This is a genomic window from Paenibacillus tepidiphilus (genome assembly GCF_008635795.1).
Classification (GTDB): domain Bacteria; phylum Bacillota; class Bacilli; order Paenibacillales; family Paenibacillaceae; genus Paenibacillus_AQ; species Paenibacillus_AQ tepidiphilus.
This window is the reverse complement of sequence record NZ_VWRQ01000028.1, coordinates 1-57,671: the sequence shown is the minus strand read 5'-3', so window position 1 is coordinate 57,671 and position 57,671 is coordinate 1. Positions and strand designations below refer to the sequence as shown.

Sequence of the window (57,671 nt, the reverse complement as noted above, 5' to 3'; positions counted from 1 at the left end):
GCACGTTATTCTGGGGCTTTGACGCCCGCTCGCTGCCGCTGAATGCCCGCGTATGGATGCCGGAAGGCTCCGGCCCTTATCCGCTGGTGCTCATGGTGCACGGCAACCATATGATGGAGGATTATTCGGACGCCGGCTACGCCTACCTCGGCGAGCTTCTCGCCAGCCGGGGCTTCATCGCCGTCTCGCTTGACGAGAATTTCCTGAATTACTCCGCCTGGTCGGGAATTCCGGACAATGACTTCGAGGTGCGGACCTGGATGATTCTGCAGCATTTGCAGCAGATCGCCTCCTATGCGGAGCAGCCGGGGACGCCGTTCTACGGCAAGGTCGATTATTCGCAGACTGCATTACTCGGACACAGCCGGGGTGGCCAGGCCGTAGCGATGGCTGCCGATGCCGGACGCTGGTTCAAGGATGATCCCGTACTGGCAGCCGTTAAGCGCTTCTCGATTACTTCGGTTATTGCGCTGGCTCCGACCGACAAGGTGATCGACGAGCAGCAGGCCCGCCTGCAGGATGTCAATTATCTGACCCTGCAGGGTGCACGCGACGGCGATGTCCATGACTTCTACGGAGACCGGCAATACATCCGCTCCTTCTATTCGAAGGGCTCAGACGCATTCAAGAGCTCCCTGTATATCGGGAATGCCAATCACAGCCAGTTCAATACCGACTGGGGCCTATATGACCAGACGCTGCCAGGCGGGCTGTTCCTCAGCCGGGCACAGATTATGGATGGCGGAGCCCAGCGGCAGATTGCCAAGGTGTATGTATCCGCCTTTCTGGAGACAACGCTGCATGGACGCGAAGAGTATATGGCGCTGTTCCGCGATTACCGCAGCGGTGCAGCGTGGCTGCCGGATACGGCATTGTACAGCCGGTACCAGAGCGGCGGCTTCATTCCGGTGGCGGCTTATGACGAAGACCGTACGCGGAGCACCGTCCCGGGTGGACGGGCCGAAGCTGAAGGCATGCGCTGGACCGAGCAGACCGCCAAAGACCGCGAGTCCAAGAGCAAGGCTACGTACGGCATTCTGCTGGAGCGCACCGCCCCGCAAGGGGAGGAAGCCTCTTACAGCATTGAGCTCAACGACCGCACTACAGATGCCATCACTGTGCAGGATGCCGAAGGGCTGGCTTTTTCCATGGCCAACCACAACGTTATATCAGCCGACGGCACGCAGGATGCTCCAGAGGCTGCAGCTGAAGACACAGCGGATTCCGCAGAGGACGAAGTCATGGAGATACTGCCGGCGCCGGAAATTGAAGTGGAATTAACGGATGCGGACAACCGATCCGCGCGTCTGCCGCTGGATGAAGTCATGGAGGTGCTGCCGCTGCCGGAGACCCGCTTCACCGTCAACCCTTGGCTGGAGGAGCGGATCGGCGGGGGCAAATACGGCGATCTGTCAGAAGCGGTCTTCCAGACCTATGAGCTGCCGTTCGAGCTCTTCCTGGAGGAAGAGCCTGAACTGGACCCGGGAGAATTACGCGAAGTCTCTTTCTATCTGGAGGGGACAGGGGACAAAATTATGCTGGACGACATCGGATTCTACACCGGAGACAGCTCAGCAGGCACATGGCAATAAGCTTAAATTACTGTGAACAGGCATGACAAGACGCTCTGCAGCCGCCCGGGTACTTGCACCCGCAGCGGCCGCAGAGCGTCTTTTGATTTTTAGAGCGGGAGAGGCACCAGGCAGACCGGCGTATTCACCGCCAGCTCGTTACCGGTCGGAATCAGCCGGCCGCTCTCGCCGTCGATGCGGAAGGAGACGACATTGCCGCTGTTCTGGTTCGCGGCGAGCAGCATCCCGCCGATAATGGCGAAATTCCGCGGTGTCCGTCCTCCGGAAATCACCCAGTCGGCCGGCTCGATCCGGCCGCTCTCAGTGTCGATATGGAAGAGCCCGATGCTGTCATGCCCGCGGTTAGAGACATAGAGGAAGCGTCCGCACGGCGATACATGGATATCGGCGGCTGTATCGTCGCTGCCTGCGGCGTAATTATCCGGCAAGGAGCTTACCGTCTGCAGAATTCGCAGGTCGCCCTGCTGTTCATCGTTCGCGAACACGGTTACTGTGCTGTTCAGCTCATTAATAAGATATAGCCATTGGCCTGACGGATGGGCAGCCAAATGACGCGGCCCCGAACCGGGGGGCAGACTCACTTCCCGGTGGGTGACCAGCTTGCCGTCCTCCACCCGGTAAATAATGACCTGGTCCAGGCCAAGGTCGCATACCAGTACCCGGCTGCCGCTGCTGTCCGGCAGCACCGAATGGGTGTGCGGCGCTTCTTGGCGGTCCTCGCGGAAGCCGGTGCCCTCATGGCGGATTTGCGAGGACATCTCACCGAGTGCGCCATCCGGAAGCAGCGGGAAGGCATTGACGTTTCCCCCCATATAATTGGCTACGAAGAGATAGTCGCCCAGCGGACTGACCGACACATAGCAGGGCGCCCCTCCATCCGTCAGCCTGGCCCCGAGCGGCTGCAGCGCCTTACTCCCCGCATCGACGGCAAAGGCGTGAATCTCGCCTTCGTCCTGTTCGCTGACTGCATAGAGCACGCTTCCCGGCCCGTTAAGAGCCAGATAGGAAGGAGCTTCTATTCCACGGGTGCCGTCCAGCACCCTCATCTCCCCGGTATCCTTGTTCAAAGCCCCCAGCAGGATGGCTTCGTCTTCCTTGCCGTTATACGTTCCAATATAGAATAACACTTCATTCGGTTGCTTCATGGCGGCGGCTCCTTTTCATATATTGGCGGCGGTTGCAGCCCTAAACCTTTCAGTGTAATCACTATAACATCATTATTTACCCGGTGCAGTGCAAGCATTAAACAGCACCATTCAGGGCAAACTTTAGGATGTGCAAAGCATGCGGCGGCAATATTTTACACATGGTTTAAACACTCAGCATAAGGTTAATAGTAACCATCGAAGGTACCACACACAAACAAAAAGGAGCTGAAGAAACATGAGTTTTCTGTGGATGTTGATTGTCGGCGGTGTCATTGGTTGGTTGGCAGGACTGATTATGGGCAGAGATATTCCCGGAGGAATTATCGGTAACATTATCGCCGGTATACTGGGCTCGTGGCTCGGCGGTCTGCTGCTTGGAAGCTGGGGACCTAGAATCAGCGACTATTATGTCTTCCCGTCCCTGATCGGTGCGGTTGTGCTGATCTTTATCGTCAGCCTGATTCTCCGTTCCGTTGGCGGACGCAGCCGTTCTTAATCCCTTATGGAGATTAATGAACCTGATGAAGCACGGATAGTATATGCGCACCAACCCGCCAGGGTGGCCTGGCGGGTTTATTATGTACTTTGACGACATATTCTAGATACGCATACATAAGCATTCGTCAAACACCGTTCAATATATTGCCATTCCTTTTCTGCTATAATGAAGAAATAAGTGATTGAAATCACAGAAAGGAACGTGAATTATGGGAAGCATCAACCCTTCACTTCTGCATATCGGTTCTACACTCGGCGCTGTATTTATGGCCTTAATGGTTATTTTCATCCGTATGAAGGCCAGTCACCGGCCGGTAACCATCCGCAAAATCTGGATTCCACCGCTGGGCATGTCCACAGGCTTCGCCATGTTCGTCGTACCGGAGGTACGCTTTCCCTGGTGGTGGGCGGTCCTGGCTTTTCTCGTGGGCTGGTTCATCTTCGCTTATCCCCTGATGCGCAGCACTGTATTTGAGGTGCGTGAGGGGGACATTTATGCCAAACGCTCCAAGAGCTTTGCTTTTATTCTGCTCGGCCTGCTGCTGGTGCGCACCGTGCTGCATGAATTTATCAACCGCTATATCTCCATACCGCAGTCCGGAGGGTTATTCTTCATTCTGGCCTTCGGCATGATCCTGCACTGGAGAGTATTTATGTACAAACGGTATACACTGATGGCCCCGCCGGAGAACCCGGTTCCGCAGCCCCGCGGCTGAGACGGTCCACCTCCAACTATAGACAGATACTCAAAGAGCATTCTGCGCCGGTTGACGCACGGACTGCTCTTTTCTGCATGAAATCCACCGCAGATTATCTCTGGCCATGTCAGTTTTTTAGGCGCTTACCCTGCTTGCGCAGCATATGATAATGCATTCAATGCCATATAATTGGCAGGCACCCGGGCAGCACTGCCCCGCCATGTCAGCTACGACCTGTAACAAGCTAGAACTGCGGCTGTTTTTCACTCAATGTCAGGTAAGTTGCAGCGGAATCAGGTAAAATAAAGCTATAACAGCATACTGAGGAGACTTAATGAGAGTGAGGACTGGGCAATTGAAAACAAAATCAAGAAAAGTAGCGATCGTCGGCTCTGGCATGGTGGGCTCCAGCTGCGCCTATTCCATGGTCAACCAGGCCATTTGCGATGAAATTATGATGGTGGACCGGACCTACGACCGCGCCATGGCACAAGCGCTTGATCTCTCGCATTGCATGGATTTTACCGGCACCCGGACAAAGGTCTATGCCGGAACCACCGCAGATTGCGGCGGCATGGACGTGGTTATTCTGACGGCAGGGGCCAATCCGAAGCCGGGACAGACAAGACTGGACGTGCTGGACGCCGCGGCGGAGATCACAAAGCAGATTACGACAGAAATTATGGCCGGGGGCTTCGACGGTATCTTCGTGATTGCCGCCAATCCGGTTGATATTGTTACTTATATGGTCTGGAAAATATCCGGCCTGCCTCGCCACCGAGTCATCGGCACCGGCACCTCCATTGATTCCTCGCGGCTGAAGACGCTGCTCTCAGAGGTATTCTCCATCGATCCCCGCAGCGTTAACGGCTATGCTCTCGGCGAGCACGGCGAATCGCAGTTTGTCGCCTGGTCCCATGTAACCATCGGCGGCAAGCCCTTGACCCAGATCCTGCAGCAGCACCGCGAGCGCTTTAAGGATCTGGATCTGGAGGATATCGCCCGCAAGACCAAGGATGCCGGCTGGGAGATTTTCACCCGCAAGGGCTCAACCCATTTCGGGATCGGCAGTGCCCTGGCTTACATCACCCGCTCCATTCTGAACGATGAGCACAAGATCATCGCAGTCTCGGCTATACTGGACGGAGAATACGGCCAGCGGGAGCTCTGCGCCGGCGTGCCCGCAATTATTAACGGCAGCGGCATTCAGGAGCTGCTCGAGCTTAATCTGAGCGAAGAGGAATCGGCTAAATTTGCGGCTTCCTGCAGCATTATCCGTAAGGGCATCGAAAGTCTCACTCTGGAAGATACAGCTGCCAAATAAAGCAGCCGCCCGGAATAACCGGCGGGCTCTGCCCCTTCACAGCCAAACACCCCTTGCGTAAACCGTGCCCACCGGCACGGCCCGCAAGGGGTGTTCTTATATCTGCAGTTCCTTGTCTTAACGGAACCGCTCGACTTCACTTTTCAGTTCGTTCATCATCAGCGTCAGCGATTTGGCTGAGTCAACAACCTTGGTCATGAGTCCGGTCTGGTCTCCGGAGGCCTCAGCGACCGCCTGCGCATTGACCGACGAGCTCTTGGCAATCGTCAGCATATCCGACACGGAGGCGGTAATCTCCTCGGTTCCCGCAGACATCTGCTCATTGACGGCCGATACATCCTGAATCTGCATGGATACTTCGCGCATGGAGGAGCGGATATGCTCGAAAGCGGAGCCGACATGCTTCATCCGGTCCATTCCGTCGCCGATTTCCACAATGCTCTTCTCCATGGATACTGCCGCCTCGGCGGTCGAAGCCTGTATCTGGCGGATCAGCTGGACGATGTGTACGATTGATTCACTCGTGCGCTCCGCCAGCTTCTTGACTTCACCCGCAACCACACCGAAGCCCCGTCCATGTTCGCCCGCTCTGGCCGCTTCAATGGAGGCATTCAGCGAGAGCAGGCCGGTCTGGTTGGAAATCTCGGAGATGACATCGACAATATGCCCGATCTGCTCCGCCTGCCGGGTCAGTGCCTCTACCTGTTCTGCGGTTTGTGCCGCGGAATGGCTGATTACGCTCATCTGCTCCAGGGTGGACTGAATCTGCACATACCCATTCTCCACCTCGGTGCTGACGTTTTCAGCCTGGTCGGATACCTGCGCCGAGGATTCGGCGATTTTTTGCAGGCCGATGGCCATTTCCTCCGTCGCCCGTGCAGACTGCTCCGAGCCTCTGAACTGCTCCTCCATGCCCATGGCTACTTCGCGGACCACTTCGGTGATTTCCGCCGAAGTATTGGAGGACTGGGTAGCATACTCCAGCAGATCATCGGCGGAAGCGGCGACCTCGGCCACTGTGGAATCAATTTTGCTGACGATCAGTGACATGGAGGCAATCATCTCATTGATGCTCTCGCTCATCTGGCCGATTTCGTCACGGCTATTGACGGCCACACGCTCGCCCAGGCGCCCTTCGGCCACCTTACCCATCACAGCGGACACCGCTTTGATCGGCTTCACCAGCAGTCTGGTCAAATACAGGGACAGCAGCACCACCAGCAGAATAACCACGATAATGAACGCAGTGGCAATCTGCTGGGCGGAAGTGACCTTGGCGTAGACCTCGCTTTGGGGAACGTCAATGACCAGCTTCCAGCTGGTGCCGGGAATGGTTTTATAATAGGAAAGAATGGTTGCTCCGCCTTCGCCTTTATAAGACTCGCTGCCGCTCTCCTTGGCCAGCATCGTGTCCAGCGACTTCTTCATCTGCGGGCCTGCGGCGAAATCGGAGATATTCTTCCCGATCCGCTCCATATCGGAGTAAGCGTAATAATCCCCTTTGCCTGAGATGACGTAGCCGTAGCCGGTCTCCCCGACCCGAATGCCTTTGGCCATTTCCAGCAGCACATCCGGCGTAACCGAAAAGGCAACCGCACCGGCAAATTGATGATCTTGATCTGTTACGGGCACCAGCACCGTAATTATGTATTTGTTAAGCGCTTCAAGAAAAGACATGTCGGCTACAACCGGAGACAGTGTCTCCTTGGCCTTCAGGAAGTAATCGGCCGTTGACGAATCCGCCGTCATTCCCAGCATATTGGTCAGCAGACCGTCTTTGTTAATCACACTGTATCCTTCCGAATCCTTATCGCTGTCCTCCAGCACCTTAATGACCGGAAAAATAGTGTCCGGATTGGCGGTATCGAATTCAGGATGCTGCGCAATCAGATCCTGGACATACATGGTTCTCGTCTTCAGCCATTCTTCTATCCGGGTTACGTTCATATTCAGCACATTCTCGGCCAGCTCTTCACTGTCCGATTTGGTGACACTGCCGAAATACTGCATGAAAAAGATCATTACACCCAGCAGCGGGACAATGGTAATCGCCAAAATAATCAGTGACCATTTCCGCTGCAGCGAGCCGCGGATGCCTGTTCTTCCGCTCTTTTGGGAATCTTTCGGTTTTCTGGTCTTTGCTTTCATTTTCAACTTTGGGTGCTTCACTTCGGTTTCTTCCAATTCATGTCCCTCCAGCAGTACTTTAGTTAATCCCATATGCTGTAAACCACCTGTTATATCGGCAAGAACAGACAATTTAGATTAGTTCCGGAACAAAAAATAAGCCTGAGGACCCAGAATATGGGACACCGCAGGCTTGTTTTTTCACATTTCTTTCATTTGTTATCCAGTGTATTAATCAAAATTATAAGGACTTCGGTACCTGCAGCGCCCGGATACTGTTAAGCACCGCCAGTACCGTTACGCCCACATCGGAAAAAACGGCTTCCCACATCGTCGCAATGCCAAAAGCGCCAAGCAGCAGAAAGAGCGCCTTAACCCCGAGCGCAAATATAATATTCTGCCATACAATCCGGCGCGTGCGCCCGGCAATGCCTATTGCTGTCGCCAGCTTGGAGGGCTCGTCGGTCATAATGACAATGTCCGCCGCTTCGATGGCTGCATCCGAGCCTAAGCCGCCCATAGCGATGCCGACATCCGCTCTGGCCAGCACCGGCGTATCGTTGATGCCGTCGCCGATAAATACAATTTTCTCCCGGCGGCCCTTCTCCTTCTCCAGAGCGGCAACGGCTTCGACTTTATGCTGCGGAAGCAGCTCTGCCCGAACCTCGTCGATGCCCAGCTGCCGTCCGACCTCCTCCGCCACCGCCGCCGCGTCTCCGGTCAGCATCACCGTCTTGCGGATGCCAAGCTTCTTAAGTGCCTGCACGGCCTGCAGTGAATCGGGCTTGAGCTCGTCGGCAATGATCAGGTGCCCTGCATAGTCTTCGCCAGCGGCGATATGCACCACGGTTCCGGCGCTTGCCGCCGCCGGAACCGCGATGCCTTCGCGCTGCATCAGCCGCGCATTGCCGGCCAGCACCGCCCTGCCCTCTACGGTAGCGGAGATTCCATAGCCGGACAGTTCGTTGTAATCGGCCACTGCCCCGGCGGGAATGTCCCGCCCGTAGGCGGCGCGGATGGATTCGGCAATAGGATGGCCGGAATGGCTCTCCGCGTAGGCAGCGAGGCGCAGCAGCTCTTCTTCGGCAGTGCCTGCGGACGGATAAATGCCCGTAACCTTGAACTGCCCCTTGGTCAGCGTCCCGGTCTTGTCGAAGACGATAATCTTCGCATCGTTGAGGGCTTCCAGATAGTTGCCGCCCTTGATCAGAATGCCGCTGCGCGAAGCGGCACCGATTCCGCCGAAGAAGCCCAGCGGAATGGATACTACCAGCGCACAAGGACAAGAGATAACCAGGAATACAAGCGCCCGGTAGATCCAGTCCGCAAATTCGGCCCCTTCAATCAGCAGCGGCGGCACCACCGCCAGCAGCAGCGCCGCAATGACCACGGCCGGCGTGTACTTGCGGGCGAACCGGGTAATGAAATTCTCCGTCTTGGCCTTCTGGCTGGAGGCGTTCTGCACCAGCTCCAGAATCCGCGAGACCGCCGATTCGCCGAATTCTCTGGCAACCTGTACGGTAATGACACCGTTGCGGTTGATGAACCCGCTCAGCACCTCGCTGCCCGGCCCGGCGGCGCGCGGCACCGATTCCCCGGTCAGGGCCGAGGTATCCATCATGGCGCTGCCCTCCAGAACCGTCCCGTCCAGCGGCACCTTCTCTCCCGGCTTCACGACGATCCTGTCGCCCACCGCCGCTTCCTCCGGCGATATGCGGCTCAATTCTTCTCCGTTCTTAAGCCAGGCATACTCCGGCCGGATATCCATCAGCGCCGTAATGGAGCGCCGCGAACGGTTGACCGCCATTCCCTGGAACAGCTCGCCGACCTGATAGAACAGCATAACCGCGACGCCCTCGGGATATTCCCCGATGGCAAAGGCGCCGAGGGTCGCCAGCGCCATCAGGAAGTTCTCATCAAAGACCTGCCCGCGGACGATATTGCGTCCAGCAGTAAGCAGGACATCGCCGCCCGCGGTCAGATAGGCGGCGATGTACAGCAGCAGCTCCGCCCAGCCGCCGAGCGGCAGGAGCAGGGCTGCTGCCCCCAGGACTGCGCCGATAACGAGGCGCAGCACGGTGCCGCGCATACTCTCTCCGCCATGACCATGGTCATGGGCGTGATCATGCGCGCGGCTGTGGCCGTGGCCGTGCGGGTGATCTTCACCCGCACGGTGTGCGTGTCCTTCTGCCGGATGGCCGGCAGAAGCATGGGCATCCGCAGCGGCCTCACCCGGGGCCGCTGCCTTGGTCTGGCCGCGCAGCCCGCCGGCCTTGATCTCCTTCAGCTTCACATGCGGCTCCAGTGAATGCACCGCCTTCTGCGCCTCGGCTGAAGCAGCCTCTGCATCAGATGCAGCCGTCTCCAGTGTCATCGTCTTCAGCGCAAAGTTAACGGAGCAGGCGGATACCCCTTCAATCCGCTTCACTTTATTCTCAATCTTCATGGCGCAGTTGGCACAGTCCAAGCCTTCCAGCAGCCATTGCCGTCTTACATTCCCCTCCACCGCATGCAAATCACTCATCTCCCCGGATCATAATATATGAGTATTTGTTCATATGTTAACTTACACATATTATATGCCTTTCAAACCTGAAGCGTCAATCCGCGCACCGCATACTTTTCTCCTGAAATGGGATGCTAAATCCATTCGGCCGAGCTCGGGTTCGCAGTTTCCGGCGGACATTGTTCCAAGATGCGGATTGGGCTTGTGCATCCTCTCGTTCCGGTATATGATTAACATATGAGCAATCATTCATATGTTATCGAAGAAGGAGCTGTCTCCCATGAGTATGTGGAAGCCGGAAAACAAGCAGAATATAAGCGGCCAGACCGGGCAGGAACAGAAACCCGGACAGGAACACGGACAAGGACTTGGCGGGCATCATGAACGAAATTATCAGCCCGAGCATGGGCATGAGCATCAACACGGACACCAAGCTTCGTCCGGCCGGAATGAGCAGAGCAGCAGCGACTCTGGTCCTTTGAAGGCTCCGCTTGATCACCATGCAGACGAGGCACACAGACATGAACACGTACACGCACATGGACACTCTCATTCACATGCCCATGCGCCTAATACCAAGAAAGGCTTGCTGACCGCGCTGATCATTACGGCCGGGATTATGGTGCTGGAGTTTGCCGGCGGACTGATCACGGATAGCCTGGCGTTATTGTCGGATTCCGGACATATGCTCAGCGACACGGCCTCGCTCGCACTGAGTCTCATCGCCGTAATGCTTGCAGCGAAGCCTGCCACCTCCAGAAATTCCTACGGCTTTTACCGTATTGAAATTCTGGCTGCCCTCTTTAACGGAGCCACGCTCTTTATTATCGCCGGATTTATTATGTGGGAAGCCTGGCAGCGGTTCGCCGCACCTCCGGAGGTCGCCGGCGGCACCATGATGGTGATCGCCGCCATCGGTCTGCTGGCCAATCTGGCCAGCGCCTGGGCACTCACCCGCCGGAGCGGCACGGACAATATCAATGTCCGCAGCGCTTATCTGCATGTTATGGGCGATGCCCTCGGCTCTGTCGGCGCCCTGCTGGCCGGACTGCTCATGCAGCTGTTCTCCTGGTATATCGCTGATCCGATCATCAGCGTACTTGTTGCCTTGCTTATTCTCCGCAGCGCCTGGAATGTCATTAAGCAGGCCTTCCATATTCTGATGGAGGGCACCCCGCATACGGTCGATGCCGCAGCCGTCAAAGAGGCACTCCTGTCCGTGGAGGGCGTATATGATATCCATGATCTTCATATCTGGAGTATTACCTCCGGAATGGACGCCTTGAGCGCCCACCTTACGGTCCGGGACGGGAGCGATTTCCGGCAGATCCTGCAGGAAGCCCTGGACGTGCTGGAACAAAGGTTCGGAGTGGACCATGCCACCCTGCAGATTGAGGATTCTGCGCTGCGGCACGGAAAGCTGCGGGTGTGACGCTGCACTTAAAAATTTGCCGAGTTTTACGGTTGCTCCATGTAACTCCTCTTCGGATACTAGTGGAAAAACCTTGATGGGCATCAGCCTATCAAGGTTTTTCCACTAGTTTGTTAATTCAATTACATCACAATGATTCGTATCTCCTGAGGAATCAGCCTTTGAATCTTGACTATGTCCTTTCAGGTAAAAATAACCTTGTTTAAATTACCATAAATTTGATTTAAAGTCCAGTTATCCCAAAATCAAGAACCAATCAAAGACTCTAGCACGTTATGATAAAAATTCAGGAAATTGTCATGGTAATAGAATACAGGAGAATTGACCTAATACCATCCTTAGGAAGCGCCTAAATGCTGGGCTCATTCGGCACTTGGTAGCCCCACCAAAGAAAACTTATTAGGTACTTTGCATTTCTGTCTGTAGAATAGTACAAGACTTACAAAAATAAAAATATAGAAATGCTTCACCAAAGTTGAAAGTAAAACCTTCATGAACCAAGCCCTCCGAATCATAATCCTCACTGCAAATTGTCGCCACATATTCCATATCTTCATTACACAAGTAACACTTATTTTTTTGAATAGGCTCTGTCGCAAAAAGTGGCTCATCTAAAATTCTGCAAATATATTCTGAACCAAAGTCTTCAAATGCTTGGTCAGTATCCTCTTCTTTTGATAAGATATCTGACTCATGTAGTTCTTCTAAACCCATTTTAGAGAATGGCAATGGATACGGGAGTCGATCTTCCTCTTCAGTAATCCATCTCTCCTCATCAGTTTGCTTAAGAATTGTAATAGTTCCTGTTTGAGGTTCAATTTTAAACACCTGTGTTGACCAATAAGAAGAACAATTCAAGCATGAAATTAATGGAATATAATTCATTTTATTGTTGGATAATTTTTCTAATCTAAAATCATTCAGATCAAAATTAAAGATTAAGTGTAGGTTAGTACCACAGTTTGGACAATTTGGAGTCTTCCACAAATGTCCACCAAAGGAATGGTTATACTTGCAATTACCCTTAATTACTCTATAGCCATCTGCGCTCATAAAGGTTACTCCTTTACTTACTTTTTATAGATTCGCTGACCATAACGAATTGCTTTCTTAAGACCCTCATTATATTTACTTCCAAAATTTTTCTTTACATCCCAAACATCTTTAGCCATACGTTGCCGCCCATTTAGACCTAACTCAGTATCCTCTCTCATTGCGGCTTTACCTTTTCCTGCAAAAGTCCTAGTTTTCGCATGATCTTCTTTACTCATTAAGACAGCAGGTCCTTCATTTCGACTTATACCTTTAGTTTTATTATAAGCGTTTTGTGCAATATGGTGTCCAACCTCATCTGGACCTTTAGTAGCATCAACTGCTTTAAAACTTCCACCAGTAGCTTTTCCCGTCCCCTTAACCGCCGCCTTCACAGCTTTAGCTTCCTTAACTGCATGCTTGGCCGTATTAACATTCTTGGCCAGCTTTAGCGCCTTGCTGACACTCTTCGCTTCGCCCAGTCCCGGTATGGCATTGCTCACCAGGTTGCTCGAAACGGACTTCGCCACACTAAATTTCTCACCGCTGGCCTTCGCCATGGCGTAGTCCACTCCGGTGTCGACGGCAGTCTTGACGACGGCCTTGGCCACATACATCGCTACCGGGATCAGGAAGGCAAAGTTGCCGCTGGGATCACTGTAAGCATTCGGGTCGTTATGGGCGTAGGTGTACAGGTTCAGGCTCAGTGGGTTCTTCAGTTCACCTTCGAACGTATCCTCCTGCAGGAACCGCCCTGTTCCCGGATCATACCACCGCTGCCCCATGCTGTACAAGCCCGTGGTTTTATCGTAATATTCCGACGCATAGCGGAAGGGATTGCTGACCTCTTCCTTCTCTACGCTCAGCGGCCGTCCCCAGATGTCATAGGTGTACTTGTTCTTTACCGCTCCGGCCCCGTCCCGCAACTCCACCACATCCTGGTGGCCGTTCAGCAAGTAATACGAGCGGGCCGCCGTCGCTCCGTCGATCCGTCCCAGCAGGCTGTTGCCGTAAATATACGAGGCCTTTGGTGTAACGGTTGTACCGCTTACCGTCGCCTCAGCTACTATCTGTTCTTCATCCCAGTAGTAACGTGTCGTGACCCCGTTCTCGGTCCGCTCGTACAGTTGGTCGTCCCCGTTGTACTTATAGGCAACAGCATTGCTTCCGTTTACGGCTGCACTCTTAAGGCGGTTCCATTCATCGTACTCGTAGGCCGCTTCTATAAGCTCCGGCTGCGAGACGGTTTCTAGTTTGCTGCGGTTGCCGCGGGGGTCATAGGTGTAGCTTTCCGCAAACTCGCTGTTCGTCTGTACCCGCCCTAGCTTGTCATACGTGTACGAATGCGTAACATTGTTCTGTGTGCGGGTCGTCAAATTGCCGGCATTGTCATAGCCGTATGCGTAGCTGTTAACTACCGTGCCGCTGGCTGTCGTATGCTGCACGCTGGTCAGGTCGAAGCCGCTATACCCGTAATTGGTGAACATTCCGTTCCCGTACTTCACGGACTTTATACGGTCATTCTTCAAATACGTATACGAGGCCACCAGACTGCTGTCGGTCGTCACGCTCTCCAGCCGATTTACTTTGTCGTAGATGTAATTCGTGACTTTGCCCAGCGGATCGGTGATTTTCGTACGATTCCCTTTCAAATCGTACTCGGATTTAAGCGTTCTGCCGTCGGGATACGTTTTTTGGGTGAGCAGACCCGAATTCGGGTCATACGCATACGATGTGGTGCCGGTGGCATCCGTCATGGACTTGCGCTTGCCGTCTTTCTCATAGACATAGGTGACCGTAGAGTTTGGTCCCACCCGATTGAGCAGTCGGTTACGATTGTCATAGGTATACGTGAACTTCTGGCCCTTGCGGTCTGTCATCTGTGCGAGGTTACCGGCAAGATCGTAAGTCATGGTCTTGGCTTGTCCGCTCTCATCGACTTGCTTCAGCAGCTTCCCGGTCTCATCATAGATCTTCTCAATCTTCTGGTTGCCTGGATACTGGACGGTAATCAGGTTACCCAGTTTATCGTAGCTGTAGGTGAACACTTCCGATTGGGGAGTGGTTACGCCGATCAGTTGACCCAGCAAATCATACTTATACGTCGTGATATTTCCCAGCGCATCCTTGCTGACGGTGACATTGCCTGCATGGTCGTAGACGCTCTCTTGCTTGAGCGTCAAGACACCGTTCTGGCTTTCTTTCTCCAGCGTAACCCGCCCCAACTTGTCATAGGTCCGCTCGACCCGGTTGTTCTCCTCGTCGATGTCCGTGACGGTGCTTAGGAGATCATTATAGACAACGGTGCTGAAGCTAGCATCGGGATTGGTCGTTTTCGTTGTCCGGCCGAAGCCGTCATAGGTGTAGGAGACCTTATTGCCGGAAGGGTCATCCTGCCAGGCGACCCGGCTCAGTGCATCATAACCGGTCCGTGTCTTGGCTTTGAAGGCGCCCGCTTCCTTGACGGCCAGCTCCGTGGTCCGTCCAATCTTATCCCAGGTGGTTCGTGTTTGAAGCCCCGTCTCATTCGTGGTGGTCACTTGGTTGAGCGAGTCGTTGTAAGCAACAAGGAAGGTACTGTTGTCCGGGTTGGTGATTTGGGTAATCCGGTCCAGCTTATCATGCGCATACGAGGTTTTGGCACTGTTGGCATCGGTGAATGAGGTCATATTGCCCGTCTGCTTGTTGTACGTTGCTAAGGAACTCGACGTCTTGGCTGCACCGGTTCCGTCCTTGTAGTTCAGCGTCTGCTTGGTCAGGAAGGCGGAGCCGAGAGCAGAATCATACTCATACGTGGTCAAGGCTTGCCGCGCCGTATCATAGTCCGTTGTGGACGTCACGTTGCCGTAGGTGTCATACGTATAGGTGGTGCGGCTCAGGTAATCGGTTGCCGCCGCCGCGTTCTTCAGCTGATAGTCGGTTACATCCCCTTTGGCATTCCGCACCAGGGTAACATAAAGGGACAACCCTCCGCTGACCGGCCACTTCTCTGCAGTTCGCAGATGTGTCGCCGCATCATACGTATAGGTAGTGATTTGCCCCAAGGCATCGGTCGAAGACGTCACGTTGCCGTAATCATCATACTGGGTTGACGTGGTGACCCGGGCCGACTCGCTGGTCCCGTTGGTATAATACGTGGTTACACTGATCGGATTTGGAATTCTCCGAACTTCGTCATAGGTGCTGTCGGTAATCCGCTTGATGGCAAGATCCGACTCCTGCAATTTCGTATGGTAGATCATCGGTGCGGTCTGATCGTCGATGAAGTCCTTTTTGTAGGTAAACACTGACTCCAGCGATCCCCGGATGACCTTGGAGGTGAAATTCATATCCTGGTTGTAGGAGCTGCCCATATCGACGGTATAGAGGAACACGGCACGGTTCGCTTCCCCTGCAGTTCCGGCTGCGGCGTCCACGATATCCTTCCGTTCTAAGACGCGGAAGACCTGGTTGACGGCATTCAGACCGGTATACCGGGTGACCGGCGCCGTATCATACACATAAAGCGTTTGCGCCCCGGTCGGATGCGTGACCCCGGTCAAGAGAGCGTACGGGTTGTTGGTAACCGGATTCGTGTCAATCAGACTGAAGTTGGCCGATTTGATCGCATAACTGTACGTGGTTGTACGGTTCATCGGATCCACGACCTGGCTGAGCAGTTCTTTGTTGTTCTGCGTTGTTTTCTTGTAGGTGACTACCCGGTCGCCCATTGTTAAGGTTACCTGAGAGGTCGTATAGGCAATGCTGATGCTGTTGCCGATGGCATCCGTAATTTTGGTAAGGACGTTTCCGTACGGACTGACGCTCGAGTAGAGGAACTGTGTGTTATTCCCGTAGGCATCGCTCATCTGAATGACCCGGCCGTCGGCGCTGAAATAGGTTTTGTCCCCGGTAATGGAGCGCAGAACCTGTGCGGAGGCCAGGCCATTCACGGTAACGCCGGTATCAGCGGACAAGGTCAAATCCTTCCACGGATACCCTTTCAGGAGTCCGTTCTCTACCTTGTAGGTTCCGCCTCCGGCCATATGAAGGTAGGTGCCCCCGTCAAAGGTCAGATACGGAATGTTCCACGTCCAGCCCTTGCCGATCGGAAACCGCTTGTCGGTGTCAGCATCCTTGAGGGCATTGGAATACGAAGTCCCTGAACCCAGGTATACATGTTCGGCGCCGGCGCTGCGGATGGTTCCGCCGTTGTAGGATTGGCCGGCACCAAATTGTGCAGCGGCACTCTGCGCCTCGGCCATGGTTGAATACGGACCGATGTAATCGCTCTCGATGTAACTACCGGTCTGGACGGTGGTGCTGCCGGTGTAGCCGTTCCGAAAATACTTATAGATATAGTAACGGTCTTGGGCGCACAGATCGGTTCCCGGCGATTCATAAGAGGAGGGAAGTGAACTCCAGGCCTGGTCACGCTCCGCACTGGTATTGTAGGTATAGGTCTGTGGTGAAGGCGGGGAATAGTAGTCCGACTCTGTAATCACAAATTCGTTGGTGCTGCATTTATACTTGTTGTACAGCACGCGATAGTTATACGTCATCGTATAATAGGTCTGATAGGTAGGCAGCTCGTAATCAATAACGGCATAGTAGGAGTAATAATCATAGTTGTACGCACTGACATCCATATCGTACAGCTGGGAAGAGCCTGAGTCATAGGTTCGGGTGAGTGTAAACCCTTGTCCTCCCCGTCCGGGCAAGGTCAGGTCATCCTGCGTTAGGGAGAGTGAACCGGAAACCGTCGATACGCTCTCTTCTTCTACTTCAACCCGGTACGGCGCTTCATCCAGCTTGACCTTCAGCATATCCAGCTTCGGCTTTTCCGGCTGTGGAGGCAGTCCCGGAGTCCGAAAGGTATTAAACGCTTTCAAATCGACATTCAGCACATCCGATTTCATTTGTGCGGAAGCCTGATCAGCACCACCCAACTCCAACTGGATGCCGTATACCAGGTCGCTAACGGAAGACTTACCGTATACGGAGCGGCTGACGGACGCGTTGCCGTATACCGATTCCTGAACAGAAAGACCGGCTCTGCGGGGCAGAGGAATGGTCGGTTCGGGAAGATCTGCGGCGGGCTTGCGCCAATCCCGTTCAATGTCCTCCAGCGTTTGGCCGTTGTCCAGCAGTTCCTGAATGAATTCCGGCGCAAGCTCCAGCTCTTCCGCCAGGGTGTTAAGACTGCGTCCGGCGCTCTCCTCATTCTGCTTCGCCAGCGCCCGCTCCAGTTCCAGCGTCTTGATCCGGGTGATCCGCTCGGTCAGATCCCGTTCGGATGCAATCGCCTGCTCAGCCGCTCGATCGTTAATACCCTCAAGTAAAGACCGGAACAGCTTGTCCTCGCCTTGCGCTTCATCGTCAAGCAGTGGTGCCTGTCCGCGTGACAATTTCTGCTCCAACTCTAGCGCCTGGATTTTCTTCTGCTGTTCTACAGCCAGTTGGCTGTTTAAGGTTTGATCAATCCATGCCTTCTCTGCATCCAGCAGGGCAGAGCCTGAAGGCAGGTCTTCGTAGACGGCCATATTTACGCCAGAACGCGCCAGAACGCTTTCATCAATAGATGCTTGGTCAAACGAAGTTCCTTCAACCGCTCCCACCGGTATATTCGGAAACAAAAGTACAAAACTAAGTATTAGTGCTATAGACTTGAACAGTTTTTTTCTGAACAACACTTAACCCTCCCAGAAATCTTTCTTAAATGACTTATTCAAGACAGAATACTTCCTTCTCTCTTAAAACATATGGAATGCCATTGGGTTAATTCAGCTATCTATTCTTGATATGTTTTAACCGTTAATAGATTTCCATTTGGGTCATATTCATAATGACGTCTGTATGCTTGTCCTTGTACAGTAAAGTATATATCCTGAATTCTATTAGATTTATCGTACACATAACGGATAGAAGATGTCTGATTAAGTAACAATGAAATATCCCCACTAGTACCAGTTCCTCCAGCAACTGAGACGCGAATTTTATATAGCCCTCCCAGGCTAACGCCGTAGTTCAATTTAATTGTGGTTGACTGATTTACAGTGCCGGAAGCTACAGTACTTCCGTTTGGGTCAATAACAGCTATAGAATAATTCATATTAGATAACGTTTTCATTTCAATTTGATTTGATCTGCCACTTTGGGCTATATAAGTCCATTCCGAAGTTGTGTTATTCGCAATACTCGCATTTATAGGAGTATCATAGTTAATATTTTGGTCAACATTATAAACTATAGTAAGCACCCTTAAAGAGTATACTTTTATAGGGTATCCCGTTGGGCTTGACGCTCCAATAACTTTAGTAGATATCTTGTGTACTGATGCTGATTGCGGTATGGTGCCCAAAATGTAATTAGTATCCATGTAAATAGTGTCTTCGCTTTTCGGTACGGTCACAATTGTCTTTACTATATGATTCGAATTGCCAGGTAACGTATAGTCAAAGTTGGTCTCAAATGAACTGACCGGTACAGTTTTGGTCTGACCATTTTGAGGATTGACGTAAGCATCCTTCATAGTATAACTCATGTTTACAATTGAACTGGGTGGAATCGGTGTAGGGAAACTGAAATCACCACTGGTTTGAACAGACGTTGTCGGATCAATAACAAGCGGATATTTCAAACCTTTATTATCCAGATGAATGTTAACTTTTATTTTGCTGCCTTCCTGTTGTATTGTTGTTTTTATTTTATCGTAGTGAACATCAGCTGCCCCTTCTTCCATCACCCACATAGGAGGAATATTAAATATCTCCTCTTTTAAAGCATTTCTAAAGATAATCATACCGGCTTCATTCTTTTCATAGGTTAATCCTTTTGCCTTAACCTCGAATTGATAATCCACTGGAGCGTTCTTATTCTTTAGGTACATAAACATTTTTAATGAATCCGAGTTCATCACATACTGTAAATCCGCCCCATTCCAGGCGTTTGTATATGTAATTGTATTTCCTTCAACATTGCTTTTTGCCTTATTTGTTTGCAGTGGAGTATAAATAATGGAATACTGCTCCTTCTCAATTTCAATAGGTTTATTGCTGGTTTTGCCAAATTTGACTTTGATACTACTTTGAGTAGTTCCATAATCAAAACCAGGTTCGGACAATAAAGTTGTAATATTTAAATTAATATCTGACCAATGCCCATTTTCAAAATAATGCAAGGGGGACTCCGAATAATAGGTAGCCATTGTATTATCGTTATATAAGACAGTTTTGCTGTTCTCCGTTCTCTGACTGAGGACTTCTCTAACGGTCCTCACATCATTGCTCTGTTGTTTACTAAGCGATGTAGAAGATATGGGTTTATTTTCCTCGGAGCTCCCTAGCAGTTCTAGAGATGAGAGAAAGGTGTCTAAATCCATCTCAGGGCCGATATCGTCCATTTGATTCCCAAATGGTAAACCGCTTGAACTATCGTATCCCGCAGCATGTACTCTGGTGTTTATTGTCTTGTCAGGCATTATCGAAATTCCTATAGCAAGCAACATTAAAACAAGAGAAATTTTAAAGAAAACATTTTTCTTTAGCATCTTTGTACCTCCACGTTATTTTAAAAACTCCATTAACAACTTATTTTCCACAAATGTAATCGCTTTCGATTTTCACCCCTTTGGTAAAACGTCCTGATGAAAAAGACACTTAGGCTAACTCATACCATTTCTTGTCTGTACAATAATAGATTTTATTTAATTTTTTGGATATTGTATATATATCAGGTCATTTGATCACAAAAAATACCAAAATAAAGGTAAGCAGATCAGCTCTCATGAACGGCATGAGGGTTTCTGTTCTGCTTACCCTTTATTTTTGCAAATGATAAAGAATACTTGTATTTCTAAACATTACATAACGCCATTCAGCAAAAGTTGTTTATATCACTCATTCGTGCCGGATATGCTCATGTGTCTGCAGAAAGATCTGTTCCACATGCGCATCATTCAGCGAATAATAGACGGTCTTGCCTTCCTTGCGGCGCTTCACGATCCGCAGGTTGCGCAGATAACGGAGCTGATGCGATACCGCCGATTGCCCCATATCGAGGATGGACGATAAATCGTGCACGCACAGCTCCCGCTGGGACAGGGCATAAATGAGCCGCACCCGGGTCGGGTCGCCGAGCGCCTTGAACATTTCCGCCATCTTGTCCGTCGTACTGCGCTCAGGCAGTATCAGCGCCGCCGAATCCGGCCCAAGCTCCGAACCGTTGCATGTGTTGTCGCAATCTTCAAGTGCCGCCGGCTCCATGCTTTCGTCCTCCTCCATAGGCTCCCGGATATTCCAGGCCGTTAATAGGAACTTCTACGATGATTATAGAAAAAATCGCAATCAATGTCCATGGAGGCCCTTGACGCTAGGATGAATGGCGCAATCCAGCGAACGGGCGACAGCCGGTTCAGCACAAAGCCCCTTGCTCAAACCGCCTTTCTGCGGAAGGAGATGAATCCCGCCGCCAGAAACAACACCAGGCTGCCGGTGACGACAATCATGAGGCTTGCGAGCGGCAAATTAAAGGCGCCGAAGGTCTCGTCTCCGTAATAAGACATCGGGGACATCGCCAGCATCGGCTGCAGCCAGGGATAATACGGCCCGTAATCCGCAGAATTGGCGACCAGCATATTGGGAATCGTCAAGCTTACATTCAGTGCCAGGGGAGCACCGAAGCTGGTCCAGCGCTGGGATACGGCCAGCTGCAGCGCCGCCAGCGGCAGGCAGGCGAACCATCCGCCGAAGAGGCTTGCCGCCAGCTTGCCCCAAGGGACCGCCCCCTCTGCCCCCCGGAACAACCCTACACCCAGCAGAGCTCCCAGGAACAGCAGCTGGACAGCTGCCAGCAGCAGCATAATCATGGCGAACTTCGCCAGGTAGACCGTCCCCCTGGTGACAGGAAGCGCCAGCAGCTGCTTCCAGCCGCCGTCGCTATGCTCGCTGCGGCAGATCAGCGCCGCAAAGATGCCCGACAACACCGGGAGGAACAGCATCGAATGAGCCATAGCCATGACTCCAAGCAGAATCTGCCAAGTGATGCCGCCGGTCGTCCCCTCTGTAACATCCGCCAGTGCGCCGATGACAACCGAGATCGCGGGACTGACCAGAAGCAGTACCCAAATATAGGAGCGTGACATCTTTATTTGCTCCGCCGACAAGATTCGCATAAAGGTCCGCATCCTCAAGCCACATCCTTTCTGGCAAAATGCCATGCACCGGGCAGCAGCACCACAAGCCCCAGGAAGATGCCTGAGACACTGAACAGCCACGGCCGGGAGGCGCTCCAGGACAGCATCGGCCAGTTCAACGGAAACCACTCGGACAGCGAATAGGAGAAGAGACTGAGCAGCGAAAGCGTAATCCCGGAGGCTATGGGAAAGGTCTGGTTACGGGCGGATAAGGAAAACCAGAGCTGCAGCAGAATCACCGGCAGCGCGGCGGCATAGCCCATGAATCCGATCCGCAGAATGTCCGTATACGGAACCGGCTGGGACTGAAATCCGAGAATCCAGCCGAGCCCCACCGTTCCCGCCGACAGCAGCAGGCAGGAGACCGCCAGCAGCAGCAGGCACAGCAGCAGCTTGGCCATAAATACCGCGGTCCGCGACACCGGCAGGGCCAGCAGCTGCTTCCATGAACTCGTCTGATGCTCCACATTCGCCATCATGGAGCAGATCAGCGTGCCGCCGAGATAGAGCGCTACCGGCACGAAATTAGACAGATTATCCAGCAGCCCGCCCCACAGGTCGGCCTCATGTATTTTCGTCAGATAGTCATAACGTAGACCGAAGTTAAGCCCCTGCATGGCCAAGAGACCCAGCGGGCCCAGGAGGACCAGGAACCACAGCCCTTTACCGCGAATCTTCAGCCAGTCCGCCGACAGCGCACGCCACATTAAGACGCACCTCCTTCGACGACCTGCAGGAAGAACTCCTCCAGCGATTGCCTGTGCTCCTCCACCCGGTACACCGCATGTCCATTCTCCACCAGCTCTTTGACCAGCAGCGCCACTCTGGCGTCGTTCATCCGTGGAAGGATCAGCCGGCCTTCCCGCAATTCTCCGCCGCAGCCTCTGCGCTTCGCCAGGTCCAGCGCCGCTTCCGGCTCGGACAAAGCCAGGCGCAGATCCCCGGCTGCCTGCTGCTGCAGATGGGCGATGCTGTCCTGATAGACCATCTGCCCCTGGCGGATGATCCCGACGGTGTCGGCCATTTGCTCCACTTCGCTCAGCAGATGGCTGGACACAAGCACCGTGATCCCCTGCTCCGCAGGCAGCCGCTTGATCAGGGAGCGGATCTCCTGAATGCCCGACGGGTCCAGGCCGTTCGTCGGCTCGTCCAGGATCAGCAGCTCCGGCCCGCCCAGCAGCGCGGCGGCAATGCCGAGCCGCTGCTTCATCCCCAGCGAGAAGCCCTTCACCGGCCGCTTCTCCTCGCCGGTCAGCGATACAATGTCCAGCACTTCGGCGATCCGCCCTTTAGGCACCCCGATAATCCGCCGGATGGCCTCCAGATTCTCTACGGCAGTCAGATGGCCGTAATAGGAAGGGGATTCTACCAGTGAGCCTACCTTGCGGAGAATATCCAGCTTGTGGCTGCGCAGTTCGCGGCCGAAGACTTCAATGTTTCCGGAAGTCGGCTTGATCAGGCCCAGCAGCATCCGGATCGTTGTCGTTTTGCCGGCGCCGTTGGGACCGAGGAAGCCGTAAATTTCCCCTCTGCCAATATTCAAATTCAGATGCTCCACCGCAGCCCGGCCGCGGTATACCTTGCGTAAATCGCTTGTTTTGATTACCGTTTCGTTCATCTCGTTCACCTCGGTAATCAGCATAACGCGGCAAGGTTAAAAGAGCGGCGGCACCAAGTTTAAATTTTGTTTAAAAACCGCGAATACGTGATTAACCCGGGTTTCTGACGTTATCCGCAGGCTGATAGATTACGATTTCTGTTCCCTGCCCCGGGCTTTCCGCCTTCCAGTCCAGCTCCATCCGCTTCAGCAGCAGGTCGACGATTGCCAGGCCCAGGCCCGCGCCCTTGGCCTCCGACGAGCTGCCCATTCCCCTGCCATGATCGGAAATCACCAGCACGCGGCGGCCTTCCCGGCTCTCTGCAGCTATACCTACATAACGGCCGCTGCGTGCGTGGCGGAGGATATTCTGGAACAGGTTGTCAAGAATGCGCCGGAACCAGCTTTCGTCCACGGTCCAGTACAGCGGATCTCCTTCGAGCGCAATTTCGACTGTGAAGCCCTCCTTCTCCCACAGCGGATACCAGGCTGCGGCTCCTTCCCGTGCCAGCCGCAGCACATCCCTGCGCTCCAGGGTCAGCTGTATCTTGCCGCTGCTGAGCAGATTATAGGAGAGCAAATTTTCGATCAGCAGACTTAACCCCTCGATACGCTCATCCATCAGCTGCAGCGATTCCTGGCCGCGCGGCGACAGACTCTCCTTACCGAGCACATGCAGATGGCTGCGGATGACGGTAAGCGGCGTCCGCAGGTCATGCGACAGATCGGCAACCAGCCGCCGGCGCAGTCCTTCTTCCTCCGCTTCCCGCTGCCTGCTGGCCGTCAGCTCGGTGACCATTGTATTGAAGGCCCCCTCCAGTTGACCGATCTCGTCGGGCTTGCCCGGCGCAATCGGCTGCGGGAGCCCTTCGCCTTCCCTGAAGGCCATCGCTGTCTGCAGCCGCAGCAGCCGCTTGCGGATGCCGTTGAAGAACAGCAGCGAAACCAGGATGAACAGGACAAAGAAGAGTAGCAGCGTCACCACATACCAGGTTTCTAGCCCGGTATAGTAGGACACATTCCGCACATATTGCGGAACCTGCATGACCATAAAGCCTTCTTCCGCCCCGGCCTCGTCGCCGATGAAGGCAACAATCGCCAGTGGCTCAAGCTTGGCGCTCTGTTTCATGAAGGCGATCGCCTCCGCTGCGTTCCACTGCCGGGGGATAAGCGGGGCCTCCAGCTTCTCCGGGCCCTCCCGCCATGGCAGCACCAGCCGGGTCTGGCCTTCTCCGTCCACCCAGAACATGGCGGCCAGATTATACTGCCCGCTCAATTCCTTCAGCCGCCGGTCAACCGTCTCCGCAGAGGCCCCGTGCAGCTCAGCCGCTTCCTGATGCCACATCGTCTCCAGCGCAGAAATGCTGGAGTAGGGCTGATACTCCACGGGCGGATCTTCCTTGGTCAGTCCTGTAAATACTCCGTAAGCGATTAAAGTGAGCGGAATGATGACTGGAATAAACAAAAATGCGGTAATAATAATCAGCAAATAACGGGACAGCAGGGAACGGGTCTGTACCCAGGCCTTCACCTTCATGCCCTCACCCGGTAGCCGATGCCCCGCACAGTTTCAATAATCTCCGGGACCCCCGGATCGAGCTCCAGCTTCTCACGCAGATAGCGGATATGTACCATCAGTGTCTTGTCGCCTTCAAGGTAAGGCTCGCCCCACACGGCTTCATAGATTTGCTCCTTGGTCAGTATCTGCCCCAAATGCCGGAGCAGATAAGAGAAGATTTGAAACTGCTTGCCGGTAAGGACAATCTCCTTACCTTCAGCATCGGTAATCCGCTGGCCGCCGTCCGCCACCAGCAGATGCTTCAGCTGCAGCGGCACCGCTGCCGAAGCCCCGCTGCGCCGGAGAAGCACCTCAATCCGTGCAGCCAGCTCATCGGGGTGGAACGGCTTCGTCACATAATCGTCGGCGAAATCCAGCCCCTGCAGCTTGTCGTCTATGGAAGCGCGGGCGGTCAGCATCAGCACCGGCAGCTCCGGGTAGGCGCGCTTCAGCCGCTGGCCGACGGTGAAGCCGTCAAGGCCGGGCAGCATCACGTCGAGAATCGCCAGCTGACAGCCTGCGGCCGCTTCCACCGCCCCTTCTCCGCTCTCCAGCCAGCGTACGGCGTATTCCCGCTCGCGCAGGTCGGCGGATACAGCGCTCCCGATCTCCCGGTCATCCTCTACATATAACAGCGTAACGCTCATGGATCTGCTTCATTCCTTTCCTGCCAGTCCGGTTTGTGATGCCCCATTATAGCATGGTCAACCAGGGTGCTACCATCGGGCAGCAGAGAGTCCCGGCGGCCAGCACTGCTGGCTCAGGACACGAAAAAACCCGCAAAGCGGGCTCTTGGAGGGATACCTTTTCAGCTGCTTGGCATGAAATCCAAGCTGCGCTTTCCGGAATGAATAACAAAAGCCGCCTTCCCCCCGGTCAGGGCGATGAAGACGGCTTCTCCCGGATTATTTCCCGGATACGTGAGACGGCGGCTGCCACACGCCATGCTCCTTATCTTGACCCATATATTCTATCCGTGTCGGCGTTAACTCCAGAATGACATAATCAGGATCTTCCGGACCGCTGAACCACTTCTCCAGCGACGCGTTCCATACCTTCGCGCGCAGCCCGTTATCCTTGGTTACGGCAGCCGTCGCTTCAATCTCCAGCACATCCTTGCCGCCGCCCTGCTCATATCCCAGCAGCAAGAAGACATGAGGGTTATTCTCCAGCTCTTCCACCTTGTGCGTCTTGCGGTCGGTCGCGAGATAAACACTCAGCCCGTCATGAAAAACAGCCATGTAACGCACCTTCGGTTTGTTGCCGGCTTCAATGGTGCCGAAGGACCCGAACTTGTTGTCGTCCAGCGTCTTGATGATCGTCTGCTCCAGCGCTTTCTGATCCATGGGCCAAATAGCTCCTTTCGTATCGGGGCAACAGTACAGCCTCTTGCCCGCGGCTTGAAATACTCCTGAACTTTTATTGCTCGGCAAACTGTGTTTATAATAGTGTACCCGCTCCTTGCCGAATGAATCCGGGGCAAATTCATGAACGCCGCCCGGTCATTCCAGTACGAATAAATGATGTAAATCCTGTGTATAAGGCGGTGCGCCTGTGAACGAATCCACAATCACTACAGAATCAGAATCCACACTGCATACGGCTTTGCTGCAGTTTATTTTTCCTTTCTCCATTAAAGACGGCCAGAACAAGGGACTGATCGGAAAGCTCAAGGAGGACGGTTTTATCCCCTTTTTCCTCGATAACAAGAAACTGGAGGATGCTTTTTACGGGGAAGGCTACTGTGTTTCCCATGAAAAAATGGAGCGCAGCTATCTCCCCTTTGCCGCTCATGTGCTGTTCCCCCGCGAAAAAGCCGCCGACTCCTTCCGCCGCTTCTCGCGCGCCAATGATCTGGCCTGCTGTCTGGAGCTGAGAGGGCAGGATATCCCCTTCCGGGTGCACTCAACCGATGTGTTTGTCTGTCCGTTCCAGCTGGGATTCCTGACGGTGCGTGTGCAGCTTGAACAAGAGGACCTGCCTTTCAGCCTGGCGCTGGAGTTCGCCGACCGCTTCCGCACGCTGGAGGATGTGTCTACCCGGGATAAGCAGTCCCGTATCCGCTGCGGCGATCATACTTTTGAGCAGGTGGAGGATTTCGTTCTGCGCAATCTTGCCGACGGTCTGGAGTCTTTTCTGGATGCGGAAGAGCTGGGCGGGGCTTATTTCGAAACCTTGCCCTTCTTCGTTGATGAGCGGATGATGGTCCAGGCTTTTTACGGCATCAACCGCACTGACAACCCTGACGAACTGACGCTTAATATGCGGTACCGCGCCTCCCAGCTGGATGGTATTAATGAGGACGGCAAACCGTATGCCAGCGCCAGTGATCCCGGGTACATCGAGAACTACTGCCGTGAGCATTCCTACAACCGCTGGGGTCCCGACACCTACTATATGACCAACGAACAAACCTTTTGCTGCCTGACCCGGACGGAGCGGAAGGTCGCCACTGAACTGGCCAATCAGATGTACGGTGAGTATTACTACGGGCTGCTCTTGAACCTCTTTCACAAAATCGTTCTGCTGAAGCTGGCCACCCTGCACTCCCGCCTGCGTATCGACCATGATTATGACGCGATTGAGGATCTGATCTTTCTGATTAATAAATTTTCGGCCAAATTTTATTTTATGGAGCTGATTTCGCAGTCCCAGGGCCGGGAGATTTTCTTCCAGGTGCGCAAGGTGTACGGCAACGATGCCTTGTTTGATGAAGTCAAAATGACGCTGGATGACCTGTTTCAATACCAGGAGAAATACCAGGCAAGGCGCCGCGATACCCTGCTGATGATCCTGACCATTTTCACCGTGGTGAGCGGGATTTATGGAATGAACCAGGTCATTGAGGACCTGAAGAATCCTATCGACTGGAGCAAGCTGCTGGAATACTCCCCATTCGAATACTTGGCGCTGGCTGTGACCTTTATCGGGATTTCTGTCAGTCTGTTCCTGACGGCCAAGGAGCTGTATACCAGCATCCGCAGGCGGCACAGGAAGCGGATGGAGAGCGATGAGTAGCAAGATGGGTCTGGACAAATCACGGAAGCGCCGTCTATAATACACCGTAACAAGCAATACCCGAGAACTTCATAGAACCAGGGGTGCTGGAATAGGCCGGCTGAGATTGTATCCCATAAGATACTGACCCTTATACCTGATCTGGATAATGCCAGCGTAGGAATTTCGCTTTAGCGCCTGTGGCCTTAATATTTGAGACCGCAGCGACCAGCACTGTGCGACTACGCAAGCGTCCCGATGAATCGGGACGCTTTTTGTGTATGGGTATATTCGGAACTTGGAAGAATAGGGGTTGCCAAGAAGGAGAGAAGAGAAGCTATGGGAGTCAAAAAGGCATTCACCCTCTGCCTCGTCCTGCTGCTGGCTGCCGTGATGGCCGGCTGTGGAAATAACGGAGGCGGAAGCAATACGGCAAATACGCCGGGCGGGAGCAGCGCTTCGCCTGCGGCGGATGCAGGGGACGCCACTGCGGCTCCGCAGGAGCTGACCAAGATCAAGGTGGCACTCGACTGGACACCGAACACGAACCACACCGGCCTGTACGCGGCCAAGGAGCTGGGCTATTATGAAGAGGAAGGCCTGGACGTGGAAATCGTGCAGCCCGGCGCGGCCGGCGCAGACACGATGGTCGCCTCCGGCGAAGCGGCTTTTGGCGTAAGCGCCCAGGAAGCGCTCACGCTGGCCCGCCTGCAGAACGTGCCGCTTGTCTCTATCGCTGCAGTCATTCAGCATAATACCTCCGGCTTCGCCGGACCGAAGGACCGCAATCTCAAGTCGCCGAAGGATTTCGAAGGCAAGACGTACGGCGGCTGGGGCTCACCCGCCGAAGAAGCGGCCATGAAAGCGATCATGGACCCGGTGGGCGGCGATGTCTCGAAGGTAAAGATCATCAATATCGGGGAGGCCGACTATTTCACCGCCGTGAAGCGCGATATTGATTTCGCGTGGGTATTCTACGCCTGGACCGGCATAGAAGCCGAGCTGCGCGGCGAGCCGCTCGACATGCTGTACCTGAAGGACTATGCGCCGCAGCTCGATTACTACACGCCGGTGCTGACCACCAGCGAGAAGGAAATCGCCGAGCGGCCGGAGCTGGTGAAGGCCTTCCTGGCGGCGACGACCAAGGGTTATGAGTATGCCGTTGCCAATCCGGCGGAGGCTGCGGATATTCTGATCAAGGCCGTACCGGATCTTGATCCGGAGCTGGTCAAGGCCAGCCAGGAATGGCTGAGTCCGAAATACAAGGACGATGCCGCCCGCTGGGGCGAGCAGAAAGCCGAGATCTGGAAGAATTACGCCGACTGGATGTACGGGCTGAAGCTCCTGGAGCAGCCGCTGGATGCGGATGCCGCGTTCACCAATGATTTTTTGCCGGGCAGCTGACCTTACAGTCGTGAGACCCCAAACTATAGGAAGACCCTGACCTACTATATAAATGAGAGGATGAATCCACATGGCCAACACTTTGCTCAGCATTCAAGTGATTCCCAAGACACCGAACAACGAGGACTCGATTCCCTATGTCGATAAAGCGATCGAGGTGATTCAGAACTCCGGCGTGAAGCATCAGGTCAACCCGCTGGAAACGACGATGGAGGGCGACATAACGGAGCTGCTGGAAGTGGTGCGGCAGATGCATGAAGCGCTGATCGAAGCCGGAAGCCCCAGCGTCATCTCCCAGATCAAAATCGCCCACAACCCGCAAGGCATCAGCATGGAGAAGCTGACGGAGAAATACCGGCCGTGAAATCGTACTGGAGTCAAGTCTGGCCGCCCTTAGTGGCGGTCGTTCTTTTTCTGGGCGGGTGGCAGCTGGCGGTGTCCCTGTTTCACATCGAAGCCTGGATTCTGCCCGGACCGGCCGCCATTGCCAGTGAAGCCGCGGGTAACACTCCCGGGCTGTGGAAGCATACGGCGGCTACGCTGCGCCTGACCCTGATCGGCTTCCCGGTAGGGACGACGGTGGGCCTGATTGTCGCGCTGCTGCTGCATCTGCTGCCCGGCCTCAAGCGGGCGATATATCCGCTGCTGATCCTCAGCCAGAATATCCCGACCATCGCGCTCGGCCCGCTGCTGATCATCTGGTTCGGCTTCGGCCTCCTGCCGAAGGTCGTGCTGATTACGCTCGTCTGCTTCTTCCCGGTAGCCGTGGCCGCCATGGGCGGGCTCGCCCAGAGCGACCGGGTCATGCTGAATTATATGAAGATGGCCGGGGCCAGCAAGTGGCAGATCTTCAGCAAGCTGGAGCTGCCGGGCTCGCTGCCCTCGCTGTTCTCCGGCGTGCGAATCTCCGCTACCTATGCGGTGATGGGTGCCGTGGTCGCCGAATGGATCGGCTCGGACAAGGGCATCGGCTATTACATGCTGCTGCAGCATTCCGCTTACCGCACCGACCGCGTATTTATCGCCATTGCCATCATCGTGCTGCTCAGTCTGGCGCTCTTTGCAATCATTACTTTACTGGAGAAGTGGCTGGTACGCTGGAAGCCGGGTAAACAAACCTAAAGAGGGGACAGAACTGATATGACATCATTTACCGAGGCTCTGAACTCCGCCTCCAGGACGGGCGATTCCCCGGGCTTGCAGAAGAACCCGCTCCCCTCCGGAGCCGGAGCTGGCGGATCGGACATTCTGCAGACACCGCCGCCCGCCCTGGAGGTCAAGGACGTCTCCAAAGCATTTACCCACCGCCGCCGCACAACACCTGTGCTGAATCAGGTCTCGCTGACGGTCCGGCAGCAGGAATTCGTCTCCATCGTCGGGCCTTCCGGCTGCGGCAAGAGCACCCTGTTCCATATTATCGGCGGCCTGACGCTGCCGGACAGCGGAACGGTGAGCATGAACGGCCAAACCGTCACCGGGCAGCGCGGCAACATCAGCTACATGCCGCAGCAGCCCGCGCTGTTCCCCTGGCGCAGCATCGAGGACAATGTCCTGCTCGCCGGTGAGCTGATGGGCGAGCCGCAGGCCGCAGCGCGGGAGAACGCCCGCCGCTGGCTGACTAAGGTCGGGCTCGGCGGCTTCGAGAAGGCCTACCCGCACATGCTGTCGGGCGGCATGCAGCAGCGCGCGGCCTTCCTGCGTGCCCTGCTCGCACCGCAGGAGCTGATGCTGCTCGACGAGCCGTTCAGCGCGCTGGATGCGCTGACGCGCAGCGACATGCAGCGCTGGCTGCTGGAGCTGTGGGAGGAGAACCGCCGCTCCGTGCTGTTCATCACCCACAACATCGAAGAAGCGCTGCTGCTCTCCAGCCGCATCTATGTGTTCTCCGGGCGTCCCGGCTCCGTTCTCCACAGCGTGGACGTTCCCTTCCCCCGGCCGCGGCGCGAGGAGATCACCGATACGCCCGAGTTCCTGCAGATGAGGCGTCAGCTCTCGCAGTGGATGCGCGAGGAGCAGGCCAAGGGACGGAACTAATCCGGCGGCACTACCATTATCGGCACAGCCGCTATCTAATCTGCGAAGCCCTGCCTCCGGATAATCCGGAGGGCAGGGCTTTTTTCATACGGCGAACCTGTGACCGGCAATTGAAGAAGAGCAACAAAAGTCAAAAAAAGGCGGCGTGATTCTGATAAGCTTCTGGTTAGAGGGGGTGAGACCATGAATTACAGCGCGATGATCCAGCAGACAATCGGGTACATCGAAACCAATCTTCACGAAGAGCTGTCACTGGAGGGCATTGCCAAATACATCGGCTTTTCCAAGTATCATTACCATCGCATCTTTCAAAAAGAAGTAGGTGTGACGTTATCGGAGTATATCCGCTACCGCCGAATCGCCAATGCCGCCAATATTCTGCTGTACACCAACGAGAAAATCATTGAAATTGCGGTCCATTACCGGTTTGAAAGCCAGGAATCGTTCACCCGGGCCTTCAAAAAATATTATCGCCTGCCGCCGGGGCAATACCGGAGAATTATCGGCAGCCTGATTAATCAAGAGGAGGAAGCTGGAATGAAACAGGAGGAAACGGTCAAAGGCTGGTTCTTAAGCGGCAGTCATCCGTTCAATTACACGATGGGCCTGGACCCTAAGAATTTTCATAAAGGAAGGGCATCCGGGTTCTTAAAATCAGCTACAGTTGAAGCCAATGATGAATTCGCCACGATGATGCAGCAGTTTAAAGCGGATAACTATGTAGGCAAACGGATCCGGCTCTCGGGATTCATAAAATCTGCGCGGGTCAGCGTCTTCTGCGGCTTCTGGATGAGGGTGGACAATAACCTTGGTGACATCGTGCAATTTGATAATATGAGCAACCGCCCCATTTCCGGCGATACCGAATGGAACCATTATGCCATTGTATTAGACGTGCCGGACAACAGCACCATCATTTCCTTCGGGGTCATCCTGTCCGGACGCGGCCAGGTTTGGGTGGATGGGCTCAGGTTCGATGAGGTGGACGACAGTACGCCGACTACGAATCTCGATTATACGCAGGAGCTATTGGACGAGCCTGTCAATCTGTCTTTTGAAGAGTAGCCGGTAAGCGGTGAGAGAAGAGGAGAATTGTGCATGGTTATCGAAACGGTCCGGACTGTGGTAAATTATCTGATCGACTTGCTCTCCGGAGATTTGCCGGCGCTTTATTACCGGTGGATTGTACTGCTGCTTGCAGTGCAAATCATCCAGTTAACGGTCACCTACCGTTACTTCAAGACCGGCAAAGGCTTTGCTGTCTATTTCGCTGAGGGTACAGCAGGCTTTGCAGTGCTTATCCTCGCAGGAATCCTGTTGTCCAAATTTTTCGCCTTCATCATTGAGGATGCTTTTATCCGTTCTTCCGGTATGGCGCATGCTTTCATATCACTGATCATCACAACAGCTTATGTAGCGACTGAAGGCCTTAAGTTATTGCTGCGAAAAAAAGTCAACGACAAAGACCGGCGCTTCCTGCTGATGCTGGCGCTGGCCCTTACCGCCAACAGCCTGTGCTTTTACTGGCTGCTGCCATTAACAGAGGCTATGTTCCTGGCTTCCAGAGCTTTTATGGTGACGATGATTGTTGCCGTCTCTATTCTTATGCTGATTCTCTATCACTTTGAGGAGGAAGAAGCTTCGCCCCTTACTGAGAAGAGTACGGTGTAGCGGCCGCTACCAGAGGACCGCAGTCTATATCCAGCCCTTCTCTTCCGCCAGCCGCACCGCTTCAATCCGGCTCTTCACCTCCAGCTTGCCGAGAATCTCGGAGATGTAGTTACGGACGGTCCCGTACGAGAGATGCAGGCCGGAGGCGATCTCCCCGGCCGAGAGCCCTTCTCCGGCCAGCTTCAGAATGTCGCGTTCGCGTTCCGTAAGCGGGTTCTCTTCGCGCAGACTGCCGAAGGCCAGCTCCGGCGACACCTCCCGCCGTCCGTCCATCACCCGCCGAATTGCCTCGGCCAGCTTGTCCACCGGCTCATCCTTAAGCAGGTAGCCTTGAATGCCGGCCTTCACACCGCGCTCGAAATAACCCGGACGGGCGAAGGTTGTCAGAATAATCACTTTCGCCGGATTCCCCGCCGACTGGAGCGTTTCCGCCACTTCCAGTCCGCTCTTCAGCGGCATTTCAATATCGAGCAGCGCCACATCCGGCTGCAGTCTGCCGATCAGCTCCAGCGCCTCCGCGCCGTCGGCGGCTTCTCCCGCAACCTCCAGATCCTCTTCCAGACTGAGCAGTGAAGCCATCGCACCGCGCAGCAGCCGCTGGTCCTCGGCGATTACAATGCGTATCATCGGGCCAGGCCCTCCTCTCTCTCTTTGACCACTCTGGGAATGACAACCGTCAGGCATGTTCCCTTAAGTCCTGAATCGCCAGACGGCGCATCCACCGTAAGCGAGCCGTCCACCAGGGATAAACGCTCAGCCATTCCCTTAAGGCCGTTACCCTCCCGGCGTCCCGCCAGACCGACTCCGTTGTCGCATATGGTCATGCGCACCTCGCCTGTGAGAAGCTCAAGCCCCAGCCGGCAGCGGGTCGCCCCGCTGTGCTTCACAATATTCGTCACCGCCTCCTTAAGGCAGAGACTGAGTATGTTCTGCGACAGGTCAGACAGACCGTCATGATCCGGCTCGACCTCGGTCTCGAGGGCAATCTCTGCGGAACGCAGCATCTCGCCCGCCTCCGCCAGCCCCTCGGCCAGCGTCACGGCGCGCATATCCGATACCAGCTCACGCACCTGCCGGAGCGCGGCCCGGGAGATGCGCTGAATCTCCCGCGCCTCCTCCGCCGCACGCTCCGGCTGCTTCAGAGCCAGCTTCTCCACGAGCTGGCTCTTGAGCGTCAGCAGCGAAAGGGTATGCCCCATCGTATCGTGCAGATCGCGGGCAATCCGCATCCGTTCATCCCGCTGCACCAGCTCCTTGATGACTTTGTTGGCCTGCTCCAGCTTCAGCTCCAGCGCCTGCTTGCGGCTTAGCGAGCGGGCGCCGAACGGAAAGGCCAGCATAATGACAAGAAACGGCAGCAGATACAGCAGATCTTCCAGCGGAAAATTCCAGACGGCAGCCGCAACTGTACCCAGCATGATGACGGCGTACAGGACATACGCTCTGCGGAAATCGTGAAACTCCGAATACCAGCCGACAAAATTGGAAGCGAAGTAACCCATATAAATATTATAAGGACTGTAGAACAGGCTCAGCACTACAATGAGCAGCAGCTGCAGCGTCAGCCACAGGTCAAACGCCCTGCCTCTGGCCCAGTACAGCTGCCGGTAAGTAACGGCGAACACCGCCAGAATCAGCACGCCAAGCAGCAGCTTGAGCCCCTGCTCGCCCCTCAGATTAAGCGCCGGCATCAGCAGATACAGTAGCCACACGTAAGGGAAGAACCCTTGTTTGGACGGAAACAAGCGAAACTTCCTCGCTGTCATTGGCGATTACACCGCTCTCTGTTTGTGTCGTAGATACACCGATAATATCATAAACAGAGCCAGATAGCCGCCCAGAATCAGGATCACCGCTCCTTGCGGATGGTCTCCGCGCACAATGGCCCATGCCCCGCTCCCGTAATTGTAGGAGGGCAGCCAGTGCCCGATCTCCTGCACCGTCTTCGGCAGAATCTCCAGCGGCATCCACATGCCGCCCGCTATCGCCAGACCCATGTACAGCACATTGCTGACACCGCTTGCCGTGTCCACCCGCTTCATCATTCCAATCAGTGTACCGAGCGCCAGAAACGGCAGCGAGCCCGCGACAATCCACAAACCGCTGAAGATCCACTGTCCGGAGGACAGCTCCACACCGTTCACATATCCCGCAGCAAAAATACAGATAACCGAGAACACATGCACCGCCGTCTGGCCGACCATTTTACCGAGAAAAAAGGCATAGGCCGGCAGCGGCGTAATCCGGATATATGTATTCCAGCCCTGGTTCCGCTCCTGCACGAGCCGGATGCCCAGCGTCATAATGGATGAGCCCATTACACTGAATGCGGCCATCGACATCAAGTAATGCGCCCGCCACTCTCCTGCATCCTCCGCACCTGTGTTGATGACCCGTGTGAACAGGAAATAGAACAGGATCGGCATCGCCAGCGACCAGAAGATAAAATACGGGTTGCGGAAAATCCGCAGCAGTTCGGCTTTGCATTGCCCTATAATGAGTTTCATGAACGAACACCCTCCCCCGGGTTCAATGTCAATTGCTCAAAGGCCTCCTCCAGGCTGCCCTGTTCTACAAGAATATCTCTAACGCCCAATCCTCCGGCAAAAATCAGCCGCAGCGCCTCGTCCGCATTCTCCGCCCTCACGACCAGCCGCCCCTCATGCTCCTCGACGCCTTGTATCGCGGGCAGCTGCAGCAATTGTTCACGGAGCAGACGGGGATCGCCGGCCGGCCGGAAGGACAGCGAGCGCTTCGCGATTCTGGACTTGATCTCGGCGGGACTTCCGTCGGCTGCCAGCATTCCGCCGCTGAAGAGCAGAATACGGTCCGCATAATCCTCCGCTTCCTGCAGGTAATGCGTGGTGAATAAAACGGTCTTGCCCTGGCCCGCCAGAAACCGGACCCTCTCCCAGAAGCGGCGCCGCGCTACTGTATCCAGTCCCACCGTAGGCTCGTCGAAGAACAGCAGATCGGGATTGCCGGCCAGCGCCAGGGCAAAGCCCAGGGATCGCTTCTGGCCGCCGGACAGCTTCTCCGCATAGCGCCGCAGGTCCCCGGGCGCAAGGCCCGAAGCCTCCAGCAGCAGCGCGGTATCCACCGGATGCGGATAGTATCCGCGCACAAGCTCGATGATCTCCCCGGCCTTCAGCCGGTCCAATACGCTGACCTCCTGGAGCATCGCTCCGGTCCTCGCCCGGACCGCCTGATGCTGCGGCGGCAGCCCGAACACCTTGGCCGTTCCGGCGGACGGCTCCTGCAACCCAAGCAGGATGGAGAGCAGCGTCGTCTTGCCCGCACCGTTCGGACCGAGTATAGCGGTTACCGAACCCTTGGGCACACCGAAGCTGATGCTGCGGAGCGCCTGCTTGTCCCGGAAGCTCTTGCTGACATTGCTGACTTCAATGACCTGTTCCATGTGTTGTTCCTCCCGTTATCTCGCTATAAGTCTATTGTAGAGGCAGGAACGGACCGGCTTTAGTTGGGGCTGTCATTACTTTGAGATGACAACTGTCACCCGGCTTCTATTCGGGATGCCGATTCGGTAATCCAGCTTCTGTCTTAAGCCAGCCTGCAAATACCCGCTGCACCGGTTTAACAGGGAGTAAGCAGCATACCTGCGGGAAATCAAGGGGGCCCGTCCCGGCATCATCATGCCGGGACGGGCCCCCTTATGGAACCATTCATATTCTAGCGCTGCATAAACCCTTTGCTGAGCAGATATTCCTTCATGTGCAGCCGTGACGGCTCGGCGAAGCGCTTGACCATCATCGCCGACCACGGCGTATCCATCTTGCCGCCGCTGCGCTTCAGCATATACTCCTTCGAGACCTCGTCGTAGACGGCCACCTGCGCGGCCGTCTTCTCCTTCTCGTAGCGGCCCCGGTGCAGCACGCCTTCCAGCGGCAGCCGCGGCCGGATACCCGCCGGCCCTTCCGGATAGCCAAGGCACATGCCGAAGACCGGGTAGACCAGCTCCGGCAGACCGAGCAGCTCGGACAGCTCGGCGATGTTATTGCGGACACCGCCGATGTACACGATGCCGAGGCCCAGCGACTCGGCGGCAACGGCCGCATTCTGTGCAGCCAGCGCGGCATCGACGGTAGCGACGATGAAGTTCTCCGTCGTATCGAAGGTACCTCCGTCCGGAAGCTGCGGTCCGGCCGTTTCATGCAGCCGGTATAGATCGGCGCACCAGATCAGGAACACCGGACACTCCTCAATGTAGGCCTGGTTCCCGGAGAGGGCGGACAGCTGCGCCTTCTGCTGCGGATCGGTTACCGCAATCACGCTGTAAGCCTGGACATTGCTGGAGGTGGACGCCATCTGCGCCGCACCGATAATGGCGGCAAGCGTATCCTCGCCGACCGGGCGGTCCTGATACTTGCGCACAGATGCATGCTGCATCAGCAGCTCAAGGGTTTCATTCGCGGCAGGGTTAGCCTGATTCTCATTGCTCATCGTCTAATCACTCCTTACAAAGGTAAGCTGCTTCTCTTACAGTTTCACCCGCTGCAGCCGCAGCGCATTCAGCACCACCGAGACGGAGCTGAAGGCCATGGCCGCACCGGCGAGCCATGGAGCCAGAAAGCCGAGAGCAGCTATCGGTATACCAATTGTATTGTAAGCGAGCGCCCAGAACAAATTCTGCTTAATATTGCGCATCGTCTTGCGGCTCATCAGGATGGCGTCCGGGATGCTCATGAGGTCTCCCCGCATCAGCGTAACATCCGCCGCCTCCATGGCCACATCGGTGCCGGTGCCGATGGCCATTCCGGTGTCGGCCGTGGCCAGGGCCGGAGCATCGTTGATGCCGTCGCCGACCATCGCCACCTTGCGGCCGCCCTCCTGCAGCCGGCGGATCTCGGCGGCCTTGCCTTCAGGCAGCACCTCCGCCAGCACGGTGTGGATACCCGCCTGATCGGCGATTGCCTTCGCCGTCAGCTTGTTGTCGCCGGTGATCATCACCACCTCTATGCCCATACCATGCAGTCTGGCGACAGCGGCCCTTGAGGTCTCCTTGATCGTATCGGCCACCGCCACGATGCCGGCGACCTCTCCTGCCACCGATACCAGCATCGCTGTCTTGCCTTCCTGCTCCAGCTTCTGCATCAGACCGCCCCACGGGGCAGTATCCGCACCGTTCTCCTCCATCATCCGCCGTGTACCCACACGGACCTCCTGCCCGTCGACCACGGCCATAATGCCGCGGCCCGGCACCGCTTCGAACTGCCCCGCCGCCGGCAGGTCCAGTCCCCGCTGCACCGCTCCCGCTACAATTGCCTCGGCCAGCGGATGCTCGGACAGCTTCTCCGCCGCTGCGGTGAGCGAGAGCAGCCGGTTCTCGGCAGCGGCCTTGCCATGCGCCGCAATCCCTGTCGTGGTGACAATATCGGTCAGTACCGGCTTGCCGCTCGTTACAGTACCGGTCTTGTCGAGCACCACGGTCCGGATGGCCTGAGCCGCTTCCAGATGCTCGCCGCCCTTGAACAGGATGCCGAACTCGGCAGCGCGCCCGGAGCCGGCCATAATGGAGGTCGGCGTCGCCAGCCCCAGAGCGCAGGGACAGGCGATGACCAGCACGGCGATCGCTTTCTCCAGGGCCTCCGGGAATTGACCCGGCGCTCCCCAGATATACCAGATGATGAAAGTGACCGTTGCAATCCCTACGACAATCGGCACGAAGATGCCGGAAATACGGTCGGCAATCCGCTGGATTGGCGCCTTCGAGCCCTGGGCCTCCTCCACCACGCGGATAATCTGTGCCAGCGCCGTATCGCGTCCAACCTTGCGGGCCTTGATCTTCAGCATGCCGTTCTTGTTGATGGTAGCGCCGATGACATGATCGCCCGGCTTCTTCTCTACCGGGATGCTCTCGCCGGTCAGCATGGATTCGTCCACGGAGGACAGCCCTTCAACCACCTCGCCGTCCACCGGCACCTTGGTACCCGGCTTCACCAGCACGATATCCCCCGGAATCACCTCTTCCACCGGAAGGCTGAGCTCGGCCCCGTCACGGATGACCAGTGCGGTCTTGGCCTGCAGCCCCATCAGGCTGCGTATGGCCTCGGAGGAGCGGCCTTTGGCCAGCGCCTCGAACCATTTGCCGACCAGAATCAGCGTAATAAGAACCGCACTGGTCTCGTAATACATCTCCACCGTATGATGCATTCCGCTCATCGACAGAGAGTCGATTGTCAGATAAAGGCTGTAGAAATACGCGGCCGAGGTACCCAGCGCCACCAGCACATCCATATTGGCGCTGCCGTTCTTCAGCGCTTTATAGGCGCTGACATAGAACTGCCAGCCGATGATGAACTGCACCGGCGTCGCCAGCGCCAGCTGGAACCAGGGATTCATGAGCAGGCCAGGCAGCGGAATCCATGAGGTGAAGGAGAAATGCGCAACCATCGCCCAGAGCAGCGGGAAGGACAGCACCGCCGAGACAATCCACTTATTCCGCTTGCGCACAATTTCCTTGCTGCGGCTGTCCGCCGTCTCCTCCCGGTCACGCTTCAGCGCCGCCCGGTAGCCCAGGCTGCCCACCTTGTCGATGATGTCGGCCGTACTGATATTGCCCGGACTGTATTCGACATGGGCCGTCTCCAGCGCCAGATTCACATTTACCGCCGACACTCCAGGCATCCGCCCCAGCGTCTTCTCGATCCGCGCCGAGCACGCCGCACAGGTCATACCGGAGATATCAAAATCCGCTGCCTCCTTCACCGTATCATAGCCGAGTGAACGGATTTTCTCTTCGATTTGCGGAATGCCGGACACCGCGGGGTCATAGCCTACAGTCGCCTGCTCCAGCGCCAGGTTAACATTGACCCGGGAGATGCCCTCCATGCGGGAGAGGCCCTTCTCGATCCGGGCGGCGCAGGCAGAGCAGGTCATACCGGTTACTTGCAGCGTCGTTTGCCGTTCTCCCGCTGCTGATACTTGAGCCATGTGTCTCGCCTCCATACCCCCTAAGGGTATATTTTATAGGAAAAGAAAAGGCATTGGCGCCTTCAGAACCTAAGCGGTTCCCTGCTCCAAGCCTTAGTCTGCACAGTTACAGTCTTACTTAACGACGTCGTAGCCCTGATCCTCAATCGCTGCCGTAATGTCGCCGAGGCTTACCTTGCTCTCATCGTATTCCACCGCTACAGTCTTGGCAGCCAGGTCCACCTTCGCCGATGCTCCGACCCCGCTGACCGCTTTCTCCACTGCGCTGACACAATGACCGCAGGACATACCCTCAACATTTAAAGTTGCGTTAGACATATAAATCCTCCTCCATTAAATAGAAATCTGTTATTTCATCAGCTTATTGACTGTGATGAGCAATTCATCAATGACCTCATGCTCTCCTGCCTCAATCCGCTCGACAATGCAGCTCTTCATGTGACCTTCCAGCAGCAGCTTGCCGACGCCGTTCAGCGCAGCCTGTACCGCAGCCAGCTGGTTGAGTACGTCGTCGCAATACGTATCGCGTTCAATCATTCCCTTGATTCCGCGGATCTGGCCTTCAATCCGGTTCAGCCGGGTGGTCAGCCCGCTCTTGAATTCCGGGGAATGATGGCTCTTGCGGGCACCGGGAGCGGAAGGCGGACAACCATTCCCGCAGGAGTCCATGTCGTGGGCTTTCTCATTTGTCGCCATAGCAATCAGCCTCCTCACCACTACTATATTATACCCCCCATGGGTATGTCAAGGCGTCTTGTATACCTGTCCTGCCATGTCAGCAGGAATTTTTCCGGTTCAAAGCGAAATAATGCTCCTAGCTCCGGAGGCCGTTTATCCCCCTCCGGGCTCTGTATATCTCACTCATTCGAAAGGAGCGGCAACAGTGCACACACGAATTATCAGCAGACTGCGGAAACACCGCGGCCAGCTATACTCCCTGGCCCTATGTCTGTTAGGCTTCAGCTTGTTCGCCGCATACGGCATCAGGGAATTGGCTTCTTTGTCTGCGGTAACCTGGGGGTGGATTGCCGCCATGTCCTCGGCCTCGCTGATTCTGACCGTCTTCGCATTTCAGCTTCCTCCGCAGGGCAACGGACTCTCGCTGGATTCGGCGGCATATTTGGCGGCAATCTTTGTCTTCGGCACGTCTTTTACGCTCCTGGCCCTGCTATGCTGCTCCATTCTCTCCCTGTTGATCGAGCGGCGCGGCGCCCCATGGAGGCATCTTATTAATTTCGCCGTATACTGCATAATGATCACGGCAGCTTCGCTGCTCTTCACCATGCTCGGCGGCAGGCAGGGGCCGCTCCTGACCAGCTATCTGGGCGCATACGTCGCCGCTATGGCGGTCTATTTCATGCTGAATCTGCTGCTGATCGGCTTTTATCATTATATAGTCCACCGCGAGAAGCTGTACGATACACTCAAAGGCATGGTAACCGATACGATTCTTGCTTATCTGTGCACATTGGTGCTCTCGCTCGTGCTGACTACACTGCTGTACTATAATCATTTCGTCGGGCTGCTGTTGTTTCTCTGCCTCAGCACCTTCATCTCGTATTCCTTCAAACGTCTGTTCAGCATGTACCGCGTCATTGAGGACCGCGCCAACCGCGACCAGCGTACCGGGCTGTACAATCACAGCTATTTCGAGACCGCGCTGGAGGAGGAAATGCATAAATCCCAGCAGGGCGCGGGTTATCCGCTGTCACTGGCCATGATTGACATCGACAACTTCAAGCGCTATAACGATCATTTCGGCCATTTGAAGGGGGACGGTCTTATCGTATTCCTGGCCGAGCTGCTGAGCAAGGAGACCGCAGGCACCGGAATGATTCTGTCCCGCTACGGCGGGGAAGAGTTCACCTTGCTCATGCCGGGTTATGACACGGCCGCCGCCGGTCAGTTCATGGAGAAGCTCCGCCGCTCGCTCAATAATTCGCCGTTTGAAGGCACGGAAATTTTCCCTCAGGGCTGTCTTTCCTTCTCGGCGGGGATTGCCGGTTATCAGCCGGATATCCATTCCAAATCCGAGCTGGTGGAACATGCGGACCAGGCGCTCTACTACGCCAAGCGGCAGGGCAAGAACCTGGTGCATATTTACGGCCACCAGCCGCAGCTCGAGCAGGAGCTTGATTTCAGCCAGGATGTGCGTGATATCGAGCAGCAGCTAAGCCTGTTCATGTACAAGGACCGGGAGACCTTCAAGCATTCCAAGCGGGTCTTCCGCTATGCCCTGGACATCAGCGAACGGCTGGGGCTGGACAATCTGACCAAGCGGCAGTTCTCGCTGGGCGCGCTGATTCACGATATCGGGAAGCTCGAAATCCCCTGGAATATCCTCAACAAGCAGGACAAGCTGGCCCCCGAGGAATGGGAAATGGTCAAATGGCATGTGACCTGGGGCAAGGAAATGGCGCTGACCGGCGGAAAATACAAGGAGCTCACTCCTTATATCGAGCTGCATCATGAGCGGTATGATGGCAAAGGTTATCCTTACGGCTTCAAGGGCGAGGAAATCCCGCGCCTGTGCCGGATGCTGACAATCATCGATTCCTATGATGCCATGACTTCCGAGCGGCCATACCAGCCCACCAAATCGGTTGCCGAAGCCATCTGTGAGCTGCGGTCCTGCGCTGGCAGCCAGTTCGATCCGGAACTGACCGAGCTGTTCATCCGGTATATCGAAGACAGAGAGCAGGCTCTCTCCAGGGCCGCAATTTAAAAGCATGCCGTTTCCCCATTCAGGAAACGGCTTTTCTTATGCGTATACGCCGGAAGCAATCCGGCAAAATTTAGAAATAGAAATAGCTCTTGCCCTCCCTATTCAAATTTGAATATAATCGATTCATATTCTTCATTACAAAGGAGCCTCGTGAAGCATGCAAACCAAACAAAGCAATCTCAAGCTCGTGGTCGTCGGCCTGCTGCTGGGTATACTCATGTCCGCCATGGACAATACCATCGTAGCGGCAGCCATGGGCACCATTGTGTCCGATCTGGGCGGAATGGATAAAATCGTCTGGGTCACCTCGGCCTACATGGTCATGGTCATGGCGGGTACACCGATCTTCGGCAAGCTCTCCGACATGTACGGACGCAAGCGGTTCTTCATCTTCGGACTGATTCTCTTCCTCGTCGGCTCGGCATTGTGCGGAACCGCCGGCAGTATTACACAGCTCAGCATCTACCGCGCCATTCAGGGTGTCGGAGGCGGTGCGCTGATGCCAATTGCCTTTACTATTGTGTTTGATATCTTTCCAGCGGAGAAGCGGGGCAAGCTGACCGGTCTGTTCGGCGCCGTATTCGGTATCTCCAGCGTCATCGGGCCGCTCCTAGGGGCCTACATTACGGATTATGTCGGCTGGCAATGGATTTTCTACATTAATCTGCCGCTGGGCATTATTGCGTTCTTCCTGATCGCCTTCTTCTATAAGGAATCCATTGCCCATGCCCAGCAGAAGATCGACTGGGCCGGCGCCTTTACGCTGGTGGGTGCAATCATCTGCCTGATGTTCGCCCTGGAGCTCGGCGGCAATCAGTACGCCTGGGATTCATCCGCCATTCTCGGCCTGTTCGCCGGGTTTGCCGTATTGCTCATTGCCTTTCTCTTCATTGAGCGCTATGCCAAGGAACCGGTTATATCCTTTGCCATGTTCCGTGACCGGCTGTTTGCGACCAGCAGCTTGATCGCACTCTTCTATGGCTCGGCTTTTATTGTGGCGACAATCTATATTCCCATCTTCGTCCAGGGCGTCTTCGGCGGCTCCGCTACGAATTCGGGGCTCATTCTGATGCCGATGATGATCGGCTCAGTCATCGGCAGCCAGGCGGGGGGCCTGCTGACCACCAAGCTGAGCTTCCGCAATATCATGGTGCTGTCGGCCGTCTGTTTCGTGGCAGGCGTCTTCACCTTAAGCACGATTAATCCGGACACGTCCCGGCTTCTGCTGAACAGCTTTATGGCACTGACCGGCTTTGGTGTCGGCTTCTCCTTCTCGGTGCTCGGGATGTCGGCCATTCACCACTTCGATATCCGCCAGCGGGGTTCGGCGACTTCGACCAGCACCTTTATGCGCTCCCTTGGCATGACGCTGGGCATTACGATCTTCGGGATCGTTCAGCGCAATCATTTCACCAGCAGCTTGAGCACAGCGTTCGGCGGCGGCGCGGACGTGTCGGCTTACAGTGATTCACGGGCGGCGCTGACTCCGGAAGCCCGGGCGCAAATTCCGGCCCCTGTACTGGAGAAGATCACCGGTGCTTTGTCCGATTCCGTAGCCTACACCTTTCTCTGGGCCCTCGTTCCCGCTGTGCTTGGACTTGTCTTCGTCCTGCTGATGCCGGGTAAGGACCGGTTGACCATCACACGTCCGGCCGGAGCTCCCGGCGGGGAGCAAGGGTAAGCCGCATGTCCATGAAGCTGGTGATTCTCGGCCTCCTGCTGGAGCGGGAGAGACATCCTTACGAAATCATGCTGGTGATGAAGGAACGCTCCTATAACCAGATGATGAAGCTTCAGATGGGGTCGCTGTATTACGCCGTCGACAAGCTCGCCGAAGAGGGGCATATCTGTGCCACGGAAACGATCCGCAGCAGCGACAGGCCGGATAAGACGATATACCGGATTACCGATCAGGGCAGGGCCCTCTTCGAGCAGCTGGTGCTGCAGCAGATCAAGAAATATGAGCAGGTGTACCATCCGCTCTACATGGCCCTGGCCCTCTCCCGCCACATCGATCAAAGCAAGGTAGAGAAGGTGCTGGAGGAACGGATCCGCGAGACCGAGCACCAGGTCAATTTCTATTATCAGGTGTATGAAGAGCATGTAATGTCTGTCCCCCGCTCTGCACTGCATCTGATGTACGGCCGGTACGAGCACAGCCTCACCGAATTGAACTGGCTGAAACGCCTGCATGCCGATGTGGCCGCGCGCAAGCTGAACGATATCGGATCGCCATTGTTTGCGGATTCCTAATTAGTGTCCTGGAAGGCCCGTCTGGGCCTTCTTGCTGTTTATGGGCCTGGAAAAAGGTTAATTAACGAGCAAACACGAAAAAGTGAGGTGCAAGTGATGACTAACGAGAAGAAGCCCCTGCGAGACCGCCGTGACCATCCCGAGCAGTATCCTACGGAGAACCCGAGCCTGTTCGAGCTGCATGAAAGCGAGCAGAACGTCGATCCGATTCCGGTGGAGGACCTGACACTGGAGCAGCAGGAAGAGCAGGATAAGGAAGGCACCAAACACCGTTCCTCCAGCGACAAAAAATACCATACCGGCTTCTAAAGGTGTACAATAGTTCCCGTAGAAGCCATCATTCGTATGACGGAGGGATATTATTTGCTGAAAACGCTGCCACTGAACAAACGCGGTATTCCTGCCAGCCGAGTCGCCCTGGGCTGCATGGGTCTGGGCGGAGGCTGGGACCACGAGCCGCTGACCGCAGAGAATATCAGGCAGGGCCATGAAGCGGTGGAAGCCGCTTTGTCCATCGGGATCAATTTTTTTGACCATGCGGATATTTACACCAGAGGCAAAGCCGAGAAGGTGTTCGGCCAGATCTTCAAGGACCGCCCGGGCCTGCGCGAAGAGATCATTCTGCAATCCAAATGCGGCATCAAGCTGATGGAGCCGGGCGATACCTCCAACACCTTTGACATCTCCGGCGATCATATCCTGAAGAGCGTCGATGGAACACTGTCGCGGCTGGGCACGGAGTATATCGACATCCTGCTGCTGCACCGCCCCGATCCGCTGATGGACCCCGAGGAGATCGCCGATGCGCTGCGCAAGCTGAAGGAAGCGGGTAAAGTCCGCCATTTCGGCGTCTCCAATATGAGCGCGGCACAGATCAGGCTGCTGCAGCATTATTGCGATGAGCCGTTTATTGTCAATCAGCTGCATATGAGCCTGGCCAAGATCAGCTGGCTGGACGCCATGGTCAGCGTGAACCGCGATCCATGGAAGGACATCACCTTCCCGGAAGGGACGGTGGAGTACTGCCGGATGGAGAACATCCAGCTGCAGGCCTGGGGGCCGCTGGCCCAGGGTATGTTCAGCGGCCGTTCGCTGGAAGGCCAGCCGGAGAGGGTCGTTCATACAGCAGGTCTGGTCTCGCGTCTTGCCAAAGAGAAGAACACCACGCCCGAAGCCGTAGTGCTCGCTTGGCTGACAAGCCATCCCGCCGCCATCCAGCCGGTCATCGGCACCGTGAACCCGCAGCGCATCGCGGCCTGCGCCGATGCGGACAGCCTGGAGCTGTCCCGTCAGGAGTGGTATGAGCTGTACGTCAGCGCGCGCGGCGAGAAGCTGCCCTGATCAGCCCGAACGACCGCTGATACCCCTTCAGAATGAACTATAACCGGCTTGCGCAGACGCAGCCGGTTTTTTTATTCAATAAATCTATAATTCTTAATAAAGAACGATATAATCAGCGGAATCGAGAGTAAAATCGGGATAACTAAAGATAATGTTCTTTATAACGCACAAAACCGCCTGAATTGGCGGTTTTCTTTTTGCCTAAATCCGGTTATGATTTCACTACAGAAACGTTCTCAATAAAGAACAGTTACAACGAACGTTTAGGCGGGACATTGAGGGGAGGTATTCCTCTGCTACCAAGATCGGCAAGAAAAAGAAGCAACCGAAAGCGGGATAAAGCAGCCGTCCGCAAGCTGCGTTCAGGCGTCGCCTGTTCCATTCTCTTTCTCCTGGTATCCCAGCAGGTAGGCAGCACCTACGCCGGCTTTACCGACAATGCGGAGCTGGAAAACACGATCTCGTTCTGTGCGGTATTTCCCGGCTCTGCGAAGCAGCAGCTTCTCGCCCTCCGGGACCATATCCAGAAGGCAGCTGCCCTACAGTCATCCTTAAAGGGTTATACCTCTGCGGTTACCGGCTCCGGCATATCCGGGATCGAAGCCATGTCACTGGAAGAGCTGGATGCCGCAGAGCTGGAAGCGTCAGCCCGGATCGCTTCACTGCAGACCGAGCTCAATTCCGCCAATGATCAGATGATTGCCAACAACCACATTTGGAGCGAGATTGCCGCGGAGCTGAATGCCGCCTCCGCTGTACTGACAGCGTTGGGAGGAGCTATGCAGAATCTGGACCCGAGTTGTGTCGACTTCAAGGACACCGATTTCTTCAATGAACTCCAGAGCAGCATCGGCCAGAGCGGCGTGCTCTCCGAATCGTTCAACGAATCCATCGAAGGGATCATACGCTACCTGCGCTCCGCGCAGAATCAGGGTAACCTGTTCGCTGCCGGTGTAGCCGATATCGTCTACGGCGAATCCGAGTTCGGCCGGCCGGAGCTGTTACAGCCCTTACCCTTCCTGATTACCCTGCAGGACGGCAATCTGTCAAGCGGGCTGAGCGCGACGTATGACAGCTATACCGCCGAATTGACCGAAGCCAAGGCGGGTGCCGCAGCAGGCATCGCCGAGCTGGAAAGCCAGCGGGCATTGATCAGTGAAATCCGCGGCAGACGGCTGGAGGAGGCCCGGCTCGAAGAGCTGGAGAAAGCCAAGCAAGCGGAAGAAGAGAAGAAAGCGCAAGAAGCCCAGCTTGCCGAAGAGCAAAAACAGCAGGAGGAGGCCGCCGGCGAACAAACGGAGTCGGAGCCCGGGGACAGTCCCGTAGCGACACCCCCCGCCCCGCCTGAAGCCGTTCCTTCCCCTGAAGCGATAGAAGCCATCCCGCCGGCGGGAGAAGTCCAAGAAGAGCCTGCGGTTATTCCGGAGGCAACCGCGATACCGGAACCATCCAAGGCACCGGAACCGGACGACGAGCCGGCTGCAGCCCAGTAATTGTGAAAGGTGTGTACCCTTATGCGAATCAAGCGCCTGCTTAACCATATCGCCTCTGCCGCCATGCTGCTGGTCTTTATCATTCTTCTGGCGGCGGTAATCGTATCCAGAGCCTCCGGCGGTGAGCCTTCATTCTTCGGATATGAAATCAAAACCGTGCTCTCCGGCTCCATGGAGCCGGGCATCAAGACAGGCTCGATTGTCGCCCTGAAGCCTGGCGGAGACATGACCCGCTTCCAGCCCGGCGATGTCGTCACCTTCCTGAATGAAGATAATGTCCTGATTACCCACCGTGTTCTGGAGGCAACCGCCAACGACGCCACCGGTGAAACGCTCTACCGGACCAAGGGCGACAACAATGATGCGGCCGACCTGAACCCTGTCAGCTCCGCCAATGTTAAGGCCGAATATACCGGCATCACTGTCCCTTACGTGGGATACGCCTTGAACTTTGCAGTCTCCAAGGCCGGCAGCGTTGTCCTGATGATCGTCCCGGGCCTGCTGCTTCTGCTCTACGCGCTCTATAGCTCCTGGAAGGCACTGGCTGCACTCGAACGCAAAAACGCCGCCCTTCCCCCTGCACCTCCCGCTGCCGAGACGCAGCAATAACGATTGTCGGCTTCCGTTTACGAACCGGAAGATACAATACAAGGCTTCGGCCACATCACACACAACCATTTGAGGAGGAATTTAATTATGGGTATCAAGAAAACACTGGGTCTTGGCGTGGCATCGGCAGCACTGGGATTGTCTTTAATCGGCGGGGGCACCTTCGCTTACTTCAGCGACACCGCGCAGAGCACAGCCACCTTCGCTGCGGGTACTCTCGATCTGAATTCCGATCCTTCCGTAATCGTCGACATTGCCAACCTGAAGCCGGGTGACACCGTTCTGAAGAGCTTCAAGCTCAAGAACGACGGCACGCTCGACATCGGCTCCATTCTGCTGAAAACATCGACGGAGATAACGGACACTCTCGGCGACAACAATGGAGTGGACCTGAATAAATTCATTAAGGTCAAATTCCTCAAGAATGTGGATAAAGGCACCATCATCACTCCAGAGCTTATTGTGTATGAGACTACTCTTGCCGATCTGAAGAATCAAACCAAGGAACTGGTCGACAACACCGGTCTTGATCAGCTCTTTACCGAGCCGGACGGCATCAAGGCAGGCACCAGTGACACCTTCGCCGTTCAGTTCGAATTCGTAGACTCCGGCGAGGCGCAGAATTACTTCCAGAAAGACAAACTGAAGCTGACCTGGACATTCGAAGCCAAACAAGGCCCTAAAACCGCCTACTAAGCCTAGCGGCATCCCCATAGATAAGCAGTATGTTCTGATTCCGGCTGCCGGGTCAGAGCATGCTGCTTTTCTCTCTGATCCGGGTACCCTTTGTCCGTTAAGAGGATATTTGCTATACTAGCAAGCAGAAAGTGTTTCTTGGCTTTTCAAAGAATATTTGCGGAGGGGCGTCGTCATCGTGCCACAGAATATGGGAAGTCGTATCCACCAGCTGCGCCAGGAGAAGGGCTTGTCCCTGTCCGAATTGGCGGATAAGGCCGATGTGGCCAAATCATACTTGAGCAATGTGGAAAGAAATATTCAATCCAACCCCTCTATTCAATTCATTGAGAAAATTGCGGACGCGCTGCAGGTATCCATACATACTCTGCTCTATGGCGAGGCTGAGGATGCGGATGAAACGGCTCTGGACGGAGAATGGTTCCGGCTGGCCCAGGAAGCCATGGCTTCAGGCATCAGCAAACGTGAATTCAAGGAATTCCTGGATTATCAAAAGTGGCGGCTTGAGCAAAAGGACGAGTAAGCACCTCTGCTCCGCTCTCCGCCAGCCATACAGAAAAGGGCCCAGCGGAAATTCGCTGCGCCCTTTTCTGTATGTAACTGATCCTTTGCCTCCTGTAAATTCCAGCAACTACATCGCCTGCAACGTCTTGCCGTTCAAGAATTCACGGATATCCTCAGCCTTGATGCCCATCTTCTTGGCTGCCATGAGCAGATACACCCATTCCCGATCCAGATCTGCTACCCGCAATTCTCCGTTATTCCCCTGGTTGGACTGTTTCAAGAAATCTCCTCCTAAGATTTTCGCGTCCCCAGGCAGTCCGGCCGTCGTAGTATCGCTACATTAGACCCGAGACTTTGTGCCCCTGCCTTTCGGCAGGTTTACCCTTTACTGGATCCTTCACATGAAAGGATCTGGCTAAAACTAGTGTAACCGTTCTCTGCAAGTACATTGTATAGCATTTTGACTGAAAAGTGTGTCGTTTTGTGGAAATATATTATAATAAGAATGAGCAAACAATCTCTTATTTTGGCGCCCTTTTGCACCTGTTTGTATATATTGGACGAATATTGTGAAGCACGGGACTTTAAAATCAGGAGTATGTATGAAACGGGGCTTAATACCTGAAAGTATAGAAATTATTACCCATTTTTTTAACTGCTAATCAAGTTCCGCCATAAACATTTGCATCATAAAAATGTTTTAAGCATCCCTGGTTTTTTATAAATAAAACTTATAGAGTTTCTGTATGGATTACGCCCTGAATCATACCGTTTTGCGAACGGATTGCACGAAAGTATGAATTGATTACGCCGCTCGAAAGTTGCACAATAGATGTGAAATGAAACCGCAACCATCACAGCTCCATCAAACGCCGGCAGCCTGGCCTGCGCTTAATGGAGACCATCCGTTGGGAGGATGTATTCATGGCAGCCAAAGAGCCCTATCATGATTCAGTCTGGAGCAAATATTACGGCCCCAACCTGGGCTACATTCAGGAAAAGTATGAGCAATTCATCCAAAATCCTTCATCCGTTGAGGAGCATTTCCGCGAGCTGTTTACGCGTTCGGGCCCGCCGCCTTTAGCCGCGGAGAACGAACCGGCGCCCCGGCCGGCAGCTTCGGCAGATGCCGATCTGCTGAAGAAGGCCGTCCGCGCCTCCAAGCTGATCGCGAACATTCGAATACATGGACACCGGGCGGCTAATATCGATCCGCTGCTCCGCGCGGAGAACCCGATGGCCAAATGGCTGGAATTTGAAACCTATGACCTGACCCGGGAGGACCTCCTGGCGATGCCGGCTTCGCTCATCTGGGAGAATGCACCGGCCGATGTCCAAACCGCCTGGGATGCCGTTCACCGGATGCGTCAGGCTTACACGCAAAGCATCGCCTACGAGTTCGGGCATGTGCATGATGAGAAGGAGCTGGTGTGGCTGAACAAGCAGGCGGAATCGAATACATTCCCCGCAGCGCTGACCGGCACGGAGCGCAAGGAGCTGCTGAAACGCCTGATCCAGGTGGAGCAGTTCGAAACCTTCCTGCATAAGACCTTTGTCGGCCAGAAGCGCTTCAGCCTGGAAGGGAACGACGCACTCGTCCCGATGCTGGATGAAATCGTCCGTAACGCCGCCCATGACGGTGCAGAGCATATTCTTATGGGTATGGCCCACCGCGGCCGGCTGAACGTGCTGGCCCATATTCTGGGCAAGCCGTATGATATTATTTTCTCGGAGTTCCATCATTCTCCGAACAAGGAGCTGTTCCCGTCCGAGGGCTCCATGGGCGTCACCTATGGCTGGAGCGGCGATGTGAAGTACCATCTGGGCGCTGACCGCGCCGTACGCGAAGGCGAGACCGTACGCACCCGAATTACGCTGGCCAATAATCCGAGCCATCTGGAATTCGTCAATCCCGTGGTAGAGGGCTTCGCCCGCGCCGCCCAGGAGGACCGCAGCAAGCCGGGTCTGCCGAAGCACGACACCAGCAAGGCTATGGCCGTGCTGATGCACGGCGACGCCGCCTTCCCTGGTGAGGGCATTGTGGCTGAGACGCTGAATATCAGCAAGCTCAAGGGTTATCAGAACGGCGGTACGGTGCATATTATCGTCAACAACCGGATCGGCTTCACGACGGAAAGCGAGGACTCCCGTTCCACCCACTATGCCAGTGACCTGGCCAAGGGCTATGAGATCCCGATCGTGCATGTCAATGCCGATGATCCCGAGGCCTGCATCGCCGCCGTCCGGCTGGCCAGCGCGTACCGCCGGTTGTTCAAGAAGGATTTCCTGATTGACCTCATTGGCTACCGCCGCCATGGCCACAACGAGATGGATGATCCGGAAACGACCCAGCCGCTGGTATACGGCAAGGTACGCAAGCACCCTACCGTATACCGGATCTACGCCGAGCGCCTGCAGCGCGATAAGGCGGTCACAGCCGAAGAGGTCCAGCAGATGTCCGCCGATGCGGAGCGCGTGCTTCAAGAAGCCTTTGACGCCATGAAATCCAGCAAACAGAAGAAGGGCGAGTCCAAAGCTGCCGTAGCGCTGGAGCAGGATACCCCGGTGCAGCATTCCACCGCAGTTCCGCTGACAACTCTGCAGGAGATCAACCGCGAGCTGCTGACAGTACCGGATGGATTCAAGGTATATCCGAAGCTGGAGCGGATTCTCCAGCGGCGCAAGGATGCGCTGCAGGACAGTGAACGTGTGGACTGGGCGCTGGCCGAGACGCTGGCCTTCGCTACGATCCTGAAGGACGGCACACCGATCCGCCTCAGCGGCCAGGATTCGCAGCGCGGCACCTTCGCCCACCGTCATCTTGTGCTGCATGACAGCGAGAACGGCAAGCTGTTCTCGCCGCTGAACCACCTCAGCTCTTCCCGCGCTTCCTTCGGCGTGTACAACAGCCCGCTGTCGGAAGCCTCGGTACTGGGCTATGAGTACGGGTATAATGTCTTTGCCCCGGAGACGCTGGTGCTGTGGGAAGCCCAATACGGCGACTTCGCCAACGCCGCACAGGTCATCTTCGACCAGTTCATCTCCGCCGGACGTGCGAAGTGGACGCAGCGCAGCAACCTGGTTATCCTGCTGCCCCATGGTTACGAAGGCCAGGGGCCGGAGCATTCCAGCGGCAGACTGGAACGGTATCTGCAATTGTCGGCCGAGGAGAACTGGACCGTGGCCAACCTCTCCACCGCCGCCCAGTATTTCCATCTGCTGCGCCGCCAGGCGGCGCTGTGCGGAAGTCCGGAGGCCCGGCCGCTGGTTCTCATGGCTCCGAAGAGCCTGATCCGCAACCCGCGCAGCACCTCCTCCGGCGCCGAGCTGGCCTCGGGTGCCTTCCAGCCGGTGCTGCCGGAGCCGCTGCTCGGCGGCAAGCCTGCCGAAGTGAAGCGGCTGATTATCTGCAGCGGCAAGGTTGCCGTCGACCTGCAGGCCGAGCTGGAGGGAGCAAAGGGCCAGGACTTCTCCTGGCTGCATATCCTCCGCCTGGAGCAGCTCTATCCGTTCCCGGAACGTGAGCTGGCCGCGCAGCTGAATACGCTGCGCTCCCTGCAGGAGATCGTATGGGTCCAGGAGGAGCCGAAGAATATGGGCGGCTGGAGCTTCGCGGAGCCCCGGCTGCGCGCCATCGCTCCGCAGAACGCCAAGGTACAGTATATCGGCCGTCCGGATCGTTCCAGCCCGGCCAGCGGATATGCCGACGTGCACAGCTTCGAGCAGCGGCGCATTGTTACGGAAGCCCTGAAATTGAACTCGCAAGTACAAGCGGCTGTACCGTCCTCTTAACGGGGACGGTGTCATGATAACGTAAACTATTATGTTTGGGGAGGTAACGGCCTGTGTCCGAAATTAAAGTACCCGACTTGGGCGAATCGATTTCCGAAGGAACGATCTACAAATGGCTGGTGCAGGAGGGCGACACGGTCGGCCAGGGCGACGTGCTTGCCGAGCTTGAGACCGACAAGGTGAACCTGGAGATCAGCGCCGAGGCAGACGGCGTGATCTCGTCCATTCTGCGCCAGGCCGGCGAGAATGTGGCCGTCGGCGAGACGATCGGCATTATCGGCAGCGCGGCGGACAGCGGTACGGCTGCGGGCGCAGGCAGCGCGGCTGCGGACAGTGCCGCCGGTGGCGGCGCTGCGGGTGCCGGCAGCAGCGCGGGTGCCAGCGGCGGCGAAGCCCCGGCCGCCGGGTCTGCTGCGGCGGAAGCGCCCGCCGCAGCGCAATCAGCCGCCGCACCGGAAGCGGCGGCAGGCCATGCGGCCCTGGCTACGCCGGGGGCGCGCAAGCTCGCGCGGGAGCGGGGCATTGACCTCGGCGAGGTCAGCCCCCGCGACCCCATCGGCCGGATCGGGCAGGCCGATGTGAAGGGCCACGGCGCGGCGGCTCCGCAAGCCGCGCCTGCAGCGCCGGCGGCAAGCGCAGCGCCGGCGCAGGCGAGACCTGCGGCGGGGTCCGCGCCGCAGGGCGGGGACGGCAAGCCGGCGGAGCGCAAGCGCATGTCGCGACGGCGGCTGACGATTGCCAGCCGTCTTGTCGAAGCGCAGCAGACGGCGGCCATGCTGACCACCTTCAACGAGGTGGATATGACGGCCATCCTCGACATCCGCAAGCGCCGCAAGGATGGCTTCAAGGAGAAGCACGATGTCAGCCTCGGCTTCATGTCCTTCTTCACGAAGGCGGTCATCGGCGCGCTCAAGGCTTATCCGCTGCTGAATGCGGAGATCGACGGCGAAGATCTTGTCATTAAGAAATACTATGACATCGGCATCGCCGTCGCCGCCAAGGAAGGGCTGGTCGTGCCGGTCGTCCGCGACGCCGACCGGCTCAGCTTCCCGGAGATCGAGCGGCAGATCGGCGAGCTGGCCGGCAAAGCACGTGCCAACACGCTCAGCCTGCAGGAGCTGCAGGGCGGCACCTTCACGATCACCAACGGCGGTGTATTCGGCTCCCTGCTCTCGACGCCGATCCTGAATACCCCGCAGGTGGGCATTCTCGGTATGCACAAGATCCAGCTGCGTCCGATCGCCCTCGACGAAGAGCGGACCGTCAACCGGCCGATGATGTACATCGCGCTGTCTTACGATCACCGCATTGTCGACGGCTCGGAAGCAGTCAGCTTCCTGGTCAAGGTGAAAGAGCTGCTGGAAGATCCGGAAGCGCTGCTGCTGGAGGGCTAAGCTCCTTACCGCCAGCGCTGCCCATGAAGGGGCAGCATCCTCATACGCCAAGAAAGCTCTCCGGGCTGCGGAGAGCTTTCTTGGTGTTGTGCAGTTATCCAGTCGTACAGTTGCCCTGTTGTCGGTTGTCCAGTCGTACAGTCGTCCCGTTGTCGGTTGTCCAGTCGTACAGTCGTCCCGTTATCGGTTACCCAGCTATCCAGTCGCCCCGTTGTCTGGCTGCCCTGTCGTGCTAGTGCTCTTTTTCACTGTTCGTTGCAGTTTACACGTCTCCCCGAATGGCAGGCGTCGATCTGCCTACAGCCCGCCTCTGATCAGCTCTCCGGCCAACTGCAGGAGCTGCTCCTTGCTGAGTTCCCTGTCGCCGTATGTGCTTACCGTGTAATAGTGATCCTGCTTCTCATTGTACCAGTTCAAATAATGGTAGCTGACCTCGGGTCTGACGGTATGGTTATAAACCACCTCACGCCCTTCTACCTCAATTATCTCTGCCGTAGTTTCTGCTTTCTGTCCTACCTGTATATTAGCGCCGTTAAGCGGTGTTGCCAAGATCCCGACGACGGCTCCACCCTTGGTGTAGGTCGCATTTACCCCTGCCGCCTTGCTCCAGGGCACAGCCTTCACAAACAAGTTTCTGGTCTTGTCGGTCCGTGCTTCTCCGACCAGCTCACTCAGCGCTTGACGGTATACAGGGTCACTCTCCAGCTCTGCCGTTCCCGGATGATTGGCATACACTCCGCCATACTTAAAGGCGTACCCGCCCGCCTGCTGCGGAAGCAGCGGCGCTCCGGTGCGCTTCATCTCTTTTATGAAAGCGCTGTAATCCGTCAGACGTTGCTCTTTATATGAGAACTGTAGAGCGGATTCCGGGGTGGACGGCTCCGTACCCCTGACATAATACGCCATCAGCTCGCCGGGCTTGGCCAGGCTCTGGACCTTCCACTCATAAGGGTTGCCGGAAGAGTTCTCGGGATTATCAGGACCGATTTTAGGCCATCCTGTATCATCCTGAACATGCTGCACTTTTACCTTTCCGGCAGAATTGCGAATCTGTATATATTCCGTAGCCGCATAGGCTGTCACCGTAACCAGCAGCAGCATGGTCAGCATTCCTGCTGCGGCGGCCGTTTTACCCATCAGCCTGGGCCCGCGCCGGGTCCGTCCGGCTTCGAGTGCAGCAATCCGCCCCATCACCTGCCGGGTAACCTCGATTCTTGGCAGCTGCTCCGCACGGCCTGCAGCCTCCATTATATCTTCGTACTCAGGGCGGATTCCCGTTCTTCCCATACGATCCCCTCCTCATTATGCATTGCTTCCCTTACCTTACCCTTGATCCGTTCCATCCGCTTATGCAGTGCGTTCGGGCTGACATGCAGAATCTGGCTGATCTCGAGAAACGTCAATTCCTCGAATACCCGCAGCACCAGCAGATTACGCTCCTCCAGGGATAACCTGCAGAGCGCCGCCGCCAGCTGCGGACTGTAAAGCCGTGCCTCCAGCTCCTGCTCAGGTCCCGCTGCGGCAGTCTCCGGCCGGAGAACCCGCAGCACCCTGCCCTGCAGACGGCGCCTGCGCAGCAGATTCAGGCAGTGGTTGCACGCGATCCGGTACAGCCATGCCGAGAAGCTGACATCCGGCTTGTACCTCCTGAGCGATTGATACGCTTTGACCAAGATGTCCTGCACCGCATCCTCGGCATCCTGCCGGTTGCCGAGCAGCCGGCAGCAATACCTGTAGATCGGCTGCTGGAACACCTCTACAATGCGGGCGTAGACCTCCGTCTCTCCTGCCTGCACCTTGAGGATGAGCCCCTCCAATTCCCAGCCATCGATCATCGTTTCCTGTGCCGTAACCATACACCTCCTTGGCTTGTATACTTCTATAACACCTCACTCCCGCCAAAAGTGCCCGATAGAACGTGTCCGGCATAATTTTTTTCCATAGACCGAGAAGCTGATTGCAAATTCACCGACCAGCTATATTCCGGCGTATACAAACCATGCGAATAAAAGTTCGTTAATTTAACATAAGAACACCCTGGCTACTGTGCGATAATAAACTGGATGACTATTGGACACAGCGTTATACGAAACGGAGCTGGGAATGATGACTATACTACGAATACATAATGAAGAAGACCTGCTGCAGGCTGTACGGGAAGATGAGTGGATGATGGCGATTCTGACGGCGGCCGCAAAGCTGCAATTGCCGGACTGGTGGATATGCGCCGGGTTCGTGCGGTCCAAGGTGTGGGATGTGCAGCATGGCTTTGCCGAACGTACCCCTCTGCCGGATATCGATGTGATTTACTTCGATCCCGGTAATATCCGGGAGGAAACGGAGAAGCATTGGGAAGCCCGTCTGCGGGCCGCCGCTCCGGCCTTCCCTTGGTCGGTCAAGAACCAGGCCAGAATGCATACCGTTAATAATGTGGCTCCATATACGTCTTCCACAGACGGAATGGCCCATTTCCCCGAAACGGCGACGGCACTTGGCCTTTCGCTGGACTCCGAGGGACAAGTCATGCTGGCAGCTCCGCACGGGGTCAAGGATTGCATGGAGCTGCGGATCAGCGCGACACCGTTCTTCCAGGCGAGCCGGGAGCTGCAGCCGGTCTACGAAGCACGTGTCGCCAAAAAAAACTGGCCGGCCATCTGGCCGCTGCTCCAGGTGATCCATACTGACGGCTACTTATGACCGGCTAAACGCAGAACGGTTCTTTATGGTGTAAGCAATTAGTCCGTCTGGTCTGATCTCGTCCGCAAGGAAGTATGAGCTTTATATTAAGCTGAACTTGAATTTTTCCGTATCAGGCCGGAAGCCTATGACATCAAGGGAAGTTACAGTCCTCCGGCCGCTGCCTGCACCGGATTTCCGGATGATTATCGTTTCCAGGTGACGAATCCACTAGAAGCCAGCTCCTACAGCTACAGTTGGAAAATCGCCACTTAATTTCACCTGTATGGAGGATGATCACAGGCCTAGTTGGATAATCACCACCTAATATGGCCGAAAATCAATGATTACGGGTAGCGTCAAGAAGTTTGTGTAAAAGAGTAAAAGTATTCTTCTGGGACATCGGTGAGATGGTTCTCTTGGTGGGGGAGGCCTCCCCCACCAAGA

General features: G+C 55.6%; 48 protein-coding genes and 2 riboswitches (1 of these 50 running past the window's edge). Of the genes, 24 read left to right on the top strand and 24 right to left on the bottom strand.

Features of this window, described 5'->3' with window-relative positions; translation table 11 throughout:
- Positions 1–1,592 carry the 3' portion of an alpha/beta hydrolase gene (locus F1379_RS26155; RefSeq protein WP_239004822.1) on the top strand. 742 nt of this gene lie to the left of the window's left edge, so 1,592 of the gene's 2,334 nt are visible here — the last part of the coding sequence; its start codon lies off the left edge, out of view; it ends in the stop codon at positions 1,590–1,592.
- Positions 1,593–1,681: 89 nt separating this feature from the next.
- Here the strand turns inward: F1379_RS26155 and F1379_RS26150 are convergent, their stop codons facing one another.
- Positions 1,682–2,737, bottom strand: a complete 1,056-nt coding sequence (locus F1379_RS26150) for a lactonase family protein (protein ID WP_150275415.1) — start codon at positions 2,735–2,737, stop codon at positions 1,682–1,684.
- 238 nt (positions 2,738–2,975) lie between these two features.
- On the opposite strand from F1379_RS26150, the gene F1379_RS26145 reads away from it, so the two are divergent.
- From F1379_RS26145 to F1379_RS26135, 3 genes are all read left to right on the top strand, one after another.
- Positions 2,976–3,236 (top strand): GlsB/YeaQ/YmgE family stress response membrane protein, encoded by a 261-nt coding sequence (locus F1379_RS26145; RefSeq protein ID WP_150275414.1) that lies wholly within the window; start codon positions 2,976–2,978, stop codon positions 3,234–3,236.
- Positions 3,237–3,447: 211 nt separating this feature from the next.
- Positions 3,448–3,954, top strand: coding sequence for a CcdC family protein (locus F1379_RS26140; protein ID WP_150275413.1), 507 nt, complete (start codon positions 3,448–3,450; stop codon positions 3,952–3,954).
- A 337-nt stretch (positions 3,955–4,291) separates the two neighbouring features.
- A complete protein-coding gene (locus F1379_RS26135) occupies positions 4,292–5,260 on the top strand; it encodes an L-lactate dehydrogenase (RefSeq protein WP_150275412.1) in 969 nt (322 codons plus the stop codon).
- A 117-nt stretch (positions 5,261–5,377) separates the two neighbouring features.
- On the opposite strand, the gene F1379_RS26130 is transcribed toward F1379_RS26135, so the two are convergent.
- Both F1379_RS26130 and F1379_RS26125 read right to left on the bottom strand, forming a co-directional pair.
- Complete coding sequence (locus tag F1379_RS26130) at positions 5,378–7,480, bottom strand: methyl-accepting chemotaxis protein (RefSeq protein ID WP_239004821.1); 2,103 nt, start codon at positions 7,478–7,480, stop codon at positions 5,378–5,380.
- 148 nt (positions 7,481–7,628) lie between these two features.
- On the bottom strand, positions 7,629–9,911 hold the full coding sequence (locus F1379_RS26125) for a heavy metal translocating P-type ATPase (protein WP_239004820.1): 2,283 nt from the start codon (positions 9,909–9,911) through the stop codon (positions 7,629–7,631).
- Positions 9,912–10,173: 262 nt separating this feature from the next.
- Between F1379_RS26125 and F1379_RS26120 the strand changes: the two genes are divergently transcribed.
- The gene (locus tag F1379_RS26120) at positions 10,174–11,325 is read left to right on the top strand and encodes a cation diffusion facilitator family transporter (RefSeq protein ID WP_239004819.1); all 1,152 of its coding nucleotides are present in this window, start codon (positions 10,174–10,176) and stop codon (positions 11,323–11,325) included.
- Positions 11,326–11,724: 399 nt separating this feature from the next.
- Here F1379_RS26120 and F1379_RS26115 read toward each other — a convergent pair whose 3' ends face one another.
- The 10 genes from F1379_RS26115 to F1379_RS26070 form a co-directional block, all read right to left on the bottom strand.
- Positions 11,725–12,378, bottom strand: coding sequence for an rRNA methylase (locus tag F1379_RS26115; protein WP_150275411.1), 654 nt, complete (start codon positions 12,376–12,378; stop codon positions 11,725–11,727).
- Between the two features lie 17 nt (positions 12,379–12,395).
- Positions 12,396–18,026 (bottom strand): RHS repeat-associated core domain-containing protein, encoded by a 5,631-nt coding sequence (locus F1379_RS26110; protein ID WP_150275410.1) that lies wholly within the window; start codon positions 18,024–18,026, stop codon positions 12,396–12,398.
- Between the two features lie 101 nt (positions 18,027–18,127).
- A complete protein-coding gene (locus F1379_RS26105) occupies positions 18,128–19,885 on the bottom strand; it encodes a DUF7948 domain-containing protein (RefSeq protein WP_150275409.1) in 1,758 nt (585 codons plus the stop codon).
- Positions 19,886–20,234: 349 nt separating this feature from the next.
- Positions 20,235–20,600, bottom strand: coding sequence for an ArsR/SmtB family transcription factor (locus F1379_RS26100; RefSeq protein WP_150275408.1), 366 nt, complete (start codon positions 20,598–20,600; stop codon positions 20,235–20,237).
- 167 nt (positions 20,601–20,767) lie between these two features.
- Positions 20,768–21,520 carry an ABC transporter permease gene (locus F1379_RS26095; RefSeq protein WP_150275407.1) on the bottom strand — a complete coding sequence of 251 codons (753 nt, stop codon included), beginning with the start codon at positions 21,518–21,520 and terminating at the stop codon, positions 20,768–20,770.
- 2 nt (positions 21,521–21,522) lie between these two features.
- Positions 21,523–22,236 carry an ABC transporter permease gene (locus F1379_RS26090; protein WP_150275406.1) on the bottom strand — a complete coding sequence of 238 codons (714 nt, stop codon included), beginning with the start codon at positions 22,234–22,236 and terminating at the stop codon, positions 21,523–21,525.
- Complete coding sequence (locus F1379_RS26085; RefSeq protein ID WP_150275405.1) at positions 22,236–23,147, bottom strand: ABC transporter ATP-binding protein; 912 nt, start codon at positions 23,145–23,147, stop codon at positions 22,236–22,238. Before F1379_RS26085 ends, F1379_RS26090 begins: the two co-directional genes overlap by 1 nt.
- Before the next feature lie 91 nt (positions 23,148–23,238).
- Positions 23,239–24,657: a sensor histidine kinase gene (locus F1379_RS26080; protein ID WP_420850537.1), complete on the bottom strand. Its 1,419-nt coding sequence runs from the start codon at positions 24,655–24,657 to the stop codon at positions 23,239–23,241.
- Between the two features lie 2 nt (positions 24,658–24,659).
- Positions 24,660–25,331: a response regulator transcription factor gene (locus tag F1379_RS26075; RefSeq protein WP_150275403.1), complete on the bottom strand. Its 672-nt coding sequence runs from the start codon at positions 25,329–25,331 to the stop codon at positions 24,660–24,662.
- A gap of 258 nt (positions 25,332–25,589) precedes the next feature.
- Positions 25,590–26,030 carry a pyridoxamine 5'-phosphate oxidase family protein gene (locus F1379_RS26070; protein ID WP_150275402.1) on the bottom strand — a complete coding sequence of 147 codons (441 nt, stop codon included), beginning with the start codon at positions 26,028–26,030 and terminating at the stop codon, positions 25,590–25,592.
- Between the two features lie 208 nt (positions 26,031–26,238).
- On the opposite strand from F1379_RS26070, the gene F1379_RS26065 reads away from it, so the two are divergent.
- From F1379_RS26065 to F1379_RS26035, 7 genes are all read left to right on the top strand, one after another.
- Entirely contained in the window at positions 26,239–27,702 is a 1,464-nt protein-coding gene (locus F1379_RS26065; protein WP_150275401.1) for a hypothetical protein, read from the top strand.
- Positions 27,703–27,771: 69 nt separating this feature from the next.
- Positions 27,772–27,881: riboswitch (TPP riboswitch) on the top strand.
- 139 nt (positions 27,882–28,020) lie between these two features.
- Positions 28,021–29,085 carry an ABC transporter substrate-binding protein gene (locus tag F1379_RS26060; RefSeq protein WP_150275400.1) on the top strand — a complete coding sequence of 355 codons (1,065 nt, stop codon included), beginning with the start codon at positions 28,021–28,023 and terminating at the stop codon, positions 29,083–29,085.
- 70 nt (positions 29,086–29,155) lie between these two features.
- Positions 29,156–29,449 (top strand): thiamine-binding protein, encoded by a 294-nt coding sequence (locus F1379_RS26055; protein ID WP_150275399.1) that lies wholly within the window; start codon positions 29,156–29,158, stop codon positions 29,447–29,449.
- The gene (locus F1379_RS26050; protein ID WP_150275398.1) at positions 29,446–30,207 is read left to right on the top strand and encodes an ABC transporter permease; all 762 of its coding nucleotides are present in this window, start codon (positions 29,446–29,448) and stop codon (positions 30,205–30,207) included. The genes F1379_RS26055 and F1379_RS26050 overlap by 4 nt, the downstream gene beginning before the upstream one ends.
- Before the next feature lie 18 nt (positions 30,208–30,225).
- Positions 30,226–31,119, top strand: coding sequence for an ABC transporter ATP-binding protein (locus F1379_RS26045; RefSeq protein WP_203457181.1), 894 nt, complete (start codon positions 30,226–30,228; stop codon positions 31,117–31,119).
- A 183-nt stretch (positions 31,120–31,302) separates the two neighbouring features.
- Positions 31,303–32,184, top strand: a complete 882-nt coding sequence (locus F1379_RS26040; RefSeq protein ID WP_150275397.1) for a helix-turn-helix transcriptional regulator — start codon at positions 31,303–31,305, stop codon at positions 32,182–32,184.
- A gap of 33 nt (positions 32,185–32,217) precedes the next feature.
- The gene (locus tag F1379_RS26035) at positions 32,218–32,790 is read left to right on the top strand and encodes a DUF5823 family protein (RefSeq protein WP_150275396.1); all 573 of its coding nucleotides are present in this window, start codon (positions 32,218–32,220) and stop codon (positions 32,788–32,790) included.
- 24 nt (positions 32,791–32,814) lie between these two features.
- Here F1379_RS26035 and F1379_RS26030 read toward each other — a convergent pair whose 3' ends face one another.
- The 8 genes from F1379_RS26030 to F1379_RS25995 all read right to left on the bottom strand — a co-directional run bounded on the left by F1379_RS26030 (position 32,815) and on the right by F1379_RS25995 (position 40,410).
- Positions 32,815–33,417 carry a response regulator transcription factor gene (locus tag F1379_RS26030; RefSeq protein WP_150275395.1) on the bottom strand — a complete coding sequence of 201 codons (603 nt, stop codon included), beginning with the start codon at positions 33,415–33,417 and terminating at the stop codon, positions 32,815–32,817.
- Positions 33,414–34,535: a sensor histidine kinase gene (locus F1379_RS26025; RefSeq protein ID WP_239004818.1), complete on the bottom strand. Its 1,122-nt coding sequence runs from the start codon at positions 34,533–34,535 to the stop codon at positions 33,414–33,416. The genes F1379_RS26030 and F1379_RS26025 overlap by 4 nt, the downstream gene beginning before the upstream one ends.
- A 27-nt stretch (positions 34,536–34,562) precedes the next feature.
- Positions 34,563–35,297: an ABC transporter permease gene (locus F1379_RS26020; protein ID WP_150275393.1), complete on the bottom strand. Its 735-nt coding sequence runs from the start codon at positions 35,295–35,297 to the stop codon at positions 34,563–34,565.
- Positions 35,294–36,208: an ABC transporter ATP-binding protein gene (locus F1379_RS26015; protein WP_150275392.1), complete on the bottom strand. Its 915-nt coding sequence runs from the start codon at positions 36,206–36,208 to the stop codon at positions 35,294–35,296. Before F1379_RS26015 ends, F1379_RS26020 begins: the two co-directional genes overlap by 4 nt.
- A 272-nt stretch (positions 36,209–36,480) precedes the next feature.
- Entirely contained in the window at positions 36,481–37,251 is a 771-nt protein-coding gene (gene nfsA / locus F1379_RS26010; RefSeq protein WP_150275391.1) for an oxygen-insensitive NADPH nitroreductase, read from the bottom strand.
- Between the two features lie 36 nt (positions 37,252–37,287).
- Entirely contained in the window at positions 37,288–39,741 is a 2,454-nt protein-coding gene (locus tag F1379_RS26005; protein ID WP_150275390.1) for a heavy metal translocating P-type ATPase, read from the bottom strand.
- 114 nt (positions 39,742–39,855) lie between these two features.
- Complete coding sequence (locus F1379_RS26000) at positions 39,856–40,059, bottom strand: copper ion binding protein (RefSeq protein ID WP_150275389.1); 204 nt, start codon at positions 40,057–40,059, stop codon at positions 39,856–39,858.
- Positions 40,060–40,089: 30 nt separating this feature from the next.
- Positions 40,090–40,410, bottom strand: a complete 321-nt coding sequence (locus F1379_RS25995; protein ID WP_239004826.1) for a metal-sensitive transcriptional regulator — start codon at positions 40,408–40,410, stop codon at positions 40,090–40,092.
- Between the two features lie 214 nt (positions 40,411–40,624).
- Between F1379_RS25995 and F1379_RS25990 the strand changes: the two genes are divergently transcribed.
- The 9 genes from F1379_RS25990 to F1379_RS25950 all read left to right on the top strand — a co-directional run bounded on the left by F1379_RS25990 (position 40,625) and on the right by F1379_RS25950 (position 49,381).
- The gene (locus F1379_RS25990) at positions 40,625–42,466 is read left to right on the top strand and encodes a bifunctional diguanylate cyclase/phosphohydrolase (RefSeq protein ID WP_239004817.1); all 1,842 of its coding nucleotides are present in this window, start codon (positions 40,625–40,627) and stop codon (positions 42,464–42,466) included.
- 157 nt (positions 42,467–42,623) lie between these two features.
- Positions 42,624–44,147: an MDR family MFS transporter gene (locus tag F1379_RS25985; protein ID WP_150275386.1), complete on the top strand. Its 1,524-nt coding sequence runs from the start codon at positions 42,624–42,626 to the stop codon at positions 44,145–44,147.
- 5 nt (positions 44,148–44,152) lie between these two features.
- Entirely contained in the window at positions 44,153–44,719 is a 567-nt protein-coding gene (locus tag F1379_RS25980) for a PadR family transcriptional regulator (RefSeq protein ID WP_150275385.1), read from the top strand.
- Between the two features lie 96 nt (positions 44,720–44,815).
- Complete coding sequence (locus tag F1379_RS25975) at positions 44,816–45,028, top strand: hypothetical protein (RefSeq protein WP_150275384.1); 213 nt, start codon at positions 44,816–44,818, stop codon at positions 45,026–45,028.
- A gap of 54 nt (positions 45,029–45,082) precedes the next feature.
- Positions 45,083–46,060, top strand: a complete 978-nt coding sequence (locus F1379_RS25970) for an aldo/keto reductase (protein ID WP_420850536.1) — start codon at positions 45,083–45,085, stop codon at positions 46,058–46,060.
- 275 nt (positions 46,061–46,335) lie between these two features.
- Entirely contained in the window at positions 46,336–47,553 is a 1,218-nt protein-coding gene (locus F1379_RS25965; protein WP_150275382.1) for a hypothetical protein, read from the top strand.
- A 21-nt stretch (positions 47,554–47,574) separates the two neighbouring features.
- Entirely contained in the window at positions 47,575–48,162 is a 588-nt protein-coding gene (gene sipW, locus F1379_RS25960) for a signal peptidase I SipW (RefSeq protein ID WP_150275381.1), read from the top strand.
- Positions 48,163–48,249: 87 nt separating this feature from the next.
- Positions 48,250–48,858, top strand: a complete 609-nt coding sequence (locus F1379_RS25955) for a TasA family protein (protein WP_150275380.1) — start codon at positions 48,250–48,252, stop codon at positions 48,856–48,858.
- Positions 48,859–49,048: 190 nt separating this feature from the next.
- Positions 49,049–49,381, top strand: a complete 333-nt coding sequence (locus tag F1379_RS25950; RefSeq protein WP_239004824.1) for a helix-turn-helix domain-containing protein — start codon at positions 49,049–49,051, stop codon at positions 49,379–49,381.
- Between the two features lie 108 nt (positions 49,382–49,489).
- Here the strand turns inward: F1379_RS25950 and F1379_RS25945 are convergent, their stop codons facing one another.
- Positions 49,490–49,642: an anti-repressor SinI family protein gene (locus F1379_RS25945; RefSeq protein ID WP_239004816.1), complete on the bottom strand. Its 153-nt coding sequence runs from the start codon at positions 49,640–49,642 to the stop codon at positions 49,490–49,492.
- Between the two features lie 28 nt (positions 49,643–49,670).
- A riboswitch (cyclic di-GMP riboswitch) is annotated at positions 49,671–49,755 on the bottom strand.
- A 531-nt stretch (positions 49,756–50,286) separates the two neighbouring features.
- Here F1379_RS25945 and F1379_RS25940 point away from each other — a divergent pair.
- Positions 50,287–53,154 (top strand): 2-oxoglutarate dehydrogenase E1 component, encoded by a 2,868-nt coding sequence (locus F1379_RS25940; protein ID WP_150275378.1) that lies wholly within the window; start codon positions 50,287–50,289, stop codon positions 53,152–53,154.
- A gap of 53 nt (positions 53,155–53,207) precedes the next feature.
- Complete coding sequence (odhB, locus tag F1379_RS25935; RefSeq protein WP_150275377.1) at positions 53,208–54,548, top strand: 2-oxoglutarate dehydrogenase complex dihydrolipoyllysine-residue succinyltransferase; 1,341 nt, start codon at positions 53,208–53,210, stop codon at positions 54,546–54,548.
- A gap of 297 nt (positions 54,549–54,845) precedes the next feature.
- On the opposite strand, the gene F1379_RS25930 is transcribed toward odhB, so the two are convergent.
- Together F1379_RS25930 and F1379_RS25925 are read right to left on the bottom strand one after the other, a co-directional pair.
- Complete coding sequence (locus tag F1379_RS25930) at positions 54,846–55,835, bottom strand: hypothetical protein (protein ID WP_150275376.1); 990 nt, start codon at positions 55,833–55,835, stop codon at positions 54,846–54,848.
- The gene (locus F1379_RS25925; RefSeq protein WP_150275375.1) at positions 55,796–56,404 is read right to left on the bottom strand and encodes an RNA polymerase sigma factor; all 609 of its coding nucleotides are present in this window, start codon (positions 56,402–56,404) and stop codon (positions 55,796–55,798) included. The genes F1379_RS25930 and F1379_RS25925 overlap by 40 nt, the downstream gene beginning before the upstream one ends.
- Positions 56,405–56,654: 250 nt before the next feature.
- Here F1379_RS25925 and F1379_RS25920 point away from each other — a divergent pair, with 250 nt between their 5' ends.
- Positions 56,655–57,245, top strand: coding sequence for a nucleotidyltransferase family protein (locus tag F1379_RS25920; RefSeq protein WP_203457180.1), 591 nt, complete (start codon positions 56,655–56,657; stop codon positions 57,243–57,245).
- The last annotated feature ends 426 nt before the right edge of the window (positions 57,246–57,671 follow it).

What these genes read in the sequence shown, in the direction of transcription:
- F1379_RS25920 (WP_203457180.1), top strand. Translation starts at nt 56,655, where the DNA reads ATGACTATACTACGAATACATAATGAAGAAGACCTGCTGCAGGCTGTA.
- F1379_RS26030 (WP_150275395.1), bottom strand. Translation starts at nt 33,417, where the DNA reads ATGATACGCATTGTAATCGCCGAGGACCAGCGGCTGCTGCGCGGTGCG.
- F1379_RS25925 (WP_150275375.1), bottom strand. Translation starts at nt 56,404, where the DNA reads ATGGTTACGGCACAGGAAACGATGATCGATGGCTGGGAATTGGAGGGG.
- F1379_RS26150 (WP_150275415.1), bottom strand. Translation starts at nt 2,737, where the DNA reads ATGAAGCAACCGAATGAAGTGTTATTCTATATTGGAACGTATAACGGC.
- F1379_RS26095 (WP_150275407.1), bottom strand. Translation starts at nt 21,520, where the DNA reads ATGCGGACCTTTATGCGAATCTTGTCGGCGGAGCAAATAAAGATGTCA.
- F1379_RS26140 (WP_150275413.1), top strand. Translation starts at nt 3,448, where the DNA reads ATGGGAAGCATCAACCCTTCACTTCTGCATATCGGTTCTACACTCGGC.
- F1379_RS26090 (WP_150275406.1), bottom strand. Translation starts at nt 22,236, where the DNA reads ATGTGGCGTGCGCTGTCGGCGGACTGGCTGAAGATTCGCGGTAAAGGG.
- F1379_RS26085 (WP_150275405.1), bottom strand. Translation starts at nt 23,147, where the DNA reads ATGAACGAAACGGTAATCAAAACAAGCGATTTACGCAAGGTATACCGC.
- F1379_RS25975 (WP_150275384.1), top strand. Translation starts at nt 44,816, where the DNA reads ATGACTAACGAGAAGAAGCCCCTGCGAGACCGCCGTGACCATCCCGAG.
- F1379_RS26035 (WP_150275396.1), top strand. Translation starts at nt 32,218, where the DNA reads ATGGTTATCGAAACGGTCCGGACTGTGGTAAATTATCTGATCGACTTG.
- F1379_RS25940 (WP_150275378.1), top strand. Translation starts at nt 50,287, where the DNA reads ATGGCAGCCAAAGAGCCCTATCATGATTCAGTCTGGAGCAAATATTAC.
- F1379_RS26115 (WP_150275411.1), bottom strand. Translation starts at nt 12,378, where the DNA reads ATGAGCGCAGATGGCTATAGAGTAATTAAGGGTAATTGCAAGTATAAC.
- F1379_RS26040 (WP_150275397.1), top strand. Translation starts at nt 31,303, where the DNA reads ATGAATTACAGCGCGATGATCCAGCAGACAATCGGGTACATCGAAACC.
- F1379_RS26045 (WP_203457181.1), top strand. Translation starts at nt 30,226, where the DNA reads ATGACATCATTTACCGAGGCTCTGAACTCCGCCTCCAGGACGGGCGAT.
- F1379_RS25955 (WP_150275380.1), top strand. Translation starts at nt 48,250, where the DNA reads ATGGGTATCAAGAAAACACTGGGTCTTGGCGTGGCATCGGCAGCACTG.
- F1379_RS26020 (WP_150275393.1), bottom strand. Translation starts at nt 35,297, where the DNA reads ATGAAACTCATTATAGGGCAATGCAAAGCCGAACTGCTGCGGATTTTC.
- F1379_RS25985 (WP_150275386.1), top strand. Translation starts at nt 42,624, where the DNA reads ATGCAAACCAAACAAAGCAATCTCAAGCTCGTGGTCGTCGGCCTGCTG.
- F1379_RS25930 (WP_150275376.1), bottom strand. Translation starts at nt 55,835, where the DNA reads ATGGGAAGAACGGGAATCCGCCCTGAGTACGAAGATATAATGGAGGCT.
- F1379_RS26100 (WP_150275408.1), bottom strand. Translation starts at nt 20,600, where the DNA reads ATGGAGCCGGCGGCACTTGAAGATTGCGACAACACATGCAACGGTTCG.
- F1379_RS26015 (WP_150275392.1), bottom strand. Translation starts at nt 36,208, where the DNA reads ATGGAACAGGTCATTGAAGTCAGCAATGTCAGCAAGAGCTTCCGGGAC.
- F1379_RS26125 (WP_239004820.1), bottom strand. Translation starts at nt 9,911, where the DNA reads ATGAGTGATTTGCATGCGGTGGAGGGGAATGTAAGACGGCAATGGCTG.
- F1379_RS26145 (WP_150275414.1), top strand. Translation starts at nt 2,976, where the DNA reads ATGAGTTTTCTGTGGATGTTGATTGTCGGCGGTGTCATTGGTTGGTTG.
- F1379_RS25950 (WP_239004824.1), top strand. Translation starts at nt 49,049, where the DNA reads ATGGGAAGTCGTATCCACCAGCTGCGCCAGGAGAAGGGCTTGTCCCTG.
- nfsA (WP_150275391.1), bottom strand. Translation starts at nt 37,251, where the DNA reads ATGAGCAATGAGAATCAGGCTAACCCTGCCGCGAATGAAACCCTTGAG.
- F1379_RS26070 (WP_150275402.1), bottom strand. Translation starts at nt 26,030, where the DNA reads ATGGATCAGAAAGCGCTGGAGCAGACGATCATCAAGACGCTGGACGAC.
- F1379_RS26000 (WP_150275389.1), bottom strand. Translation starts at nt 40,059, where the DNA reads ATGTCTAACGCAACTTTAAATGTTGAGGGTATGTCCTGCGGTCATTGT.
- F1379_RS26075 (WP_150275403.1), bottom strand. Translation starts at nt 25,331, where the DNA reads ATGAGCGTTACGCTGTTATATGTAGAGGATGACCGGGAGATCGGGAGC.
- F1379_RS26130 (WP_239004821.1), bottom strand. Translation starts at nt 7,480, where the DNA reads ATGGGATTAACTAAAGTACTGCTGGAGGGACATGAATTGGAAGAAACC.
- F1379_RS26005 (WP_150275390.1), bottom strand. Translation starts at nt 39,741, where the DNA reads ATGGCTCAAGTATCAGCAGCGGGAGAACGGCAAACGACGCTGCAAGTA.
- F1379_RS26105 (WP_150275409.1), bottom strand. Translation starts at nt 19,885, where the DNA reads ATGCTAAAGAAAAATGTTTTCTTTAAAATTTCTCTTGTTTTAATGTTG.
- F1379_RS25995 (WP_239004826.1), bottom strand. Translation starts at nt 40,410, where the DNA reads ATGGACTCCTGCGGGAATGGTTGTCCGCCTTCCGCTCCCGGTGCCCGC.
- F1379_RS25980 (WP_150275385.1), top strand. Translation starts at nt 44,153, where the DNA reads ATGTCCATGAAGCTGGTGATTCTCGGCCTCCTGCTGGAGCGGGAGAGA.
- F1379_RS26055 (WP_150275399.1), top strand. Translation starts at nt 29,156, where the DNA reads ATGGCCAACACTTTGCTCAGCATTCAAGTGATTCCCAAGACACCGAAC.
- sipW (WP_150275381.1), top strand. Translation starts at nt 47,575, where the DNA reads ATGCGAATCAAGCGCCTGCTTAACCATATCGCCTCTGCCGCCATGCTG.
- F1379_RS26120 (WP_239004819.1), top strand. Translation starts at nt 10,174, where the DNA reads ATGAGTATGTGGAAGCCGGAAAACAAGCAGAATATAAGCGGCCAGACC.
- F1379_RS26060 (WP_150275400.1), top strand. Translation starts at nt 28,021, where the DNA reads ATGGGAGTCAAAAAGGCATTCACCCTCTGCCTCGTCCTGCTGCTGGCT.